Origin of the sequence: Candidatus Accumulibacter contiguus (assembly GCF_036625285.1) — a bacterium.
GTDB lineage: Bacteria > Pseudomonadota > Gammaproteobacteria > Burkholderiales > Rhodocyclaceae > Accumulibacter > Accumulibacter contiguus.
On the sequence record NZ_JAZKUC010000001.1, the window covers coordinates 3,023,450 to 3,081,120 of the forward strand.

The 57,671-nt window shown below is 60.8% G+C and carries 44 protein-coding genes and 5 pseudogenes (2 of these 49 running past the window's edge); 21 read left to right on the forward strand and 28 right to left on the reverse strand.

The window, feature by feature from the left end; translation table 11 throughout:
• On the forward strand, positions 1-241 hold the 3' portion of the coding sequence (locus V5B59_RS14570) for a hypothetical protein (protein WP_211203498.1). It extends 140 nt beyond the left edge of the window; the window shows 241 of its 381 coding nt (coding positions 141-381); its start codon lies off the left edge, out of view; the stop codon is at positions 239-241.
• On the opposite strand, the gene V5B59_RS14575 is transcribed toward V5B59_RS14570, so the two are convergent.
• From V5B59_RS14575 to V5B59_RS14610, 8 genes are all read right to left on the reverse strand, one after another.
• On the reverse strand, positions 238-1,542 hold the full coding sequence (locus V5B59_RS14575; protein ID WP_332351419.1) for an IS701 family transposase: 1,305 nt from the start codon (positions 1,540-1,542) through the stop codon (positions 238-240). The two genes, V5B59_RS14570 and V5B59_RS14575, sit on opposite strands and share 4 nt — an antisense overlap.
• Before the next feature lie 706 nt (positions 1,543-2,248).
• Positions 2,249-2,758 (reverse strand): hydrogenase maturation protease, encoded by a 510-nt coding sequence (locus V5B59_RS14580; protein ID WP_034908625.1) that lies wholly within the window; start codon positions 2,756-2,758, stop codon positions 2,249-2,251.
• Positions 2,759-3,006: 248 nt separating this feature from the next.
• Positions 3,007-4,518 carry a Ni/Fe hydrogenase subunit alpha gene (locus V5B59_RS14585; protein WP_332351984.1) on the reverse strand — a complete coding sequence of 504 codons (1,512 nt, stop codon included), beginning with the start codon at positions 4,516-4,518 and terminating at the stop codon, positions 3,007-3,009.
• Between the two features lie 11 nt (positions 4,519-4,529).
• Entirely contained in the window at positions 4,530-5,084 is a 555-nt protein-coding gene (locus tag V5B59_RS14590) for an NADP oxidoreductase (RefSeq protein ID WP_034908618.1), read from the reverse strand.
• Position 5,085: 1 nt separating this feature from the next.
• Entirely contained in the window at positions 5,086-5,817 is a 732-nt protein-coding gene (locus V5B59_RS14595) for a 2Fe-2S iron-sulfur cluster-binding protein (protein WP_332351985.1), read from the reverse strand.
• On the reverse strand, positions 5,814-7,655 hold the full coding sequence (locus V5B59_RS14600) for an NAD(P)H-dependent oxidoreductase subunit E (protein WP_332351986.1): 1,842 nt from the start codon (positions 7,653-7,655) through the stop codon (positions 5,814-5,816). The genes V5B59_RS14595 and V5B59_RS14600 overlap by 4 nt, the downstream gene beginning before the upstream one ends.
• 119 nt (positions 7,656-7,774) lie before the next feature.
• Positions 7,775-8,728: an ISAzo13 family transposase gene (locus V5B59_RS14605; RefSeq protein WP_332352159.1), complete on the reverse strand. Its 954-nt coding sequence runs from the start codon at positions 8,726-8,728 to the stop codon at positions 7,775-7,777.
• Positions 8,725-8,946, reverse strand: coding sequence for a hypothetical protein (locus tag V5B59_RS14610; protein WP_248594609.1), 222 nt, complete (start codon positions 8,944-8,946; stop codon positions 8,725-8,727). The genes V5B59_RS14605 and V5B59_RS14610 overlap by 4 nt, the downstream gene beginning before the upstream one ends.
• 375 nt (positions 8,947-9,321) lie before the next feature.
• Between V5B59_RS14610 and V5B59_RS14615 the strand changes: the two genes are divergently transcribed.
• Positions 9,322-10,737, forward strand: coding sequence for a bifunctional enoyl-CoA hydratase/phosphate acetyltransferase (locus V5B59_RS14615; RefSeq protein WP_288130731.1), 1,416 nt, complete (start codon positions 9,322-9,324; stop codon positions 10,735-10,737).
• A gap of 468 nt (positions 10,738-11,205) precedes the next feature.
• Positions 11,206-14,091: an adenosylcobalamin-dependent ribonucleoside-diphosphate reductase gene (locus tag V5B59_RS14620; RefSeq protein ID WP_332351987.1), complete on the forward strand. Its 2,886-nt coding sequence runs from the start codon at positions 11,206-11,208 to the stop codon at positions 14,089-14,091.
• A gap of 60 nt (positions 14,092-14,151) precedes the next feature.
• Here the strand turns inward: V5B59_RS14620 and V5B59_RS14625 are convergent, their stop codons facing one another.
• Positions 14,152-15,339 (reverse strand): IS4 family transposase, encoded by a 1,188-nt coding sequence (locus tag V5B59_RS14625; RefSeq protein ID WP_332351557.1) that lies wholly within the window; start codon positions 15,337-15,339, stop codon positions 14,152-14,154.
• A 622-nt stretch (positions 15,340-15,961) separates the two neighbouring features.
• Here V5B59_RS14625 and ltrA (V5B59_RS14630) point away from each other — a divergent pair.
• The gene (gene ltrA, locus V5B59_RS14630; RefSeq protein ID WP_332351545.1) at positions 15,962-17,299 is read left to right on the forward strand and encodes a group II intron reverse transcriptase/maturase; all 1,338 of its coding nucleotides are present in this window, start codon (positions 15,962-15,964) and stop codon (positions 17,297-17,299) included.
• A gap of 83 nt (positions 17,300-17,382) precedes the next feature.
• Positions 17,383-17,718, forward strand: a pseudogene (locus tag V5B59_RS14635) (IS1380 family transposase); the annotation flags it as partial.
• A gap of 13 nt (positions 17,719-17,731) precedes the next feature.
• On the opposite strand, the gene V5B59_RS14640 reads toward V5B59_RS14635, so the two are convergent.
• The gene (locus tag V5B59_RS14640) at positions 17,732-19,093 is read right to left on the reverse strand and encodes an IS4 family transposase (protein ID WP_434735629.1); all 1,362 of its coding nucleotides are present in this window, start codon (positions 19,091-19,093) and stop codon (positions 17,732-17,734) included.
• A gap of 127 nt (positions 19,094-19,220) precedes the next feature.
• Between V5B59_RS14640 and V5B59_RS14645 the strand changes: the two are divergent.
• A pseudogene (locus V5B59_RS14645) lies at positions 19,221-20,130 on the forward strand (IS1380 family transposase); the annotation flags it as partial.
• A 282-nt stretch (positions 20,131-20,412) separates the two neighbouring features.
• On the opposite strand, the gene V5B59_RS14650 reads toward V5B59_RS14645, so the two are convergent.
• The 4 genes from V5B59_RS14650 to V5B59_RS14665 form a co-directional block, all read right to left on the reverse strand.
• Positions 20,413-20,712, reverse strand: coding sequence for a BrnA antitoxin family protein (locus V5B59_RS14650; protein ID WP_372703651.1), 300 nt, complete (start codon positions 20,710-20,712; stop codon positions 20,413-20,415).
• 1 nt (position 20,713) lies between these two features.
• Entirely contained in the window at positions 20,714-21,016 is a 303-nt protein-coding gene (locus V5B59_RS14655; RefSeq protein ID WP_169070577.1) for a BrnT family toxin, read from the reverse strand.
• Positions 21,017-21,433: 417 nt separating this feature from the next.
• Positions 21,434-22,600 carry an IS91 family transposase gene (locus tag V5B59_RS14660; protein WP_248594865.1) on the reverse strand — a complete coding sequence of 389 codons (1,167 nt, stop codon included), beginning with the start codon at positions 22,598-22,600 and terminating at the stop codon, positions 21,434-21,436.
• Position 22,601: 1 nt separating this feature from the next.
• Entirely contained in the window at positions 22,602-23,477 is an 876-nt protein-coding gene (locus tag V5B59_RS14665) for a tyrosine-type recombinase/integrase (RefSeq protein ID WP_169070578.1), read from the reverse strand.
• Between the two features lie 247 nt (positions 23,478-23,724).
• On the opposite strand from V5B59_RS14665, the gene V5B59_RS14670 reads away from it, so the two are divergent.
• Positions 23,725-24,099 carry a hypothetical protein gene (locus tag V5B59_RS14670; RefSeq protein WP_332351988.1) on the forward strand — a complete coding sequence of 125 codons (375 nt, stop codon included), beginning with the start codon at positions 23,725-23,727 and terminating at the stop codon, positions 24,097-24,099.
• 451 nt (positions 24,100-24,550) lie between these two features.
• Positions 24,551-25,177: a reverse transcriptase domain-containing protein gene (locus tag V5B59_RS14675; RefSeq protein WP_332351989.1), complete on the forward strand. Its 627-nt coding sequence runs from the start codon at positions 24,551-24,553 to the stop codon at positions 25,175-25,177.
• Here the strand turns inward: V5B59_RS14675 and V5B59_RS14680 are convergent.
• Positions 25,089-26,624: a DUF6399 domain-containing protein gene (locus V5B59_RS14680; RefSeq protein WP_332351228.1), complete on the reverse strand. Its 1,536-nt coding sequence runs from the start codon at positions 26,622-26,624 to the stop codon at positions 25,089-25,091. The two genes, V5B59_RS14675 and V5B59_RS14680, sit on opposite strands and share 89 nt — an antisense overlap.
• Positions 26,625-26,813: 189 nt before the next feature.
• Between V5B59_RS14680 and V5B59_RS14685 the strand changes: the two genes are divergently transcribed.
• From V5B59_RS14685 to V5B59_RS14715, 7 genes are all read left to right on the forward strand, one after another.
• Positions 26,814-27,677: a reverse transcriptase domain-containing protein gene (locus V5B59_RS14685; protein ID WP_332351990.1), complete on the forward strand. Its 864-nt coding sequence runs from the start codon at positions 26,814-26,816 to the stop codon at positions 27,675-27,677.
• A 120-nt stretch (positions 27,678-27,797) separates the two neighbouring features.
• Complete coding sequence (locus V5B59_RS14690) at positions 27,798-29,798, forward strand: hypothetical protein (protein ID WP_169070581.1); 2,001 nt, start codon at positions 27,798-27,800, stop codon at positions 29,796-29,798.
• Between the two features lie 36 nt (positions 29,799-29,834).
• Positions 29,835-31,274: an IS66 family transposase gene (gene tnpC, locus V5B59_RS14695; RefSeq protein WP_169072211.1), complete on the forward strand. Its 1,440-nt coding sequence runs from the start codon at positions 29,835-29,837 to the stop codon at positions 31,272-31,274.
• Between the two features lie 111 nt (positions 31,275-31,385).
• Positions 31,386-31,733, forward strand: a complete 348-nt coding sequence (locus V5B59_RS14700) for a hypothetical protein (RefSeq protein ID WP_169072185.1) — start codon at positions 31,386-31,388, stop codon at positions 31,731-31,733.
• 160 nt (positions 31,734-31,893) lie between these two features.
• Positions 31,894-32,319 carry a hypothetical protein gene (locus V5B59_RS14705; RefSeq protein WP_332351991.1) on the forward strand — a complete coding sequence of 142 codons (426 nt, stop codon included), beginning with the start codon at positions 31,894-31,896 and terminating at the stop codon, positions 32,317-32,319.
• A gap of 45 nt (positions 32,320-32,364) precedes the next feature.
• The gene (locus tag V5B59_RS14710) at positions 32,365-33,540 is read left to right on the forward strand and encodes a DUF6399 domain-containing protein (RefSeq protein ID WP_332351992.1); all 1,176 of its coding nucleotides are present in this window, start codon (positions 32,365-32,367) and stop codon (positions 33,538-33,540) included.
• A complete protein-coding gene (locus V5B59_RS14715) occupies positions 33,541-35,124 on the forward strand; it encodes a hypothetical protein (RefSeq protein ID WP_332351993.1) in 1,584 nt (527 codons plus the stop codon).
• Between the two features lie 805 nt (positions 35,125-35,929).
• On the opposite strand, the gene V5B59_RS14720 is transcribed toward V5B59_RS14715, so the two are convergent.
• From V5B59_RS14720 to V5B59_RS14740, 5 genes are all read right to left on the reverse strand, one after another.
• Entirely contained in the window at positions 35,930-36,208 is a 279-nt protein-coding gene (locus tag V5B59_RS14720) for a hypothetical protein (RefSeq protein ID WP_169072209.1), read from the reverse strand.
• Positions 36,209-36,283: 75 nt separating this feature from the next.
• Positions 36,284-36,496 carry a hypothetical protein gene (locus V5B59_RS14725; RefSeq protein WP_169072237.1) on the reverse strand — a complete coding sequence of 71 codons (213 nt, stop codon included), beginning with the start codon at positions 36,494-36,496 and terminating at the stop codon, positions 36,284-36,286.
• Positions 36,497-36,515: 19 nt separating this feature from the next.
• Positions 36,516-37,361, reverse strand: coding sequence for an ExeA family protein (locus tag V5B59_RS14730; RefSeq protein WP_169072236.1), 846 nt, complete (start codon positions 37,359-37,361; stop codon positions 36,516-36,518).
• Positions 37,358-38,800, reverse strand: a complete 1,443-nt coding sequence (locus V5B59_RS14735) for a DDE-type integrase/transposase/recombinase (protein ID WP_169072235.1) — start codon at positions 38,798-38,800, stop codon at positions 37,358-37,360. Before V5B59_RS14735 ends, V5B59_RS14730 begins: the two co-directional genes overlap by 4 nt.
• Positions 38,801-38,897: 97 nt before the next feature.
• The gene (locus tag V5B59_RS14740) at positions 38,898-39,236 is read right to left on the reverse strand and encodes a hypothetical protein (protein WP_308240219.1); all 339 of its coding nucleotides are present in this window, start codon (positions 39,234-39,236) and stop codon (positions 38,898-38,900) included.
• A gap of 302 nt (positions 39,237-39,538) precedes the next feature.
• Here V5B59_RS14740 and V5B59_RS14745 point away from each other — a divergent pair, with 302 nt between their 5' ends.
• Positions 39,539-40,753, forward strand: a complete 1,215-nt coding sequence (locus tag V5B59_RS14745) for an ISAzo13 family transposase (RefSeq protein WP_332351424.1) — start codon at positions 39,539-39,541, stop codon at positions 40,751-40,753.
• 107 nt (positions 40,754-40,860) lie between these two features.
• Positions 40,861-41,046, forward strand: a complete 186-nt coding sequence (locus tag V5B59_RS14750) for a hypothetical protein (protein WP_332351994.1) — start codon at positions 40,861-40,863, stop codon at positions 41,044-41,046.
• A gap of 988 nt (positions 41,047-42,034) precedes the next feature.
• Here V5B59_RS14750 and V5B59_RS14755 read toward each other — a convergent pair.
• The 5 genes and pseudogenes from V5B59_RS14755 to V5B59_RS14775 form a co-directional block, all read right to left on the reverse strand.
• Positions 42,035-42,376, reverse strand: a complete 342-nt coding sequence (locus V5B59_RS14755) for a hypothetical protein (RefSeq protein WP_332351995.1) — start codon at positions 42,374-42,376, stop codon at positions 42,035-42,037.
• Between the two features lie 113 nt (positions 42,377-42,489).
• Positions 42,490-43,827 (reverse strand): group II intron reverse transcriptase/maturase, encoded by a 1,338-nt coding sequence (ltrA, locus tag V5B59_RS14760; protein ID WP_332351545.1) that lies wholly within the window; start codon positions 43,825-43,827, stop codon positions 42,490-42,492.
• Between the two features lie 782 nt (positions 43,828-44,609).
• A complete protein-coding gene (locus tag V5B59_RS14765; protein WP_332351996.1) occupies positions 44,610-44,930 on the reverse strand; it encodes a hypothetical protein in 321 nt (106 codons plus the stop codon).
• Positions 44,931-45,152, reverse strand: a complete 222-nt coding sequence (locus V5B59_RS14770) for a DUF433 domain-containing protein (RefSeq protein WP_034913465.1) — start codon at positions 45,150-45,152, stop codon at positions 44,931-44,933.
• A 385-nt stretch (positions 45,153-45,537) separates the two neighbouring features.
• Positions 45,538-45,648, reverse strand: a pseudogene (locus tag V5B59_RS14775) (type II toxin-antitoxin system Phd/YefM family antitoxin); the annotation flags it as partial.
• A gap of 381 nt (positions 45,649-46,029) precedes the next feature.
• On the opposite strand from V5B59_RS14775, the pseudogene V5B59_RS14780 reads away from it, so the two are divergent.
• The 4 genes and pseudogenes from V5B59_RS14780 to V5B59_RS14795 all read left to right on the forward strand — a co-directional run.
• Positions 46,030-47,434 (forward strand): annotated as a pseudogene (locus tag V5B59_RS14780) (ribonucleoside-diphosphate reductase, adenosylcobalamin-dependent); the annotation flags it as partial.
• A gap of 274 nt (positions 47,435-47,708) precedes the next feature.
• Positions 47,709-47,915 (forward strand): hypothetical protein, encoded by a 207-nt coding sequence (locus V5B59_RS14785; RefSeq protein ID WP_034913458.1) that lies wholly within the window; start codon positions 47,709-47,711, stop codon positions 47,913-47,915.
• Positions 47,912-48,154: a type II toxin-antitoxin system HicA family toxin gene (locus tag V5B59_RS14790; protein ID WP_034913456.1), complete on the forward strand. Its 243-nt coding sequence runs from the start codon at positions 47,912-47,914 to the stop codon at positions 48,152-48,154. Before V5B59_RS14785 ends, V5B59_RS14790 begins: the two co-directional genes overlap by 4 nt.
• Before the next feature lie 465 nt (positions 48,155-48,619).
• Positions 48,620-49,414, forward strand: a complete 795-nt coding sequence (locus tag V5B59_RS14795) for a hypothetical protein (RefSeq protein ID WP_332351997.1) — start codon at positions 48,620-48,622, stop codon at positions 49,412-49,414.
• A 70-nt stretch (positions 49,415-49,484) separates the two neighbouring features.
• Here V5B59_RS14795 and gltX read toward each other — a convergent pair.
• The 3 genes and pseudogenes from gltX to V5B59_RS14810 all read right to left on the reverse strand — a co-directional run.
• Positions 49,485-50,783 (reverse strand): annotated as a pseudogene (gltX, locus tag V5B59_RS14800) (glutamate--tRNA ligase).
• A gap of 385 nt (positions 50,784-51,168) precedes the next feature.
• Complete coding sequence (locus V5B59_RS14805; RefSeq protein ID WP_332351998.1) at positions 51,169-52,542, reverse strand: HlyD family type I secretion periplasmic adaptor subunit; 1,374 nt, start codon at positions 52,540-52,542, stop codon at positions 51,169-51,171.
• Positions 52,543-52,608: 66 nt separating this feature from the next.
• A protein-coding gene (locus V5B59_RS14810; RefSeq protein ID WP_332351999.1) for a calcium-binding protein crosses the window boundary here: on the reverse strand, positions 52,609-57,671 show its final stretch. It continues 6,544 nt past the right edge of the window; only the last 5,063 of its 11,607 coding nucleotides appear in the window; its start codon lies beyond the right edge, outside the window; it ends in the stop codon at positions 52,609-52,611.

A 57,671-nucleotide genomic window follows, 5' to 3' on the forward strand; every position in this document is an offset into this window, starting at 1 on the left:
TGGCGCGGTGGGAGTTGATGGTCAGACGGCGCAGGAGTATGAAGTGAAGTTGCAGGAAAACCTGCTCAGTCTGATAGACCGACTCAAATCGGGCCGTTACCAAGCGCCACCAGTCCGTCGGCACTATATTGCCAAAGCGGATGGCGGCCAGCGCGGGTTGGGCATTCCTTCCTTCCTTCGAAGACAAGGTGGCGCAGCGGGCCATTGTGATGCTGCTGGAACCTATTTACTTCTACATTAACAGATTCTAATGGCATTTTTGGGTGCTGGCGGCTGCCTTCGGTAGGCGCTGTCGCGGGCGCTTTGTCGCCGTGCATGACGCTCGGCGATGATTCGCACGAGGTCTTCGCGACCGTGAATCTTCACCGGGAGCTGCGCCACGAGCATGTCGACGACATCGGCACAGGACAGTAACTCGGCGTAGGGTGAGTGTTGCCGCCGCTCCTTGACGAGAAAGAGTAGTGCAACGCAGACGAGCGCCATGTGGTTGTACCAAGCCCGCCACTTGCGTACCTGGTAGTCGGCCATCCCACAGCAACCTTTCGCATTCTCGAAGGCGCGCTCGATGAAGTGGCGCTGTGCCTGCATGCGTGCCAGCTCGCGAAGTGGCGTGTCGGGCGCCGCGTTGGAGAGCATGAACTTCACCTCCTTGCCATCGCGGCGTGCCAGGAGATGCCATTGGCGGGCCTGTGCGCTGTTCGGATGACTGATCCACACGCGGGTATGGGCAAACATCGCGCGCACTTCACCCTTCTCCCCGTCGCGCAGGATCACCGGGTGCCACTCCTTTCGTTTCAGGCGCGCGGCCCATTCGCGGGCTTCCCAGGCCGGTACCCACGCCTTTCCCGGATCGGTAAAGTAAAACTGCTGGTCGCTGTGCACCTCGGTGGCGAATACCTCACCTGCATCGTCCCAATCAAACAGCAGCCAAGTCGCGTGGCCATAGAGGCCGTCGGCACCGATGAAGCCAAAGCGCACCCCGGCGGCTCGTGCCCGCTTGACCATCTCGGCAGCCATCTGCGGCTTAGTCCGAAAGACCCGTGCCGATTCCGGAATCCCCGCTTCCTGGCAACGCTTGGCGTCTTCAACCCAACGCTCTGGAAGGAACAATTCGAAGTCGATGATCGCCGCCTGCGACCCTCGTGCCAAGGCGGCATACACTCCAACCTGCGAGTTCTCGACCTTACCCAGGCGACCGTTGTACTGCCTGGCCACGCCCGCTGAATGGTCGCCCTTCTTTTGGACCCCAGACTCATCGAGCAACAGTCCCGTCTCTGGCCCACCGATCCACTCGTCCGCTTGTCGCGCCGTCTCCCGACGCACATTCTCAAAGTCCCATGCAGCATCGCTCAACATGTGGTGGAGGCTGTAATACTCGGTCTCCGCCACCGTCTCGCTCATCTGTTCCAGGTTCGCACGAGGGCTTTGAAAAAGGCCCCGCAAGTACTGTTCAGCTTGCTCGGCCGTGCTTCGCGTTTTACTGCGGAAACACTCCCGGAACGACTGAAAATGGCTGGTCAGATTCTCGCAGCAGCTGGCCACCGCACGCCCGATCCCAAATAAATAAATTTGGCGATTTCATCGTCATACTCCTTATGTGGTAGAGCATTAGATATGTAGCTCAATAGCCTGTATTTCAACCATTTTAGAAATGTGGCAAAGTAGAATTAATCAACAGTGTCGCCGTATGCGCCATTGGCAGCTACGAGAGCAATATGAACGGCTGTGTCGCATGTTGCGCGGACACTATGCCTACTATGGCATAACCGGCAACGCGGACAGTCTGAGTAGCCTGCATCACGCGGTTCTCCGCTTATGGCACAAGTGGCTATCGCGTCGATCGCGGCAGAAGAGTTACCTGTGCTGGGAAGCATTTGGTCAAGTACTACAGGCTTTTCCCCTACCCAAACCGATGATCGTCCATCGCTATGTCCGTACGTGAGCGAAGCTGTACGATGAGGAACCGAGTGCCTTAATTGGGCTCGCTCGGGTCTGTGAGGGGTGAGGGGGGTAACCTCCTCGCCTACTCGGAACGTGGTGGAGTGTCGATATGCTCGATCATGGCTGTGGGTGCGGCATTTCGCACCCACAGCCATGATGACTGGCTGCGGTTTCCTACTCGATCATTCTCTGATGCCATCAACTTCCGTGAATATTGAAACATCAAAAACGTTGGCGGTACACATCTGCTGCTGCCCATCGCTGCGGGCGCTCTTCCAATAGCGAAGCTGACTGTCCGCTTTGAAGTCTACTCTCCCCCGCTCTCGCGAGCCTGCCAGGCGCCCACTTCAGCGGCACGACACAACTCTTTGAGGAGTTCAAACGCGGCATTGGCGTGGCGCGTCGCGGCGGTGCTCAAGCCCTCCCCCAACTCGAAGCGCTGACCGCGCACACAGAGCACGAAAGCCGGCGGCGGCGCTTCCTGATTGATGCGCGCGAGGACGGCGAGCACCGATTCGGGAGGCAGCGAATGCGTGCTGGGGCTGGCGGAGTCGATGGCCTGCGCCCGACGAAAGACAAAAGGCGCGTGCGTCTGCTGCCCGGCGTCGATGAACAGCGCCAGGCGCCGTCCGACGAGGTCCAGTGCATGCTCGACCTGCCACTGGAAGTCGCCGATCAGCTCGAAGTCGTCGGCCAGACCAGCGCAACCCGAGGATTCGAGCCAGGCCTGCAGGCGATCGAGGAGGATCGGTCCGAGTGCATCGTCGCCGCGGCTGGGGTTGCCGCAGGCCAGAATCACGACCGGGGCGAGCGACACTTCCGGCGCTTTCAATCTCTCAGGTTCGCAGGTCGGGTTGGCGTCGCCCTTCGGCGTTGCTCAGGACAGGCGCAACCCGACACTTCGGCCTCAGGATGTTGGGTTACGCTCTGCGGGCTAACGGTCATGACTTTCCAGGCACCCCCGATCATGAAAGTCATGACCGTTTCCCTCTCCCTCAACCCCTCTCCCGCAAGTGGAGAGGGGAGTTTCGTGAGTCGCTGAAGCGACTTTCACATTAACCCAACCTACGACTGGGCGCATGTCGGAGTCGGGGCGTTCGATGGGTTTGAACTGATTTGCTCGATGACGCGCCCGGCCGCATCGTGCAATTCGAGCTGTAGCGGCATCTTGCCGAGGGCATGCGTGGCGCACGACAGGCAGGGGTCGAAGCAGCGGATGGCGACTTCGATGTGGTTCAGGAGGCCCTCGGTCAGTTGGCGTCCGTTCAGGTAGCGCTGGGCGACGCGGCGGATCGCTTCGTTCATCGGTTGATTGTTGTGCGTCGTCGACACGATCAGGTTGCACATCGTCACCAGGTCGTCGTCGCCGACGCGATAGTGGTGGATCAAGGTGCCGCGCGGTGCTTCGATGACGCCGACGCCCTCGCGGTTGCGAGCGCCGCTGGTGGTCAGTTCGCTACCCGAAAGGTCGTCGTCGTGCAGCAGATCCTTGATCGTCTCGGCGGCGTGCAGCATCTCGATCATGCGCGCCCAGTGGTAGGCCAGCGGTGCGTGGATCAGCTTGCCCTCACCGTGGTCGATGAACTCGCGCCGCTCGGCTTCGGCGAGCGGCGTCGGGATCGAGTCGCAGTTCTGCACGCGTGCCAGCGGGCCGACCTTGTACCAGCCATTCTGGGACCCAAGCGCCGCCAGGAAGGGGAATTTCATGTAACTCCACGGCTTGACTTCCTCGCGGATCAATTGGTGGTAGTCCTTGACGTGGGCGCCATCGACGATGATCCTGCCGTCGGCGTCACGTGCGCGCAGGCGGCCGTCGTAGAAGTCGAGCGCGCCGTTGGCGCCGACCAGCGACAGGAGGTTCGAGCGGAAGGTGCCGAAAACGTCGTAGAGCGCGGGATTGGCGGTGTACAGGCGCTTGACGAGTTGCACCGCCGACCGGCCCCAGCCGATGATCGGATAGATGTCGGCCAGCAGGCCGTCGCGCTCCTCGCGCGAGAGCGCGCGATTGACTCCGCCGGGAATCGCGCCGGTGCCATGCACACGCTTGCCGGCGGTCAGGCGAATCACCTCCTGGCCGAACTTGCGCAGCAGCACGCCCTGCTTCGCGACCTCGGGATACGCTGCCGCGACGCCGACGATGTTGCGCCGGCTGGCCTCGCTGTCAAAACCGAAAAGCAGGTCCGGCGATGAGAGATGGAAGAAATGTAGCGCATGCGACTGCAGGATCTGCCCGTAGTGCATGAGGCGGCGCAGCTTCTCGGCGCTCGGCGTGAGTTGCCCGACGCCGACGACCTGGTCGAGCGCCTTGGCAGCCGCCAGGTGGTGCGAGACCGGGCAGATGCCGCACAGACGCTGCACCATCACCGGTACTTCCCAGTACGGGCGACCCTGGATGAACTTCTCGAAACCGCGGAATTCGACGATGTGCAGGCGAACCTGCTGCACCTGATCGTTCTCGTCGAGCAGCAAGGTCACCTTGCCGTGACCTTCGACGCGCGACACCGGGTCGATTGCCAGCCGGCGCAGCGTGCCGGCGTCGGCTGGCGCAGTTTCGAGTGCAAACAAGGCGCCTTCCATACTGGCCTCCATCAATCAAAATGCAGCAGGGGATGTCCGAGCCGTGGCGTCCGCCCATCGAGCAGGTCGGTCAGGAACTTCCAGATGGCGTCGCCCGACGGCGGGCAGCCGGGAATGAAGTAGTCGATGCGGACGATTTCATGAATCGGGTGCACCTTGTCGAGCGGCAGCGGCAATTCCGGATCGTTGGGCACCTGCCCGTTGACGATTCCCGGCCCGGTCAGATAGACCTCCTGCAGGCACCGACCGAGGTCGAGATGGTTGCGCTGCGCCGGCAGCCCGCCATTGACGGCACAGGCGCCAATGGCGATCAGTACCTTGCAATTGCGGCGAAACTCCTGCAGCACGTGGATGTTCTCGGCGTTGCAGATGCCACCTTCGACCAGGCCGATGTCGCAGGGGCCGCAGGTCTTGATGTCGGTCAGCGGCGAGCGGTCGAATTCGACCCGCTCGAGCAGTTCCAGCAAACGCTCGTCGATGTCGAGAAAAGCCATGTGGCAACCAAAGCAGCCGGCCAGCGAAGTCGTCGCGAGACGCAGTTTCCGGCTCTGGGGCACAGCGTTCATCTCAGGCCTCTTCCTCGGTCGCAGTCCGGTTGGCCAGGCGCTCGACCTGCATGCCGATCGGCTCGACATCGTAGCGGCGCCTGCCGATCGGGATCGCGAAGCCCTTGCGTTTCTCGATGATCACCCCGACCGGGCAGACATGCGCCGCCTTGTCGGCCAGGGAAAAATCGGTGTCGGCGAGCCGCCCGGACTCGGCATTGACGATCAGGTGCTTGGTCAAGCCCCGCCCGGAAAGGGCAAAGACATTCTTGCCATCGACGTCACGGCTGGCGCGCACGCACAGCTCACAGAGAATGCAGCGATTGAAGTCGAGCAACAGATCAGGGTGCGAAGCATCGAGCGGCCGGTTTGGATAGAACTGGTTGAAATGCGGCGACAGCATTTCGAGTTCGTAGGCCAGCGCCTGTAGCATGCAGTTGCCGCTCTGTTCGCACGAGGGGCAGAAATGATTGCCTTCGACGAACAGCATCTGCAGCATCGTCCGCCGCTTGTCGTTGAGATCCGGCGAATTGTTCTCAACCTCCATGCCATCCTTCGCCGGCATCATGCACGACGACACGTAACGGCCGTTGGCCTTCACCGTACATAATTTGCAACTGCCTTGCGGCTTGAACTCGGGGTGATGACAGAGGTGAGGAATGAATATCTCGGCGGCCATCGCCGCGTCCATGATCGTCTGTCCGTCCTCGAAAGGCACCGGCAGGCCATCGAGCAGAATACTTTGCGTTTTCATGGTGCATATCCCGTCAGTCGGGCGGCAAGACCGAAATGCGCCGCCGCATCGTCGCGCCCGGTCATCTGGCGAGCCGCGTCGAGTGCCTGGTCGAGGTCGAAAGCCGGCGCGAAGTCGAGCGAGCGCAGGTGTCGCTCATACGCCGGGCGAAACTTGTTGAGCGTATCGAACAAGGGATTGCACGCCGACTGGCCGAGCCCGCAATGGCTGGCGGCATGCAGCAGGCGATGGATCTTGAAGATCTCGTTGATGTCGTACTGCGAGCCACGCCCGTCGGCGATCTTGTCCATGCAGTTGGCGACCAGCGCGGTGCCTACGCGGCAGGGCGTACAAAAGCCGCAGCTCTCGTGCGCGAAGAAGTGGGCGAAATTGCGCGCCACCTCGAACATGTCGCGATGCGCGCCGAAAACCATGAAAGCGCCTGCCGTCGGCACATCCTCGAAAGCAATGTGGCGGGAAAACTCGTGCATCCCGAGACAGATTCCCGAAGGCCCGCTGATCTGCACCGCCTGCGCGTTACCGGCGCCGCAGTCCTTGAGCACCTGCGCCACCGAAACGCCGAAGGGGTACTCGTAGATTCCCGGCGTTTCGACGTCGCCCGAGATCGACAAGAGCTTGGTGCCGGTCGACTGCTTGGTGCCCAGGCCGGCGAACCAGGCGCCCCCATGGACCGCGATCAGCGCCGCCTTGCACAGCGTCTCGACGTTGTTCACCACCGTCGGCTGCCCGCGATAACCGACGCTGACCGGAAAAGGCGGACGAATCCGCGGCACGCCGCGCTTGCCTTCGAGCGATTCGAGCAGCGCCGATTCCTCGCCGCAGACATAGGCTCCGGCACCGAGATGAATGTCGATCTCGAAGTCACGACCAGCCTGGCCGCACAGCGACTTTCCCAGGAGGCCGCTCTGTCGGCGCTGCGCGAGGTTTGCATGCAACGCCGGCAGCAGGTATGCATACTCGCCGCGCAGGTAGAGCAGGCCCTTGCTGGCACCGATGGTCAAACCCGCGACACTCATGCCGTCGAAAACCAGGTCGGCGTAGCTGGAGAGCAGCACGCGATCCTTGAAGGTGCCGGGTTCGCCCTCGTCGGCATTGCAGACCACGTAGCGGCTGGGGTGCTCGCCCTGGCCTTCCGCCCGGCGTGCCGATTCCCACTTGATCTGTGTGGTGAAACCGGCTCCCCCGCGTCCGCGCAGATTGGAAGCCTTCATTTCCGCAAGCATCGCCTCGGCGCCGCGCGCAATCGCCGCCCGAATCGCTTCGCCGGCTGGCCAGCACACGTTCAGCAGGACATCGCGGCGGCGCAGATTGTCGTCGACCCGGAAGTATTCCCCCGGCCAGTCGGTCAGTGGCACCTCTGCCCGGATCAGTTCGCTGATGCGGTCGATGCGCTCGGCCGACAAGCGTGTCAGCGCCCGCCCATTGACCAGCAGCGCTGGCCCCTGGTCGCACATGCCGGTACAGGAAGTGGTATCGACGCTGACCAGGCCCTCCTCGGAAACCTTGCCGCGCTCGATCCACAGCCGATTGCACAGACGATCCATCAGCTCGGCGCTGCCGAGCATGCGATCGGTGATGTTGTCCGAGAACAGCACGCGATAGCGACCGACCGGTGCCAGGTGCAGGAAGGAATAGAAACCGGCGACGCCTTCGACGCGCGCGCGCGGCAGCTTGAGCGCCCTGGCGATCGCAGTCAGCGCCGCCGCCGGCAGGTAAGCCAGCACCTCCTGCACCGCCAGCAGAATCTGCAGCAACTGGCCCGGATCACCGCCATGACGGTCGATGATCGGCTGCAGCAGTTCGTCCAGCCTTGCGGCATCAATACATTCTTCCGTCACGACAGTCTCCCAGCGAGCGTAGCGATTTCCGAGCCACGGCAGGAAGCCTAGCCTCTCCATCGCGGTGCGTACTGATGCAGGTCAACAATATGGAACGCCCACGAAATAACTTCCCGGTTTTATGCTGTTGAATTTGGCAGGATGGTGTAATTCCATGGGGGCAGTAGTGCATCGGCGACGATGCGCAGGGATGCCTTGAGATCAAGCGCCGCTTTCCGTCCGGTTTCGTAGACGCGATCGATAATATCGACGGTGACCTGAAGTCCAGTTCGAGTCTGGGTACGCTCGATCAGTTGTTTGACCAGAGGCACGCTTTCAAATACGACGCCTTCGCAAGCGCGCGTGACATGGGGGAAGACGCGGTGCTCAATCGGATTGTGCTTGGAGCAATACGGCGGGAAGTGGGCGATCCGAATTTCCAGCTTGAGCCGATTGGCAAGCGCTTGCAAGTCCTGCTGAAACAACGGCGAGCGTGAGGGGTTGCTGCCACCGCCATCGCACAGAATCAATATCTTATCGGCATTGGGATGATCGTGACGTCCGTGCAAAGACCACCAACGTTCCACGCTGTCACACGCGAACTGCGTGGTGTCATGACTCGTGCCCAGATTGACATGGGCTTTGTTCAAACCGATGTCGTACAAGCCATGCGGTACGACTTTGCCTTCGCTATAGCTGGGAAAGTCATGATCCAGCACGGCCAGGGTCTCTCGGGTGTAAAGCGTGCCGTTCCGGTAAAAATTGCCGAGCATCTCTTTCTTCTTGGTGTCCATGGAGAGTACGGGCTGACCAGCCGCCAGGTACGCGGCCTTGAGCGCTGTGATGTTTTCAAACTGCGGGTTGCGCTCAGGGTGCTGCTTGAACGACGTCTTCTTCTGCGCCTGACGGCGAACAAAGCCATGCTGCTTCAGCAACTGGCGAACAATCCGGCAACTGACCGGGGTTCCCGTCGCGCTAATGCGCCGGGCAATCTCCGGCTGGCGCAGATGGGTCCAACGAATGGCGTGCTGCGGACAGCCCGCCGTATGCTCTCGAACGACGTCCAGAAACGTCGTCGATAATTCGGGCGTCAGGTCGAGCTTACGCTTCCGCCCACCGCCTTTTTTCGGAGCTTATCCCCCGTCGCCTCTTCCGCTATGTCCAGGTCGGCCAGTCCTTGTCGGATCGTCTTGCTATCGATCTCAAACAACTGCGCGATGTACTGCTGGCCCCCATGCCCCAACTTGTCAGACTCCACCGCCGCGTACCGGCGACGATCCTTTTCCGATAGTCGCCGATAGAATTCCTTCATTCGCCGCTCTACGTCTTCCCGGTAATAGCCCACGCTGCATTCCCTTTGCTGTTTTCAGAACAACCAAGCAAGCAAGTGGCATGCCCGAGCGCACAGTCAAAACGGGAAGTTATTTCGTAGGCGTTCCTATGTCCAATCGGCCACGGGCCGGTTCTGCGCAGACCCAGATCGTCATGGTATTTTGTGTTGCATTGCAGCATAATGATATCCATCAGTGAGTCACTGCCGATTCCAGGGGGCGTCACTGCGGCAACTGGCCAGCCTCGTCGTTGCGAGAGCCTGCAGCCGGGTCGGAGACATTCTCCTGGGCGGTCGCGGGTACAATATCCCGGCCTCGTTCTGATCACCCCTGCAATCGTCATTCGGAGCCCCAGCATGCACTTTGAGACCCCTCTCGAATTTCTCGAAAGTCGAACCTACGACGAGATCAATGTCGGTGACAGCTCGTCACTGATCCGCACACTGCGCCCGGAGGATGTCAGACTTTTCGCCCTGATGTCCGGCGACATGAATCCTGCACTGGCCAATGCCGAATTCCGCCACAGCGGCCTGTTCCAGGATTTCATCGCGCACGGCATGTGGACCGCATCGCTGATGTCGACCACCCTGGGAACGCAGTTCCCGGGGCCGGGAACGGTCCTGATCGAATCGACCGTGCACTTTGCGCGACCGGTGACCATCGGCGACACCATCACCGTAACGGTCACCGTCAAACAGAAATTCGACCACAACCACCACATCATCCTCGACTGCGCCTGCTTCAATCAGGATCAGCTGCTGGTGGTGTCGGGCAGCGCCGAAGTGCTGGCGCCGCGGGAAAAGATCCGCACCAAGCGCACGACCATGCCGGAAATCACCATATCCGACAAATACGCACGCTTGCAGGTGCTGGTCAAGCGCGCCGAAGGCCTGGCACCGATCGACATGGCGGTAGTTCACCCCTGCGATCGTGAATCGCTCAGGGGCGCCCTGCTCGCCGCCGAGGCGAACCTGATCGACCCGATCCTGATCGGACCCGAGCAGAGGATTCGCGCCGTCGCCGAGGAAAATGGCTTCGACCTCGGACAGCACCGGATCGTGAACGTCAAGCACAGTCATGAAGCCGCGGCCATGGCCGTGACGCTGATCCGCAGCAACGACGCCGAGGCGCTGATGAAGGGCAGCCTGCATACCGACGAACTGATGGCCGAGGTGATTGCCCGCGGCACAGGCCTGCGCACCGAGCGGCGCATCAGCCATGTCTTCCTGATGGACGTGCCGACCTATCCGCGACCGGTGATGATCACCGATGCGGCGGTCAATATCCTGCCGACACTGCAGGAGAAGGTCGACATCATCCAGAACGCCATCGACCTCGCGCACATCATCGGCACCACCGAACCCAAGGTCGCGATTCTCTCGGCAGTCGAAACCGTCAATCCCAAGATCCAGTCCACGCTCGACGCCGCTGCGCTGTGCAAAATGGCCGACCGCGGCCAGATCAAAGGCGGGCTGCTCGATGGTCCGCTGGCCTTCGACAACGCCGTCTCGCTGGTCGCCGCCAAGACCAAGGGAATCAGTTCGGCAGTCGCCGGACGCGCCGACATTCTCGTCGTCCCCGACCTCGAATCCGGCAACATGCTCGCCAAACAGCTCGAATACCTGGGCAACGCACTCAGCGCTGGCATCGTCCTCGGCGCCCGCGTACCGATCGTTCTCACCAGCCGCGCCGACACTGCCGAAACGCGCATCGCCTCCTGCGTGATCGCCGCGCTGATCGCGCACGCCGCCCGCGAGAAACAGACGAGCTAGCAGCGGCTGCCCTTGGCGCCGGATGATGACGTTGGGCCTGCTGCCGCAGCTTGGGTTAGCCCGCAGGGGGTAACCCCACAGCCCCAAGGAAGTCGGGTTACGCTGCACTAACCCGACCTACCGGTTCTTCATTCCTCCGCCCAAATCTCCCTCACCTGTCGACGCCGGCGGTGCGCGATCGGCCGCTCCTCCGCTCACCGCCGCAGAAACTCCCCGAAAAATATTTTTCCGCCGCCGATGCGCCGCAAGCCGGTGATTTCACGGCTTTTCCCGAAGCCTGCAGGGTTGTCGGCGAATAACTACATCTAGTCTTGTGGTTGTCTTTCACCACTACATGCAGTAGCTTTACGGCTGTTCCGCCCTGCAGCCAGCGGCTTTGCCGAACCTGGATCTGCACGTCCAGGCACGCCCATCAGCCGCACGACTTCGATCAAACTTCTTTGCCATCCATCCTCCGAAGGACAGCCCATGAGCCAGCTCGTACATCAACTACCCCTGTCCGAAGTCGCCGAAGCGCCGGCGATCGTGCCACTTGCCGAGCAGGAAATCTCCGCCGAAGTGCTCGTCGAAAAGTACGCCAAGGGCCATGAAACCTCGGTTCACGATGTTCGTCGCCGCGTCGCCCGCGCCCTTGCCGCTGCCGAGGAAGAAAAGCAGCGCGCGCACTGGGAAGCTCGCTTCCTGTGGGCGCAGGAGAACGGCTTCGTCCCCGCCGGACGCATCAACTCGGCCGCCGGCACGACGCTCGCGGCGACGCTGATCAACTGCTTCGTGCAGCCGATCGGCGATTCGGTGGTCGAAATCGTCGATGGCAAGCCCGGCATCTACAGCGCCCTGGCCGAAGCCGCCGAAACCATGCGGCGTGGCGGTGGCGTCGGTTACGACTTCTCGTCGATCCGCCCGATCGGCGCGCTGGTCAAGGGCACGCAGTCGCGCGCTTCCGGACCGGTGTCCTACATGCGCGTTTTCGACCGCTCGTGCGAGACCGTTGAATCCGCAGGCGCCCGCCGCGGTGCGCAGATGGGCGTGCTGCGCTGCGATCACCCGGATATCGAGGTCTTCATCCATGCCAAGGATCACGGCGACCTCTCCAACTTCAACGTCTCGATCGCCGTCAGTGACGCTTTCATGCAGGCCGTCGAAGCCGACGCCGAAGTCGAACTGACGCACCGTGCCGAGCCCAACCCGGACATGAAGCGCGGTGGTGCCTTCCAGCGCGAAGACGGTGTCTGGGTGTACCGCCGCGTGCGCGCCCGCGACCTTTGGGACCAGGTGATGAAATCCACCTACGACCACGCCGAACCGGGGATCCTTTTCCTCGACCGCATGAACAAGGACAACAACCTCTACTACTGCGAAGTCATCGAGGCCACCAACCCCTGCGCAGAACAGCCGCTGCCGCCCTATGGCTGCTGCTGCCTCGGGTCGATCAACCTGACCCTGTTCGTCCGGGACGCTTTCAGTGCGCTCGCCGAGTTCGACTTCGATGCTTTCGGCGAAGTCATCCAGGTGTCGACGCGCATGCTCGACAACGTCCTCGACGTCACCGCCTGGCCGCTCGCCCGCCAGCGCGAGGAGGCCGCCAACAAGCGCCGCGTCGGGCTCGGCTTCACCGGCCTCGGCGACACCCTGTGCATGCTGCGCCTGCGCTACGACCGCCCGGAAGCGACTGCGATGGGCGCGCGCATCTCCGAATTCATGCGTGACACCGCCTACCGCGCGTCGGTCGAGCTGGCGAAGGAACGCGGCGCCTTCCCGCTGTTCAACGCCGAACTCTACCTTTCGGGCGGCAACTTCGCGTCGCGCCTGCCGGTTGAAATCAAGAACGAAATCCGCAAGCATGGCTTGCGCAACTCGCACCTCCTGTCGATCGCGCCCACCGGAACGATCTCGCTGGCCTTCGCCGACAACGCCTCGAACGGCATCGAACCGCCGTTCTCCTGGACCTACAGCCGCAAGAAGCGCATGGCCGACGGCACGCTCAAGGAATACGCCGTCGAGGATTATGCCTGGCGCCTCTACAAGCACCGCGGCGGCGATGTCGACAAGCTCCCCGACTACTTCGTCACCGCGCTCGAAATCTCGGCACAGGCGCACAAGAACATGGTCGCCGCAGTCGCCCCGTACATCGACACCTCGATCTCCAAGACGGTCAATGTGCCGGCCGACTACCCTTATGAGGACTTCCAGGATCTCTACCTGAGCGCCTGGAAATCCGGTCTCAAGGGCCTGGCCACCTACCGCCCGAACACCATTCTCGGGTCGGTGCTCTCGGTCGAATCGCAGAAACAGGCCGAGGACAAAAAGCAGCCGCAGGATTTCGTCACCGGTGACGCCAACCGCCGCCTGACCATCAAGACCCTGCCGGCGCCGGTGCTCGCCAGCCTGCGCTGGCCGAACCGCCCGCACCTGCCGGAGGGCAACATGGCCTGGACCTACATGATCGAGCACACGCACGGCAAGTTCGCGCTCTTCGTCGGCCAGGTCGACCAGGACGAACGCCGCTGGCCCTTCGAGGTCTGGGTCAATGGCCCCGAGCAGCCGCGCGGCCTCGGCGCCGTCGCCAAGACGCTGTCGATGGACATGCGCGCCAACGACCACGGCTGGCTGGCGCTGAAACTCGAATCGCTGGCCAAGACCGCCAGCGACGAAGGTTTCGAGATGCCTTTCCCGCCGCATGGCGAGCGCAAGCGCATGCCCTCGGTGGTTGCCGCAATGGCCCGGCTGATCCAGTTTCATGTCGAACGCCTCGGCGCTTTCGAGTACGAAGGCACGACGCCGGTGCTCGACGCGATGTTCAGCCTCAAGGAACCGAAGACCGGCACCGACGGCACCTTGTCGTGGACCGTCGATGTCTATAACCCGGCGACCAGCGAAGACTTCGTCCTCGGCCTCAAGGAAATCACCCTGCCCGACGGCGTCACCCGTCCCTACTCGGTGTGGCTGTCCGGCAACTACCCGCGCGCCCTCGACGGCCTGACCAAGCTTCTGTCGCTCGACATGCGCGTCATCGACCCGGCGTGGATCGGCATGAAGCTGCGAAAACTCCTCGACTACCCCGAACCGCTCGGCGACTTCATGGCCTTCATCCCCGGCACCCGCCGCCAGACCACCTACCCCTCGACGGTGGCCTACCTCGCGCAACTGATCATCCACCGCTACGCGATGCTCGGCATCCTCGACGAGACCGGCCTGCCCAGGCAGCAGATGGGGATTCTGCAGACGCCGGCAGGCAGCACGGCCACGCAGCCGACACATGGAAAACTATGTAGTGAGTGTGGGAATCTGACGGTGATCCGGAAGGACGGATGCGATTTCTGTACGGCTTGTGGGGCGGTGGGGAGTTGTGGCTGAGGGGGTGCAGGCACGGCCGGGGGCATTTGCGGGCAATGCTCTCAACCTATCAGAACATAGTCATACCCCGTTTTTGTAAGCATGTGATAAATGTGGTTTTTTGGTGAAATTTCTGGGAGATGACCTGTTTGGTTTTATCTGGACGAGGTTCTTGATGAGTTCGTCGAAGACGGAGGCGACATTGTCGAGAGCATTGATGCCCTGGAGGAGCCAGCGTCCGAGGGTGCGCTTGATGCGAGAGAAGGTGTCGCCGCGGTTGATGAAGTAGCGTGCGCGGGTATTGGGATCGAGGGATTCACTGGCGGCATGGACGGCCAGGGCATTGAGGTTGTCGCAGAGGATTTTTGCGCCGAAGTCTTGTTGTGCGGCCAGCCAGGACATGCCCGACAGGTGTTCGAGGGCCAGACGGTGCTTGAGCCGTTTGAAGGCTTCCTCAATTCTCCAGCGGGAGTGATAGAGCGCCCCGAAGGCGGCGGCGGGGTAGGCATCCAGATCGAGGAGCGAGGTCACGAGAACGCGCACCTTGTGGCCGAACACCTGGCGAATGAGTCGAACCTGGCAAGGAGTGCGGGCAATTTCGTAATCGAGCGCGTCCTGTTTGCAGGGGGCTGGCAGGGTGACGATTTGCTCAAGCAGGCCGGATCGGCGGAATGTCTTGATGACGTTGAAATTGAGGCTGTCGACCCGCATGCAGAAATGGAGTTTTCGCTGCCACAAGGCGGCGAAGAGCCAGTAGGCTGGGTAACCGCGGTCGAGCACGAGGAGGTCATTGTGGCGGAGTTTGTCGAGGTGTTCGAAGAGCATCTGGCGCTCGCCGACGTCGGTGGAGTAGAGCCTGGCGGCCAGGGTCATTTCGATCCCGGGCAGATAGAGCGCGAAGCCTTTGGCCTCGATCTTGTGGCGGACGGAGCGCTTGCCGTCACGGGTCTTGCCGAACAGGGTCAGGTGCAAGTCCGTGGCATCGCCGGCGACGACGCGCAGCCCGTGCCAGAGAGGAAAGCCGAACTGCGCATCGACCAGGGTGAGGAAATGATCGTTGAGAAGCGAGAAGGCGGCGGCCGACACCTGCTTCCGGGCTTTGGCAAAGGCCTGCGCCGAGACTTCTCGTGCCAGGTCGGCGCGGTTCGCCAGGTTGGCGAAGAAGGCGTCCAGTTCAGACTGCACTTTGGACGTGTACCCACCGAGCAGGCAGGCGATCAGGCGGGGAAAACTGAGGATGCCTGTTCGGGAGAAAGCCTTCTCCGTCAAACGCGACTGAATGAAAAAAGCTTGAGAAAAAAGGAAGTTAGAGAACGAGTCAACGACATTGACATAAAGATCTTGGCATATAAAATCTTACCTGGGTATCAAGGGGATAGGCATTTTGCCAGGAGCCTGCCCGACGTGCAACCGGGTATCTGACCGTTGATCAAATTATGACAATGGCGCGTTACGTTGAGAGCATTGCCGGTAGCATGAGGAAGCGGCGCCGTGGCGACACGGGGTCGTGAGTTTCCAACAGCAAGAGAGCAGGCCGTAACGCAAGTGAACCTATGAGTAGCCTCGTAAATTATGTGGAGGAGCCGACCCTGTGGTCAGAAGGGGAAGGCCGTTGGATGGGCGCTGGAATAACGGAAGTGGCGTCAATCGACTCCCGGGGTAGCAGGGATGGCATGTTCTTGAAGACTTACTGCCCAGTGCTGGAGGCCCGTCTGCGGAGGTGGGGAGACCACCGACTGCTGCGTATAAGGCAACGAAAGCGCAGCGGCTGCAGGCGGGAGTCGGAGGGGTTCATAGTACCGTCTGAGTTCGTGGGACAACATAACCCCGGACGAGGGAAGGGACCCTACTTTGTTCGTGCAACCGAAGAGCGGAGGATCGAGGGATTGCCATGTCGCTAACCACCCCGGACACGATCAGGACGCTACAGAGGAAGCTGTATGCCAAGGCCAAGCAAGAACCAGCCTATCGCTTTTACGCGCTTTACGACAAGCTCTACCGGGAAGACATCCTCAGTCATGCCTGGCGGCTTGTCCGGTCGAACCGAGGCAGTCCCGGTATGGATGGGATCAGCTTCGAGGCCATCGAGAGCGGAATCGGGGTAGAGACGTTTCTGCGGGACCTGGCCCGTGATCTGAAAGACAAGACCTACCGCGCCCAGCCGGTAAGGCGCGTCATGATTCCCAAAGCGGATGGCAGTCAGCGCCCGCTTGGGATACCGACGCTCCGCGATCGGGTCGCACAAATGGCGGTGAAACTCATCATCGAACCGATCTTTGAAGCCGACTTCTGTGAGCACTCGTACGGATTCCGGCCCAGGAGGTCGGCCCACGATGCCGTGGATGACATCGCCCACACGTTATGGGCCGGCTACACTCAAGTCATAGACGCCGATCTATCAAAGTACTTCGATAGCATTCCGCATGCCAAGCTACTGGCCGTGGTGGCCGAGCGTGTTGTCGATGGGGGGATTCTGCACCTCATCAAGCAATGGCTCAAAGCCCCGGTCATCGGCGAAGACGACAACGGAGTGAAGAAGACCGTAGGTGGTGGAAAAGCCAATCGCAAAGGCACGCCGCAGGGCGGCGTGATCTCCCCGCTCTTGGCCAACTGCTACCTGCATATTCTCGACCGAATATGGCAACGGCAGCACCTGAAGGGCAAGCTATCCGCACATCTCGTGCGTTACGCGGACGACTTTGTCATCCTGTGCCGAAAAGAGGTAGAGGAACCGCTGAAAGTGGTGCGTCATGTCCTGGACCGTCTGGACCTCAGCCTCAACGAGACGAAGACCCACATCGTGGACGCCACCCAAGCAAGCTTCAACTTCCTGGGTTTCACGATTCAGATGAGTCGAGGGGCCAAGACTGGAAAACCGTACCCGAATGTCCGGCCAGCAGACAAATCGCTGAAGAAAATCAAGGCGAGGCTGACGGAACTCACGGGCCGGAAACTGACCCCCATCCCCTTGAGAGATATCGTGGGAAACGTCAACCGCAGCCTGCGAGGCTGGGCAAACTACTTCCACTATCGAAACTCAAGTCTGGCGATGAGCAAAGTCAGATACCACGCGGAAGACCGGTTGCGAACCCATTTGATGAAGCGTCATCAGGTGAAGGACCGAGGAACTGGTTTCCGCCGGTTTCCAAGTGCTCATCTCTACGGGCGCTACGGGCTATACAAAGTTCCTACGAAGGCGGGCTGGAACTCGGCGCATGCCGTGGCGTGAAGAGCATCGGAAAGCCGTGTGCGGGAAAATCGCATGCACGGTTTGATGAGGGAGGGCAGGCGAAAGCCTGTCCTCTACTCTACACCTCAGGCCTGTTCAAAAGCATGGTCGGCTTGATGGCGCTAGGCAAGAATGACTTTGAAGCGATCGAACCTTTCCGCACGGATCGCTTCTTTCGCGAAGCGCTGTCGATTGGCAAGGTACCGAGCAGCGAATGGCTGCGCCAGCGGCTCGATGCCACGGGCGCTGAATTGCGCGCGCACACTGACGAGGCCAGCCTGCGATTGCTGGAACGCACCGAGGCGCCGATCACCGCGCACAAGGGCTACGTTTGCCTGGACTTCGATACGTTTACGATGGACAACAGCGGCACCCGGAAGGAAGAGGTCAGCCGCACCTATCAGGGGTTTGACGCATACCCTTACGCACAACTCATTTAGCATCAATGGATCGCATGAATTCGACTCCGCGGACGAAGTCGCGGAGTCGTGCGAAGCCCAGCCAGAGGGTCTTGACGCCGGGTTCGCCGTCGCACTTGCGGCCGAGGAAGCCGCCGAGCATGGCGATCTGGCGGATCATCTCGCGGAGAGTGGGCGGGGTGCTGGGCGGCTCTTTCTCTGCCAAGAGATACGCGCCCTTCCATTCTTCCTCGCTGAACAATTCGCAGGCGGACAGGTCCGGATGAGTACGCCCCAGTCGAACGAGGTGCGCCAGGCGCCACGCCACCACCATGTAAACCGCCAAGGCCAGTTCGATCTTGTCGATATGCCCCAGTTGCAGGGCTTCCACCCGACAGCCATTTTTGAGGACATTGAAAAATATTTCAATTTCCCAGCGCGCGCGATACCAGTCGATCAGTTCCGCGACCGCTTCGAGGCGGTCGGCCTCGCGATTGGTCAGCAAGCGCCATTCAATGGGCTTGACGCCTTTGGGTGCCCCGATCTCCTGAGCAATTACGCAGGTCACGGGGAGCAGACCGCCCTGGCCATCCGGCAGTTCGACACGGCGGGCAAAGAGTTTCTGGCGCACGGGACGGGCGGCTTCCTTGCCCCGCGCGGGCAGGAGGAATTCGATCTCGCCCAGCGCTTCGCCCGAGCGGACTTTCGCCCACAGTTTGCCGCCCTCGGGAAGGCAGCGATTGTGTTTGGAACGGACCATCCAGTCGGCAGGCGTTTCCAGCGCATGGGCTCGTTGCATCAGTCCGAGAATATCGGCTTCCCGATCAGCGACATAGACGAGGCGGGTACCGGGCATCGTGGCGGCGGCTTCGGCCACCCGCTCGTAGCCTTCTATCCAGCGGGTGCTCTCGAGGATCCCAGGACGGTTTCCATCGGCATCCTTGAACTCTCGTGCCCAGATCCAGGCATCCAGGATTCCCAGCGGTTCCCGGTCCGGGGTCACAACGTAGGTGGGATGCAGGTACAAGCCGCGCTGGGCCTCGTAACTGAGCGGCCCCAGTCCCTCAATCTGCTGGCCGTTGAAGTCGAGTTCGGTCGTGTCTTGCAGGCACAAGACCACCCGATGCTGGCGCATGCGGGCCATGGTGCATTCCAGGTGCGGCGTCAGGAGGTCTTCCCACCCGAGTCCCTGCTTTTTCTCGCTGGCCTGATCGAAAAAACGGTAGGCCGCCTGGGTCTCCACCCAGCCCGAACAGGCGCCCGGAATGCTCGCCGTGGGTCTCTCGGCAAAAGCGCTCGCTATCTTGATCAGTCGATTGGTCAGGCGACCATCTCCGAGTTTCGCTCCACCGAATTCTTTCGCCGCCCAGTCGTCCATGCCCATCGCTCCGCTCAAAGGGCGCACACCATACAGCATCCGCCCCAGACTGGCGGCAGGTGCGACGGAAAACGGGCGCGGGATCATGGCGTCAGGGCAGTCACGGGACTAGAAAAAATGATGAATGAGTTGTGTGTAAGGGTATGGGTTTGACGGCTATACCCCGATCGCCGCCTACTTGGGCAACGAAGGTTGGAACATCGGACTCGAATTGCGCCCGGGAAAACAGCACTCGGCGCTGGAGACGGAGTATTTTCTCGAACGAGTCTTCCCGCGCGTCGCCCGTTTGGTGCCCAACGATGCAAAGGTGCTGGTGCGTGACGACAGCGGCTTCGACAGCGCCTGCTTGCTGTTCGCCCATGCGGAGGAGCGGGATCGGATGGCGTCTCTGGGGCGCTGCTTCGAGTACATCGTCAAATGGAATCCACGCGGCCAAGCCAGCGTCAAGCACAAGCTGGAATGGGTTGCCCGCGCCGAGAACGCCAACGCCTTCCGGGAAACCCGTCCAGGCAAGAGGGAAGCCCTGTTGAGTCTTGACGTGGAACGTGCCTGGAAGAAGGAGCACCGAAGCTTCCGCCTCATCGTCCGGGTCGTCGAACGGACCATCGACAAGCGGGGGCAACACCTGCTGGAGCCCACGGTCGAGATTGAAGGCTGGTGGACGAGCCTTGCCGAAGCGCCCGAAATGGTCATCGAGCGCTATCAGGATCACGGCACCCACGAGCAGTTTCATTCGGAAATCAAGACCGATCTTGATCTGGAACGACTGCCCTCTGGCAAGTTCGATACCAACGATGCGGTGCTGCACATTGGGGTGTTCGTTTACAACTGCTTGCGCCTGATTGGCCAACTGGGGTTGACCGGCGAAATGTCGCCAGTAGACATCCCGCCAAACGTCGCCGCCTGAAGACGGTATTGCAGGAAGTGATGTACCGCGCAGCCCAGTTCATCGCCAGGCACGCCGTTTGTTTCTCGACTTTGGCGCCTGCGCGGGACACATCGTGCCGGTCTTCGCCTTTGTTCAGGATCGACTGCTGGCGGCGCGAAGTCCATGACACCGCACGCGTTCGTCCTCGATAGGCTTCAGCCGATCCTGGGTGAAGGAAGGCATGGGCTTGCCTACTCGACTGGAAAACAGGGGCTGGCCATGCCATAGAGCCACGGCACCAGGTCAGGCATTCCTGATCTGAGGTATTTGACCGTCTCCGACGGTACCAATCGACCGCTCAGTCGGCAAAATCAGGGAGAATTCTCATGCGAAATGCATTACTGCTTTTTCACCACGGATTCAGGTATTGTGTCAAGTAGGATGTCCACTTCACGTTATGCCTCGGACATCACACCGCGGAGTGAGTTTTGAGCCAGTCGCGTAGCGCCGCATTCATGCGGGTCTGCCAGCCGGGGCCAGCGGCACGGAAAGCGGCGAGGACGTCTCGGTCGAAGCGGATCGTAGTCGACTCTTTGTCACTCCCGGTCGGTCGCCCACGTTGCTTACGGTATGCCTCAATACCGGCTTGCATTTCTTCGCGCGTCAGCGGCCGTTCATCCTCATTTTTGCCGTCCCAGACATACGGTGTTCCGGCGTGTACTTTCGCCAAGTCGGTCTTGCTTTCGCCACGTTTGCGAGTGGCGTGCATATCATCGGTTCCCATTGAAGTCCTCTTCGAGCCAGCCATGGTAAGCGCTCCTTTCCTCTTCACTCGCCGGTCGGAAACTGACAATCCGCAGGGCATCTTCGCGAGCCGTATGCACCACCGTCAGCACCGCCAGCACCTCAAACACATATGCGAACGACTGTATCCGCTGTTCGCTGCTTCGCACACTCGCCACGTCAAGACGATAGGGGCTCTCAAGCACCATCACCGCATCGACGAAGTCCAACCCATGTTTGTCGAGGTTGGCTTGCCGCTTGGCTTCGTCCCAAAGAATATGCGCGCTCATCACCTTTATTGTAGTAACGGTAAATGGGGAAGTAAAGGATTTTCGTTACTACGCAAACCGAGGCATAACCCCTAAGGATTGACACGACCCTCAGGGTCGTCTCAATCCGTTGTTCAAGAAGCCCGGTACCACAGCCAGAGCAGCGGTTGGCTACAGAGATATATGGGGAATGCCTCGAGCGGTTCAGTCGAGGCACGGCACGCCGGGGGTTGGCGTCGGAATGCGGCGTCAGAAAACCCGCCGATCAACCCGTGGCGAGCGTCTTCAGGGTGCGATCGGCGGTGTGGCAAGATCTGGCCAGTGGTTGCCAAAGTCATTTTTCGGGCAACGGGCGACAGTCTCCCTGCGCCCCTCGCGGAAGCCGCTGCAGGGCGAACGTAACGAAGGGGCAAATGAAGTAGCGCGCTGGCGGAGCGTCTATCCCAACCCGCGACCCGCACTCGCCCCAACTGGCTTGCCACCGATCTCGCCAAGGCGCGACAGGTCTCGACTGCCCAGGGGACGCGGCAACAGCACACCACACCAGCGCAGCCTCCCGCCACAGTGCGGGCAAATTGGGCCTCGTGGTGTCGGGTGCTCCGAATGATTGTCCGCTGCTTTCGCCGCGCTCACGGCGAAACCCCGGGCCAGTTCGATCCGACCCTTCACCTCTTCGATGCTCATCGAGCAACTCGGCGAGAGAAAGCCGAAGTAGCGCACCTTCATGAACCCGGTGGGCAAGACGTGCTGCAGAAAGCGGCGGATGAACTCCGCCGGCGGGAGCGCCATCGTCCGCTCGCGCTGACTGTTCACCTTGCGGTAGCGAAACACCACCTCGGTATCATCGGCGCGAAGGATGCGTTCCTCCGAGATTGCCACCTTGAACACATAGCGGGAGAGATACTCGAGGCTCGCCTGTGCGTCGCCGACCGACTGACAATTGACGTTCCAATCGACCGTCCAGACTGCGGGGTCGATCTCTCCGAGCAAGCCGGCGGCGTCCATCGCATCGCGGAACTTCGCCCGGAAGATCGGCGATAGGGCACGCACGGGCAGAAAGAAACCGCGATCAGCCGCATGCCAGCGGCCATCGGCGCGATCAAATGCGCCGCCAGGTATCACGTAGTGGATATGCGGGTGGTACTGGAGTTGCCGGCCCCAGGTATGCAGCACACCAAAGAAGCCCGGCATGTCAGCTCCCAGGTGCTGGTCATCGGCGGCCAGAGTCTTGATGGCCCCGGCGGATGCCGCGAACAAAGCCCCATGGCCTGCACGCGGATGGCCACGCAGAAACTCGCGCAAGGGCGCCGGCACGGTGAAGGTCAGCATGAAATAGGGGGTCGGCAACTGCCGATCGAGCTGCCGATCGAGCCACGCTTCGGCCTTGCCCTGCTGGCAGACCGGACAGTGACGGTTGCCACAGCAACGCGTGGCGACATGCGGCTCGCCGCAGTCCTCGCACTGATAGAGCACCGAACCACAAGCCGGGCTGCGGCAATCGATGATCGCCTCGATCACCCGTGCGTGGCTGCCCGGCAGGGTTTCGCCGAACTCGGCCAGGTAGGCCGGTCCGTGCCGGCGAAAGATCTCCTGAATGGCGCCCATGTCACAGATCGTCCATCAGTTCATTGATGCGCGCCACCGCTTCTTCCTGCCCCTTGCTGGTCAGGTGCAGATAGACCATGGTCGTCTCCAGGCTGGTGTGGCCGAGGTTCTGCTGGATGACACGGAGGTTGACGCCGGCCTCGAGCAGGTGGGTGGCATAGGAGTGCCTCAGCGTGTGGACCGACACCGCTCGCTTGGTGATTCCCGCTTGGCTCTTTGCCGAACGGAGTGCGCCTTGCACACTGCTGATCGCCATCGGTGTCGTCGCGCTGGTCGCCGAACGACTGTCGCGCCCATAGGCCGGAAACAACAGTTGCGGATGGCGATGGCTGCGCCAGTGCTGGCGTAGCGTTTCCAGCGTGGCGCGTGGCAGTGGCACGAAACGATCCTTTGCTCCCTTGCCCCGGTGCACGTGGATCATCATGCGATCACTGTCGATGTCGGAGACTTCGAGGTAAAGCGCTTCCTGCAACCGGAGCCCGCAGGCATAGACCGTACTCAGATAGGCCCGGTTATGCGGCGTCCGCACACAGGCCAGCAGCGCGCGCACCTCTTCACGACTCAACACCGCCGGCAAGCGCGATTCGCTCTTGGCACGCAGAAAGTTGAACAGATTCCAATCGCGCTGGAGAACCTTCACGAAGTAGAAGCGGATACCGCAGTAGCAGATGCGCAGGGTGTTGGCCGACCAGTGATCGACATTGCGCCGGTGCAGGAAATAGGTCTCAAGCTCCGCCTCGCTGATCTCTTCCGGGGACTTGCCCCCGTGGAACTCGCAGAGCATACGTAGCGCCCGGCTGTAAGCCTCCTGGGTCCGCCCGGCCTTGCCGTTGAGGGCCAGGGCATTCATCGATTTCTGATACCAGTCTGTCATCATGTCGTCTCTCCTCGGAAAAAATGGGAAACCGCCGCGACGCGGCGGTCCAAGGAGGAAAACAGAAATTCGGAACTCCGGCCAGACGTTGGGCCGGCTCCGTCAATATACGGAGTACGATTACGTCAGTGCGCGCAACTGCCTGCCGCGCAGCGGCTTACTTGAACCCCTCCATCGAGCGGACTCGCCTACGGCGAGCCGCTCATGTCGAACGTTGGGCGGTCTCGCACACCAGTTGAGCAATGACTTCATGAAAGAAATCATGTACGACCACAACAGCGTCTTGATCGTCTCAGCCCTCTTTGTTTGCATGCTTCTCGCCATGGAAATAGGCTTTCGTAGCGGTCGTCGCAAACAAGCGTGTGCGACTGAAGCAATCACGCAAGCCAATGCTGTGCTGGCCGCGATGCTGGGCCTGCTGGCGCTGTTGCTGGCCTTCACATTTTCTGCGGCGCTGCAGCGCTACGAAAATCGTAGCCAGACAGTCGTGGCTGAAGCCAATGCCATCGGAACCACGTATCTCAGAGCGCAACTTCTTCCCAAGGGGATGCCCGATGAAGTGCAGGCGCTGCTCCGCCAATACCTGGGTGTACGTGTGCGCCGGGCATGGCGCGTTACTTCATAGGTGAAAGTCCTATGGCCAGGTTTTCGCAGAGCCGAAGGCAAGGAGAAGGGCAAGGGCGTCGCCGCGAGGCGGGGTCTGGAGGGTGGAAGCGGGGTTTCCAAGAGCAAACTGCTTTGCTCTTGGCCGCTGGAACGACGCGAGCTCTGCGAGCGGTTGGAAGCCCAATCCAAAGCTGCGGGGCGATGAACAAAAACCGGATATGAGGCGTGATGCATCCGGGGCGAGCGGGCACGTGACCGCGAAGCCCTCCATCTGCGGTTGGGGTGCATTTTGTAAATCCGGCGTCTATGCAGCGAAGGTAACGAGTCTTACCCCGGGAGATCTCCCCGGTGCCTCAGAGGACCGAGGCTGGGCGTTGGGTGACTGGCGCTGAATACCGTGGAGAAGTCAGCCGAGGGCATAGTAGGTGGCGCTTCCCACCGAAGGCCCGAACGATGAAAGGCGAAGGACCATGACGAAGAGAGACGGGATCGCATCTGACCACCTGCTTACGCAGGCTGCGGCTACACCGCAGGATGAACTCGTCGCTGGTTTGTCAGGGACCCCCGAGTCGATTCCTCCCCAGGCGTTGCTGGCCCAAGTGCTGGATCGGGCCAATTTGCGACGCGCCCTGAAGCAAGTGCGCCAGAACAAAGGCGCGCCGGGTCTCGACGGCATGACCGTCGAAGCACTACCGGATTACCTCCGACACCACTGGCCGGAAATCCGCGAGCAACTGGAAGTGGGCTGCTACTGCCCGCAACCGGTCAAGCGCGTGGAAATCGAGAAGGCGGACGGGAAAAAGCGCCCCTTGGACATCCCGACGGTGTTGGACCGCTTCATCCAGCAAGCCATCGCGCAAGTCGTCTCGGCGCAATGGGAACCCCACTTCAACACCCACAGCTACGGATTCCGCCCCAAGCGCTCGGCCCACCAGGCCGTCCGCGCCGTCCAGGCCCATATCCAAGCAGGTTTCAACTGGGTGGTGGATATGGACCTGGGCTTCCCACTTAAGCCGGGACAATCTCTAACTTCAATGGGTTATGCACAACCCGGTGGCGGGACTTCCTCGGTAAGGGAAGTTCCCCCATCTGGTTGAGCAGCCAATCGAAAAGATCAGGGAAAGAGGTGCTAAACAGACGTTCGGCTGCGATAGTGCCGTCACTACGTCTCACCCCATAGTTGTGGATAACCGTTAGCGCAGCCAGGCGGCATTTCGTCAGACCTCGCCCGTTATGATACAACTGGGACAAGCGGCCATTGCGCCCTTCGACGGCGGAGGAGCTGCGATGGAACTGTCGCACCATCCATTCCCCCCATTCTAGCCAGCGCTGCAACTCACTCTCGGAGAATCCCGAATGGAACGGGTCTGCTTTCCAGGCCTCTAATGCTCGCTGCCAAGCCTCCTGATACCGTTTCCGGTGAACCCTGTTTTGCGTTTTCCGCATTTGGTAGTGCCAATAGAGTACGGGCAACAGCTTGCTCGTCAGCCATTGCCGAGTCGCTTCATCCAGAGACCAGCCCAGCAGGATTTCTTCTACCCAAAGCCACCAAAAGCTGACGTGACTCGATAAGGCGCCGATCTGGGCACGGAACTTCTTCAGGGCGGAACGGGTATCCTGGATCCCTTGTTGCGCCGCCAGAGTTTCCAGGGCCTGTGCTCGCGTTTCCAGTCCTGCCACTACGCTCTCCGCCGTCGTGCGAGTATTCTCCTCCAGGGAGAAGGGATGGATTTCCTCGGCGATTCCCAGCAACTGCTTCTGGTACTCTTGCTGCGCCTGTTCCACTTGCGCGCGGGCTTCCCAGGCACAGGCCTGTTGTGCCGCCAAAGCCGCCTTTTCCTCGGTACTGGCTCCGCGCGACGGCTGATCAAGGGCCTTCTGGGCCAGTTCGCAGCACTGATCCGCCTTGGCTTTTCGACGTCCCAAGGCCGGTGACAACCAGCGACTGAGGCCATATTGCTCGTGGAACGTATCCGCGCCCGAGGTACACTCAAAGCCTGTGACCGCTAATTTGATCAGGGCCTTCGCCCGGTCACTGATGGCGTGGTTGACTTCGATACCCAGTGCTTCCAGGCGCGGGGTCACCTGGGCAAACCAGGTATCGAAACCCCGGTCCTTCTGAATCGACTCCAGCAATAGGTAGCCCGAGGACAAATCCATCAGCACCAAGATCAGAATCTCCCCAAAGAACGTCTCATCCGCGGCCACCACCGCTTGGCGTGTCCGCGTCGGTACCGAGGCTTCACACTGTTGCTGAAACAGGGGCAACAGCGCTTCCATCCGGCTGAGTTGGGTCTGCAAGGCGCTGGGAGACACCCCCACATGGGTATGAAGGCGGATCAATTGGAAGAAATCCGACAAGGCACCCGCCCCCACATGATGTTGCAGCCCGAACGTGTACAGCACAGCAAATACCAGCAATCTCAGCCATGCCTCCCCCTCTTCGGTTTCCCAAAACCCCGATTCAGGATGTCGGTTCCTACGGGCTTGCGCTTGCAGGTGGCGATGAACACTGCTTTTCGGGCGATGAATTAATTCCCCCACTGCACGCAGGCTTCGTTTTCCCTGGTCTGTAAGTGCGGCAAAAATGACGCGGCTGGTTGTCCGTATGGCTTGAGTCGTAGAGTTTTTTTGTCATAAAACTGATGATACAGGAGATGCGGCAACCAGTTCCCATCTCCTCAGCTCCCTTCATCCTCAGACTCTATCGGTAGCATGACTGTCCCGCTTTAAGTGGGAAGCCTGGACCTGCAAGCCTTCTTTGACCGGGTGAATCATGACCGGCTGATGGCGCGGCTGAAGAGTCGCTGCCCGGACGCCGACCTGCTGCGCCTGATCAATCGCTTTCTGAAGGCGGGCGTGAGCATCGAGGGGCAGGTTGAACCGACGCCTCTCGGCGTGCCGCAAGGTGGGCCGCTCTCGCCCGTGCTGGCCAACGTGGTGCTGGATGAACTGGATTGGGAACTGGACCGGCGTGGCCACCGCTTTGCCCGTTACGCCGACGACTGCAACATCCTCGTCAAGAGCAAGCGCGCGGGCGAGCGCGTGATGGCCAGCGTGACACGCTTTGTCAGTGACTCGCTGCGGCTCACAGTGAATCCACTGTGGTGGGGTAAGACGCACCGCAGGTGCGGCAAAAGCGCGGTCGATCGACCCATGAACCGCAAGTTCCTGGGCTTCACGGTCAGCCGCAACGGTGCCAGGCTCAAGGTGGCCGACAAGGCCCTCGACAAGCTCAAGGACCGCGTGCGGGAACTGACCCGCCGTACAAGAGGCACCACATTTGCCGTCGTCGTCGCAGAGCTTCGAGAGACCCGGCTTGGTTGGAAAGCGTACTTCGGAATCACCGAGGTGCTGAGCCCTCTGCGCGACATCGACAAGTGGGTACGACGCAAGTTACGCTGCTATCTCTGGAAACAATGGGGTCGAGCGGGCTATCGGGAACTACGCAAACGCGGCGTGTCGGTCCGCGAAGCGTGGAACACCAGCAAGTCCGCGCACGGTCCGTGGCGGGTGTCGCAGACACCGGCCTTGTCGATCGCGCTACCCTTGCGCTTCTTCGAACAAATGGGACTACCGAGCCTTGCGCCCCGGTAGGAATTTGCTTCATCGAACCGCCGGATACGTGATCCGTTCGTCCGGTGGTGTGGGAGGGGGAGGCCGTGAGGCTTTCTCCTATCCCGATTAGGCTTAATCCAAAACGTCACGAGGTGGAACATGAATGAAGTGCAAGGGAAGTGGAGTTATCAGAGCGTTTCCTCATTCTTGAGCGAGAGCTACTCCGCTCTTAGCCCCCAGGCGGCCTTGGCCGCCCCGGTACAAGCTTTGGTAGGCGTCACTTCAGACATGGCAGCGATGCTGCAACGCTTCGGCATCAGCACCGTCATGGATTTGGCGGCCTCTGGATTGTTCGACGCGGCCCGGCGAATCGTTGCCGTGGCCGATTCGCAGTCTTCATCGGTCACTGTGCCAGGCGACTTGGTGGACGCCACGTACCGCGGAAAGGGCGCCAATATCTTGGCGGCGGCACCCATCACCGCCTTGAATGGCATAGGCGCCGCCAAGGATGCGCGGCTTGCCGTAGCGCTTCGCGTGACCAGTATCCGTGATCTGGCGGATTGGCGACCCTACAGAAACGCAAACGCCATCCTGCAGCAGGCATATGGAGCCTCCGAGAGCATCGTTGACGACCCCGAGCGCCCAGACGATCTAATCCCAATTCCACGCCGCTACGCAACCGAGCGCGTCCAGTACGACGTGATCGTTCTCGATCGCGTCATTCTGGAGTCCGCCGACACCCCAGACGGGGACGCCACACCGGCCACCATGGTTCCCCCGTTGGCCCCGGTGTCACCGAGCAAACTCCAGGACATAGTCACTGCAGGTGGCATCGACATCAGCGATATCGTGGCCTCGGCCCTTACCGCCAAGCTGGCGGTGGGTGCGGTGCTGACCTATCGCCAGAGTTGGTTCCCACAAGGGTTGGCACTGGGTCAACTGCTGCACTCTATGGCGCTTGCCCCTGGCGAAAGCACGCGCATCGCAATGGTCAACTGGTCTCGACGCATCCGCGGAACGAGCGCGGACGACACCACTCAGACTGAACTCATGGCTGCAGACATAGGACGTGCAAGGTCAATGGGCGAGGTGACGTCTTCTGTAGCCCGGGAAGCACAGAGCGGATTCTCTGGGTCGGCTTCGGTCGCTACAGAAAATCAGTCGGGAACGACCACTGGTCAGTCGAATGTCGGGGTTAGTGCCGGCGGCAAATCCCCTGGTCTGCTGGCATCCATCGGCGCAGCCATCTTCGGCGGAGAGGGCGCCAGCGCTCAGGTCGGATTTGGGAGTTCGTCCTCTGGAACATCGTCGGCCAATTCCACCGCGACCACCAACGCGACCGGCTGGGCTTCTTCAAATGGCTCGCGCAGTCTGAACGCAGAGATGCAGCAGAACATCAGCGACCGCACGCACCAGGCAGCAAACTCAGTGCGGAACAGACGAGCCACCACCGTCACGGAGTCTTCGCAGGAAGAAAGCGAGAAGCTCAGCACGCGTGTAGTGACGAACTACAACCACATGCACGCCCTCACCATCCAGTACTTTGAGGTTGTCCAAATCTATCGGGTGATGGTGGAGTTGTCCCGCGTGACGCGTTGCCTCTTCCTGCCGATGAAGCTGGTGTCTTTCACCAATACCACCATCCGGCGCTTTCGGGACGTCATCGCCAGGGCAGCGCTGATCCCCGGTGTGCGAGCGTTGCAGTGGGCCGAACCGGACAATGTCGTGATTCATGCGCCAGCAAAGGCAGGGCCTTGGGGCGCATTTTGGTTGAACGCGGTCTCAAATGCGTTGGGAGACGAAATTGGCTTTCCCAACGATCCCAGCATAGTCTTGCCGAAGGCAGGGCTTCAGATCCACACTGTCGGTGGCGATATTCAGGCAATGTTTGAGGGATTGATTGTTGAGTTCAACGATGGGACGACGAGACGAAATGCCATTCCCGAACGTAAGGCTGACGACGTCTGGGGCTGGCAGGGTTACTCAGTGGATGTTACGCAGTCCGGAGCAGCGCTGAGTTTGGAAAGTCCAGATCGATTTCGCCGCCGTAACTACTCAGGAGTCCTCCGCCAAGCGGACAGGCTGAAGCGTGGCGACGCTCAGGTACTGGAATTTTTGCTCAGAGCGAACGTCCAAGCTTTCAAGAGAACCCAGCATTGACCTCGCAATGGATAGGCTTCGTACAGGTGAGTGGGCATGGACGAGATTCCCGACCTTGAACGACTGAGTGTTGCCGAGAAGGATGATCTGATCCGCGAGCTTTGGCCCTTACGTGCGCTGGTGCGGCAGTTGAGGGGAGAAGTGGAGAAGCTGCAGGCGAAGGTGCAGGAACTGGAAGGTCGAGGGGCCAAGAATAGCCACAATTCGAGCAAACCACCGTCCTCGGATGGGCTGGCCAAGCTGCCGGCCAAGCCCCGTTCGCTGCGCAAACCGGGGCAGCACCCGAATGGCGGACAGCCGGGGCATACTGGACACACGCTCCAGAAGGTAGAAAAGCCGGATCGAGTCGTCGTGCATTTGCCCGCGGCCCACTGCCACGCGTGCCAAGGCCCCCTGGGGGAAGCGACGATGGCCGAGAGCCGGCAGGTGTTCGATCTGCCGCCGTTGCGCTTTGAGGTCACCGAGCATCAAGTTTGGGCGGCGACCTGCGCCTGCGGCGAGGTGTGCCGTGGCGAGTTCCCGGAAGGCGTTTCTTCGCCGGTCCAGTACGGGCCGGCGGCGTTGGCGGCAGCGGTGCATCTGACGCAACACCACATGATGCCGGTGCAACGCACGTCGGAGCTGATGGACGATTTCTTCGGACTGCCGATGGCCGAAGCCACGGTACTCGCCGCCTCACAGGAGGCCGGGGTCCGGCTGACGCCGACGGTGAGCACCATCGGCCAGGCCCTTCAAGTCGCCGATGTCGCGCACGCCGATGAGACCGGGCTGCGTGTCGCCGGCTCGCTGCACTGGATGCACGTCCTGGCGACCACGCTGCTGACCTGGGTCGCCTGCCATGCGAAACGCGGCAAGCAGGCGTTCGATGCCCTGGGAATTCTGCCCGGCTTCCTGGGCACCCTCATTCACGATGGCTGGAAGCCTTATCGTGACCTCCTCTGCAAGCACGGTCTGTGCAATGCCCATCACTTGCGCGAGCTGACCTACCTCTTTGAGGATCTCGGGCAAGCCTGGGCCGGCCGCATGATCGATCTCCTGCGGACGGCCTGTCATGAGGTCGGTCAGACCGGCGCGCCGCTGCCGGAATCCCGCCGGGCGTTCTTCCTGTCCCGCTACGCCGACATTCTCAGTGAAGGGGAAGCCCTCAATCCCCGGGCTCCACCCTCGGGCAAACGCGGGCGTCCCCGGCAAAGCAAGGCGACGAACCTCCTCCTGCGCTTGCGCACCTACACCGACGATGTCTGGCGCTTTGCCACGGATCCCGGCGTTCCGTTCACCAACAACCTGGCCGAGCAAGCCGTGCGCATGTCCAAGGTCAAACAGAAAGTCTCCGGCGGCTTCCGGACCAAGAAGGGGGCCGATGCCTACTGCATCATTCACTCGTATCTCGCAACCATGCACAAGCAGGGCGCCAATCTCTTCCACGCCCTGATCCTCACTTTCCAGGGCCAGCCCCCTCAGCCTCGCCTCGCTTGAGCTTCGGCGTGGTCGCCCTGAGTAGTTACTCGCCGCCTTGTATTGAAGCGTCGAGTCGGCCAAGAAACAAAGGCAGGCATCGCCAACATTCATCTGCTATACGACATACGCTTGCCTGACGGCACCCAACTTGGGGACCGTCCCGACTTGGATGCACCGACGCTCGTGCTACCGGTGTCGATCCGCTATGAGAGCAACGAGCCACTCACCGTGGCCTTTGAGTTCGGCTCGACGTTGGCGCAGGCCGATGTTTTGAGCCACCTCAACCAGAATTCGTTGCACTACAGCAGTGCCATCTGGCGGTCGCTCGATGCGGCAACGATCACAACCATGCTTTCCTCGTATCGCTTCGGCAACCGGCCGCTGATTGAGCAGATTGATCCGTTGCCCGTCGCGGTGTCGGGCAACTATGTGATCTTCGGCTTCCCACTTAAAGCGGGACAGTCATGCTACCGATAGAGTCTGAGGATGAAGGGAGCTGAGGAGATGGGAACTGGTTGCCGCATCTCCTGTATCATCAGTTTTATGACAAAAAAACTCTACGACTCAAGCCATACGGACAACCAGCCGCGTCATTTTTGCCGCACTTACAGACCAGGGAAAACGAAGCCTGCGTGCAGTGGGGGAATTAATTCATCGCCCGAAAAGCAGTGTTCATCGCCACCTGCAAGCGCAAGCCCGTAGGAACCGACATCCTGAATCGGGGTTTTGGGAAACCGAAGAGGGGGAGGCATGGCTGAGATTGCTGGTATTTGCTGTGCTGTACACGTTCGGGCTGCAACATCATGTGGGGGCGGGTGCCTTGTCGGATTTCTTCCAATTGATCCGCCTTCATACCCATGTGGGGGTGTCTCCCAGCGCCTTGCAGACCCAACTCAGCCGGATGGAAGCGCTGTTGCCCCTGTTTCAGCAACAGTGTGAAGCCTCGGTACCGACGCGGACACGCCAAGCGGTGGTGGCCGCGGATGAGACGTTCTTTGGGGAGATTCTGATCTTGGTGCTGATGGATTTGTCCTCGGGCGGGTCTTCCCCCGTAGCTGTTTAAGTGCTTGAAAACATTAGTACCGTTACATGCCTACAAATGAGCTAAGTGCTTGAAATTATTAGAGCGAGGGGGGAAGATCCGTCGGGCTACCTATTGCTGGAGTCGATTCAGAAGGACCGGGGTTTCGATACCTGGTTTGCCCAGGTGACCCCGCGCCTGGAAGCACTGGGTATCGAAGTCAACCACGCCATCAGTGACCGGGCGAAGGCCCTGATCAAATTAGCGGTCACAGGCTTTGAGTGTACCTCGGGCGCGGATACGTTCCACGAGCAATATGGCCTCAGTCGCTGGTTGTCACCGGCCTTGGGACGTCGAAAAGCCAAGGCGGATCAGTGCTGCGAACTGGCCCAGAAGGCCCTTGATCAGCCGTCGCGCGGAGCCAGTACCGAGGAAAAGGCGGCTTTGGCGGCACAACAGGCCTGTGCCTGGGAAGCCCGCGCGCAAGTGGAACAGGCGCAGCAAGAGTACCAGAAGCAGTTGCTGGGAATCGCCGAGGAAATCCATCCCTTCTCCCTGGAGGAGAATACTCGCACGACGGCGGAGAGCGTAGTGGCAGGACTGGAAACGCGAGCACAGGCCCTGGAAACTCTGGCGGCGCAACAAGGGATCCAGGATACCCGTTCCGCCCTGAAGAAGTTCCGTGCCCAGATCGGCGCCTTATCGAGTCACGTCAGCTTTTGGTGGCTTTGGGTAGAAGAAATCCTGCTGGGCTGGTCTCTGGATGAAGCGACTCGGCAATGGCTGACGAGCAAGCTGTTGCCCGTACTCTATTGGCACTACCAAATGCGGAAAACGCAAAACAGGGTTCACCGGAAACGGTATCAGGAGGCTTGGCAGCGAGCATTAGAGGCCTGGAAAGCAGACCCGTTCCATTCGGGATTCTCCGAGAGTGAGTTGCAGCGCTGGCTAGAATGGGGGGAATGGATGGTGCGACAGTTCCATCGCAGCTCCTCCGCCGTCGAAGGGCGCAATGGCCGCTTGTCCCAGTTGTATCATAACGGGCGAGGTCTGACGAAATGCCGCCTGGCTGCGCTAACGGTTATCCACAACTATGGGGTGAGACGTAGTGACGGCACTATCGCAGCCGAACGTCTGTTTAGCACCTCTTTCCCTGATCTTTTCGATTGGCTGCTCAACCAGATGGGGGAACTTCCCTTACCGAGGAAGTCCCGCCACCGGGTTGTGCATAACCCATTGAAGTTAGAGATTGTCCCGGCTTAAGTGGGAAGCCTGATCTTCAGAAGCTATGCTGGCGAGAACGACAAGGAATGGCAATCGTTCCTGAAGCGCCATGACCTGGTCGACCCCATTCCACAAGAGGACATGGTGCCCCTGCCGAGCAGCGGCGTGTTTGCCGAAGCCGTTCTGGGCCGCTCAAACTCGGCCGAAAAGCTGGATATCACGCGCTTCTGGAACTGGCAGGACTCACCCATTCCAATCCTGCCTCCTGAGATCAACCCGCTCAGTGCTGGCGGCAAGGCGAACGATCCCACGGTAAGGACTGCAGCGCTGGAAGGTCAGGTCCTCAACATAGTGAACCCACCGGCCCTGCCGGATCCGGCGGGCCTAGGACCTCTTTATTCGGCGATCGCAAACGGCAACATGTTTCGCGACATGAGCGGCATGGCACAAGTTGCTGCGCTGGCGCAAGCGGCGCTGCAAACGGCGCAGGCCGGTGCCGGGAGCGCGACTGGCGCTGCGGGACAAGCGCAGCAGGTGGCGGCAACGCAGCTAACCGAGTTCTTGAAACTCATCGCACAGGTTGCAACTGGGGCCATGACGGGTGGCGGTAGCGCAGGGCTGGGAGCAATTGGCGCGATCGGTGGTGCTGCGGCGGGCGGTGCTCCCGTAAAGCCTGGCGTCGCCAACACGCCAAGCAACGCTGGGGCGCTTATCAATCACGGTAAGTCAATGGATGACAGGGGTCTGACTGGGCCGCTGCCCCCCTCATCAGCGGGGTCAGTCACTCCGTCGGGTGACCCGACTAGTGAATGGCTCCCTTATCCAGGTGGCAGCTCTGGTAACGGCTCAACGATAGAAGGGGCAACGTCAAATGGTGAAGGTGTCAATCGCAACCGCGAGGCTCATGCTGCGGAGGTAGCAATCACTGGAAGCGGGGGTGGCGGTCCGCTGGGCTTCCTTCGGAGTGTATTGAATACTACGCCAAGCGGCTCCGGTCTAGATGCCGGTACAAGAGCAAGTCAAGCCAAATTTCCTTGGGGGCTTTTGTCCAGGTGGTCTGGCTCCGATCAATCGGGTGTTACGTTCACCGATAAGTATCATAACTGGGTTGGGCAGTCTTACTTGCTCTACAACAACGATCAGTTTCTTTGCAACTGGTATCCGCTAAAGCTGCTGGTCGATTTCGCGGCAGCAAACGGTCTGCGGATTCAACTGTATTACTGGCAAGGATCAGCACGAACTGATGGAAGTCCGCGTCTTTGGGATATAACGCGGAGGTTTGTTCACGACTCCCACTCGGGTCGCTTCGAGACTAAGGAGGCTTTCTACAATACAGTAAAATCGACCGTAACGGCTCGGATGATCGGTATGCTGAACACTGTAAGTGTCGACAGGTCAGCAGCAAAGGTAGGCGATCTTGTGCTTTACGACTATAGCGATGCTTATTGGCACACTCAGTTGATCGTTTCTACATCGTCTACGTCAATGACTCTTCAGGCTGGCAACACTCCTATGTGCAATCCGACCGAGAATGCCGGGACTGCCGGGGCTGACACACCGAGAGGTGCTTATGGGGGATCACCCCGTAGATGGAATTTTGCCCAGTTTGACGGTGACAGATAGTTTTGGAGCTGTGGCAATCGCCCACCTACAGGATGGGTGATTGCCACATCAACCTCTAGGGAACCACTGATCTGCCGTCAGCCCCCTTGGGCGCTGCCCAGCTTTCCCAGCGATAGGGTTCATCGAGGATGTAGCTGTATGAAATTCCCCCGCAGGAATTGTCGCTAGTGCGCGAATGATTCTGCCATATTGAAAGCGGCTGGGAAATCGATGCAACGGCAGCGGATGGCGGCCCACATGGTCTTCACCCCATTTGCGTGACGCGATAGAGACGGGAATTCTTGACCTTGGCGATCAAGCCATGGCCACGCAATTTCGCGATCAGGCGGCTGGTTCGATGCGTGCGGCGCTTGGCCTCGCTGGGATTGGCAGGGTCTGCGGAGTAGAGTGAGTGCGGTCAGCGGATTTGATGTTGCGATGTTCACGTACGGTGATGGTTGGTGGTAACGGTTTTTGGCCATTCCGATGCCCGGACGTCATCCCGATCGGCTGTTGGCGAGAATGAAGGAAGGTTACCGTATCTGCGCGTTAGCCAAGGAGGGGCGAGAACACACCCTGGGGCGCTGCCCCAGACCCCGCACTCGCCGTGTGGCAGCCGCCGGGGATGAAGAAACATCCCCGACCACTGCCTTGAGTGTTGGCGGCCTTCAGGGCATCAAGGGGCTTTCGCGGCATAAACGCCAGAAGCAGGCATTTATTCCACGGTCCCCTTGACTCCCTTCCGCCCGCGATTCACGGGGCTCGCCCCCCTGTCAAGCAACAGTCTCCAGCGAGTCTGCGCAAACTGGATGAGAGTACGCTAGCGTTACGGCGTAACGAATTCCTGGGCTAATCGTCGGTGTTTTTCGTAGTAGTCGCTCAGCCCATTGGGAAGCTGTGAGGCACGGTCCGCAACGTCGCCCTCTGCCTGACGAAGAAGACCGTCAAGAATCTCGCGTTGCGTTACGCCGTAACAGAATGCCAGGCGCTCCAGGGCACACTTGGCGTGGAGATCAAGAACGAGATTCAAGCGCTTACCTTTGCCTTCATCTTTGAAGTGACGTACTCGATAGTCCGCCTGTCGTTGTGCATTGCTCTTGGCCATACCTACCTTTCTGTGGATCGTTACGCCGTAACGTTCGGATAGAGCGATTGCAGCGCCGGACCTTCCTGAATTTCATCAGAAAGGGGGATCGTCGTCTGGAAGGCGGGAACGCGGACGGAGATCAGCGAGGTTGCCGAAGGATCGATCCTGGTAGAAACGGCGAATCTGATCCCCATAGTGGGATTCGAAGAGACCCAGGAAGTCGATGAGGAAGTCGTCCATCTCGACGGCGGCCTCATCGGAGAGGGGCGGCAGGCCAATTTCAACGGAGAATGAATCGGTTCGCATGAGCAGTTTCCTTCGGTCATCAGCGACCTGCCGCGACACGGCGCGGCGTGGGTCTCTCGGGTTGGGCAAAGACTTCCAGGTAAAGCTTCTCATCGAGTTGTGGGAGATCACGCTGCGCCGCAGCCGCCAGCAGCTCGGCGGCGAGGGTGGTCAGGATGCGGTAATTGCCTGCGGCGTGATCAACCAGCGTCTGCTGCAGCATCGGCGTCATCAGACTCGCGTGACCAGCGCCCGCCAGGAGGTGGTTTAAACAGGCCAGCAGCTCTTCACGACTTGCATGCTCGGTGGTGAGTCGGGTTCGGATGCGAGAGCCGAGCGGGATCAGTTCCTCACGCCGCAGTTTCTCGATCAGGCGTGCGTCACCCGCGAGCACCACACACAACAGCGGCTGCGAATCGAAGCGTGCGCTGGCCAGAAGACGGAGTTCGCAAAGCGCCGCCGGACTCATCTCCTGGGCCTCGTCGACCCACAGCACGGCTCGCCGACGGGTCGTCTCCAGATGGGCAAACCAGACCTCACGCAAGGACTTGAAGCCACCCCAGCGGTTGTGCGGGCGCAAGGGTACAGCAAAGATATCGCCCATTTCGCGATAGAAGTCCGCCAGGTTGCTCTGCGGATGATTGATCGCGCCAATCGTGACATCGGGCAAGCGCGCGAGACGTTCGGCCAGGAGGCGCAAAACGACGCTCTTCCCGGTACCGGGGTCGCCATGGATCATCGCGAAGCCCCCTTCCCGGATCTGAGCATGCTCGATCCGCCAGCAGAAGTTCTCGATCCTGGGCGGCACATAGATGGCCTCGATCGGCAATTCTGGGGAGAAAGGATTCCACTTCAGGCCGTATAGAGCGAGGAGTTTCTGGTTCATGCGGGGTCCTTGTCGAGGGGAGGTAAATACGCGGGCGGCAGGCCAGTGGCGGCGTATTCGGCAAGCAACTGGTGGAGCAAGGGGGCCCTGCCCGAAGGCGGTAGCGGCGACAGATCGAGGGTCACCGGGGTCAGGCGCCGACGCTGGCCATCGGCGTTGGCGGACTTGTCGAGCGGCTGGATCGGGCAAAGCACGGCGCCGGTCCGAGGATCGACCAGATCGACCCGGGTCAGATCCCAGCGGGCGTAACGCAGGTGCACCACAACGAGATGGCGATAGCGTGCCGGAATCTCGAAGCGCTCGCCGGCCAAGCTGACCGTGCCATCGGAGCGGCGTTGCCGGCGCGTCACCTCGACGCGAAACGCGGCAGAGAGTGCCGCGGAACTCGGGCAATCGCGCCGCACGTTGGGTCCGGCAAGATGGCGCTCCAACGGCGTCGTCTCGATCTCGGAATGGATCGTTCGGTGATATTCCTGTTCGACCCAGGCTTGGGTCGCCTGATTGAGAGACTCCAGGGTCAGGGACTCTTCACCTTCGAGCATGGCCATCAATCGCCCCTCGACACGCCCCCAGAACGACTCCTGCTTGGCGTTCTGATCAGGCGAATAAGGAAGCGTCGTCTGATGAACGATCCCCAGGGAAGCCAGGCCGGAAACGGTCTCATCCGCCAGCATGGCGGCGCCGTGGTCGGTCATCAGGGCGCGTGGCAATCCGCGCTTCATGAAGGCTTGCGACAGCCCGTGAATGAGGCTCTCGGCCGTCTCGTCGAGATACCACTGCAAGTGGCAGGCCAGGCGCGAGCGGTCGTCAAGAACCCCGAGCAGCAGGGGTTTGACCCAGATCCCGGTGCGCGTCAGCACCTTGCGTTTGGCGTGATGGAAATCGAGGTGCCAGAGTGCCGACACATGATCGACCTCGAAACTCCTGACCTCCAGCCGGTCGAGCCGGTCGCGAGCCAATAACGCGCCGTCAGTGGCGCGTATCGGACGAGCTTGGCGGAACATCCCCTGCGCCTTGAGGTAGCGTCGAACCGTGGGGTAGGACGGCAACGGCGTGTCGCTGCTGGCCAAGGCGACGCGCAGGTTGTCGAAGTGAAGTTGCGCTGTCCAGCCGGGATGCTCACGGTACTGGCGCGTCAGGCCCTCGACGGCCGCGGGCAGGAGGCTGGGGAAGCGACCGATGTTGCCGCGCAGCCGGTCTCTGAGACTGGCCACCGGATCGGCAGAACGTCGTGCCGCGTAGTACCAGCGCTCCAGCGTCGACAGACCAAAGCACACCTCGAGGCCGGAGATAGGATGTCGCCAGGATTTGACGGCGAGCGTGCTCAACGCGGCCTGTAGTTCGCCGACAGCGGGTGGTGCGGCCAGCAAGGACCCGATGATCGAGAAGCGCAAGCGCGCCCAGCGATCACGTTTCGGTGGATCGATAAAAGAACTCAAGAGAGTTTCCCAGTGAGGCGGCGCCGACGGCGCCAGAACCGGGAATGAAGGCTACAAAACCTCGACCAATCTGCCTATCGCCATCTTCTGCGGGTGATCACCGGCCCTCACGCAAGTTGATCGGCTTCACCGTCAGCGGGGACAGAAAGACCAGGAGTCGCATCAGCGCTTCTTCGGCAGACCCTGCAAACCGTTCGAGCAGACTGGCAGGGCATAAGTCGGTCGCTACCGGGGGCATGAACCGTGCACAGCTGGCTTGCCAAAGCTGGGTCAGTGGAAATTGCTTCTGCCACCACTCCCGCCAACGTTGCAGGGTGCGTACCGGAATGTCCAGCATCCCGGAAAGCCGCGCCGCCGCTGGGGTCTGCCCGGCATGCCGGGCAGACCCCAGCACCACCGCCAGCCCGAGATACACACGCCGGCCCAGGAAACGCACGGATCTTGACGTCGTACGCCGCCGACAGCGATTGCAGCAGAAGCTGAAGCGCGACTCGTAAGCCGATCGAACCTCTTTCGGACAAGCGCGTGGTTTGCGCGGGTAGTTGGCGCGGTGAAGAACACCTCCACACGCGCACCCTCCTGAGCGTGCCTCTTCGGCCAACTCTTCGTCAATGCGCAGTAAAAGGAGAAAAAACGGGGGCGATTGCACTAGGGCGTGGCACACTTGAATGGTCTCTTGGCTTAGTATCTGTCCAGAAATAACTTGTACAACTTATACGAGTAGGCGACGATCTCGTCATGAGTAATGACGAGCTAGTTGAAACGATCCGTAAGAAGTTCGAGCGCGTGTCCACGGTTTTGGATGAGCGGGGGCGTCGTGTGTGGGCGTTGGCGGAAGCCGAGGCGCTCGGTTACGGCGGACAAAGCATCGTCGCTAAAGCCACGGGGCTATCGCGAATGACGCTGTATTCGGAAAAATGCGGTCATGCCCAGGACGACCCGGCGGGTTCTCGTAGACACGTCCGAAAAGCAGGGGGTGGACGCAAGAAGCTGATCGAGCACGAGCCGACATTGCTCTCGGCGCTGGAAAGATTGGTGGAACCGACCACCCGGGGAGACCCTGAGAATCCTTTACGGTGGACCTGTCTGAGTACCCGTCAACTGGCGGCGGCCCTTGAACAACAAGGCCACCGGATTGGTCGTCAGACCGTAGCGGTTTTGCTGGATAAGTTGGGCTATAGCCTTCAGGGAAATCAAAAGACCAAGGAAGGCACCGTCCATCCGGACCGGGATGCTCAATTCCGTTACATTCACGGTCGAGTCGAGGATTTCCAACGACGGGGACAGCCTGTGGTTTCAGTCGATACCAAGAAAAAGGAACTCGTCGGGGACTTCAAAAATGGAGGCCGAGAGTGGCGCCCCAAAGGAAACCCCGAACCGGTTCGCGTTCATGACTTTATCGACAAGACCCTAGGCAAAGTGAATCCCTATGGCGTCTATGATCCAACGGCAAACACCGGTTGGGTTAGCGTTGGGGTCGATCATGACACCGCCGAGTTTGCGGTGGAAACGTTACGACGGTGGTGGGAAAAGATGGGACGAATTCGTTATCCCGGGGCTACCGAACTGTTGGTGACTGCGGATGGTGGTGGCAGCAATGGGGCGAGAGTACGGTTATGGAAGGTCGCTTTACAGCGTCTGGCCGACCAAACCGGCCTATGCATCTCGATCTGCCATTTTCCACCGGGAACTAGCAAATGGAATAAGATCGAACATCGGATGTTCAGCTACATCAGTATGAATTGGCGAGGAAAGCCTCTGGTCAGCCATGAGGTCATCGTCAATTTGATTGCTGCCACCACCACACAAGCAGGCCTAAAAATTGAGGCGGAGATGGATACCAACACCTACGCGAAAGGCATACACGTGACTGATGATGAACTCGATAAAGTTCACATAGAACGCTCCGAGTTTCATGGTGAATGGAACTACACCATCCGGCCATCGGTTTGAACTTGTACAACTTATTTCTGGACAGATACTTAGTAACCGGAGACTCCCCCAAAGGGCACGTTTGTTCAAGTTCCCCGAGGGGGGTCACCTGCCGTCCATCACGCTACTTGACCAAAAAACCACCAAACGCCATCGCGATCAGTGACCGTACTCAAGTAGAGTTCGTTCTGGAGATCGCGATTGCGAAAGCCGTTGATGGAGAACTCCCCGGCAAGCAGGGCTTTGAAGAGAGTGACATTCTCCGGCGTGACCGGGTTGAAGGCGGCGACATGCTGACCGGCTTTGCTCTGTGACCGGCAAAGGCGATCGAGGGCTTCGGTCGCCTTACCTTTAAGGGGAGCATTGGCCAGGGCGTCGATGAGGCGCGCGTTGGCGCCGTGAGCGACTTCAGCATAGCGCCAGAAATTCGAGATCCCTTTCCGCAGGGGGCACCACCGGCAGACGACCTTTCCCTCGGCATTCTCGGACGAGGTGAGAATCTTGAACTCTGACGGATTATTGAGGGTGGTCTCGATTCTCAGAATCGTTGAAATGATCGTAGAGTTTGATGGAGTTGCGTCGGAGGCGGAACTTGATCCGGCAGCCTTCGGGCCGCTTCTTGCTGTCGATGACGACCTCGCCGGTAAAGGTAACCGTTCACACCCCCTCAACAATTTGCGCCACAGCGCGAAGTTGTATGTCATAATACGCGTAACCTAACGACGACACGACGCGATGCACCTGCGCAAGCACGACCTTCTGCAAATGAACGACGAGTGGCTGAAGAAGCTGCCGGTGGAGCGATTGCTAGAGGTGTCGAAGCGTCTGCTGGACGACGTCAAAGAGTGACATGATCGGCTGAACCAGAACCCGGACAACAGCTCGCGCCCGCCCACGAGCCAGGCCCCTTGGGAGAGAGCCAGCGACGCGGAGGTGGACCAGGATTCGCCAAGCGAGAGCGACCCAGTAGAAGCGGATGAAGGGGAGACGGAAACCGGGGAGGTAAGGGAAGAGACGGCCCAATCGGAAGAGAAGTCCCCATCAGCGCCGAAGGCGGCAAAGAAGAAGGCCGGCAAGCAACTCGGCAGTCAGGGCTTTGGCCGTACCCAGAAACTGACGGTCACCGCTACTTGCGAGCACCGACCGGAGAACTGTGCGGCGTGTGGGCTAGCGCTGGCGGCGGACGCCAAGTCAGACGGATCTTCCCCCCTCGCTCTAATAATTTCAAGCACTTAGCTCATTTGTAGGCATGTAACGGTACTAATGTTTTCAAGCACTTAAACAGCTACGGGGGAAGACCCGTCAGAGGCTTACACGGGCTGGGACGAAATCGACATTGCGCCGCAGGTCGACGGCACGATCGGGCTGCTGTTCCGTGTCACGCGTCACCTTCTGCTGGAAGTCGTCTGCACTTGCGGCCATGTCAGCCGTGCGCAGCCTTGGCGGGCGCCGCCGGACGGCCAGTGGGAGAAGGTCGAACTGGGTGAGTGGCGCCTGGTGGGCCCCCAGTTGGCCGGACTCCTCGTTTTCCTCGGGCTGCGTATGCGCCTGTCGCGGGCGCGTATTCGCGAGGGGTTGATGGAATTGTTCGGCCTGATGCTGAGCACCGGCGTGATCGATGAGACGATCCGGGAAGCGGGTCATGTGCGCAGGGTCAAGGGTCATAGTGCGCAGGTAGAGTAGAGGACAGGCTTTCGCCTGCCCTCCCTCATCAAACCGTGCATGCGATTTTCCCGCACACGGCTTTCCGATGCTCTTCACGCCACGGCATGCGCCGAGTTCCAGCCCGCCTTCGTAGGAACTTTGTATAGCCCGTAGCGCCCGTAGAGATGAGCACTTGGAAACCGGCGGAAACCAGTTCCTCGGTCCTTCACCTGATGACGCTTCATCAAATGGGTTCGCAACCGGTCTTCCGCGTGGTATCTGACTTTGCTCATCGCCAGACTTGAGTTTCGATAGTGGAAGTAGTTTGCCCAGCCTCGCAGGCTGCGGTTGACGTTTCCCACGATATCTCTCAAGGGGATGGGGGTCAGTTTCCGGCCCGTGAGTTCCGTCAGCCTCGCCTTGATTTTCTTCAGCGATTTGTCTGCTGGCCGGACATTCGGGTACGGTTTTCCAGTCTTGGCCCCTCGACTCATCTGAATCGTGAAACCCAGGAAGTTGAAGCTTGCTTGGGTGGCGTCCACGATGTGGGTCTTCGTCTCGTTGAGGCTGAGGTCCAGACGGTCCAGGACATGACGCACCACTTTCAGCGGTTCCTCTACCTCTTTTCGGCACAGGATGACAAAGTCGTCCGCGTAACGCACGAGATGTGCGGATAGCTTGCCCTTCAGGTGCTGCCGTTGCCATATTCGGTCGAGAATATGCAGGTAGCAGTTGGCCAAGAGCGGGGAGATCACGCCGCCCTGCGGCGTGCCTTTGCGATTGGCTTTTCCACCACCTACGGTCTTCTTCACTCCGTTGTCGTCTTCGCCGATGACCGGGGCTTTGAGCCATTGCTTGATGAGGTGCAGAATCCCCCCATCGACAACACGCTCGGCCACCACGGCCAGTAGCTTGGCATGCGGAATGCTATCGAAGTACTTTGATAGATCGGCGTCTATGACTTGAGTGTAGCCGGCCCATAACGTGTGGGCGATGTCATCCACGGCATCGTGGGCCGACCTCCTGGGCCGGAATCCGTACGAGTGCTCACAGAAGTCGGCTTCAAAGATCGGTTCGATGATGAGTTTCACCGCCATTTGTGCGACCCGATCGCGGAGCGTCGGTATCCCAAGCGGGCGCTGACTGCCATCCGCTTTGGGAATCATGACGCGCCTTACCGGCTGGGCGCGGTAGGTCTTGTCTTTCAGATCACGGGCCAGGTCCCGCAGAAACGTCTCTACCCCGATTCCGCTCTCGATGGCCTCGAAGCTGATCCCATCCATACCGGGACTGCCTCGGTTCGACCGGACAAGCCGCCAAGCATGACTGAGGATGTCTTCCCGGTAGAGCTTGTCGTAAAGCGCGTAAAAGCGATAGGCTGGTTCTTGCTTGGCCTTGGCATACAGCTTCCTCTGTAGCGTCCTGATCGTGTCCGGGGTGGTTAGCGACATGGCAATCCCTCGATCCTCCGCTCTTCGGTTGCACGAACAAAGTAGGGTCCCTTCCCTCGTCCGGGGTTATGTTGTCCCACGAACTCAGACGGTACTATGAACCCCTCCGACTCCCGCCTGCAGCCGCTGCGCTTTCGTTGCCTTATACGCAGCAGTCGGTGGTCTCCCCACCTCCGCAGACGGGCCTCCAGCACTGGGCAGTAAGTCTTCAAGAACATGCCATCCCTGCTACCCCGGGAGTCGATTGACGCCACTTCCGTTATTCCAGCGCCCATCCAACGGCCTTCCCCTTCTGACCACAGGGTCGGCTCCTCCACATAATTTACGAGGCTACTCATAGGTTCACTTGCGTTACGGCCTGCTCTCTTGCTGTTGGAAACTCACGACCCCGTGTCGCCACGGCGCCGCTTCCTCATGCTACCGGGGCGTACGGACAACTCCCCAGACGGGACTTAAACCCGCTAGACTTGCTGCTGTTACTGCGAACGGTCAAGTCTTGCAATGACGCAAGTCAACTGCTGCCGCAGCGCGCTGTGGTTTGGGCAACAGCGGTAACCATTGCAGAACCGTAACTACTCAGGTACTGCATCTTGTTAAAAATCAACACGTTGCGAATATTGAAATAGCATAATGACGAATGGGACTGATTTAGAATCAAGTGGTTGCAAATTTATGCCATTGTTTTCATGTTTCTAACCAATTGTTTTTACATAACAATTTTACCTGAGTAGTTACGCAGAACCATTGGAATGTAGTCGTGTCCATCCTTATGGGTCAGCCCTTCAGTCGACGGCTACCTCCACGTAGCCACCCGGAGTGGCGCCGTTGATAGCTGCAACGACTACCGGCATGGCACGTTGAATGCGAGGCCAGCTTGTAGAACTCAAGACGACAATGGACAGGCTTCTCGCAGCAAGGTTCTGCTGATACTTCAGGTTCCTGTCTGTGGTCACGAAGACCGCGAAGCCAGCTTCTTCCGCCAAAGAGATGAGCTCGCCGTTCTTTAACTTCGCCCAGCCCAGCTCAAAGGCTGTTTCGACCAAGTGCTCGGTGAGCGAATGCCGTAGCGGTGCAGGCGTTCCTTGGTCGAACAAGACTCGCATTCACGCAACCGCCAACGCGCTTCGCGCTGCATGTTCGAGCACGGTACGCGCTTGCTCCATGCTGACCCCGGGGAACCACTCGACAAATTGGTGGACTGAAGCATCGTCCTCAAGATTCTCGAACAGAGCGGCTACCGGCACTCGAGTGCCACGGAAGAGCCATGCACCGCTGACGCGTGCCGGGTCTCGCTCCACTGCAGGACAGGTAGACCAGTCGATCATGATCGCAATCGTAGCACCGATGGGCGCTGCTGATACCGGCTGATGCAGAGTTGCTGCGGTGACAGTGTGGCGACGGAGGCCCTGACTGTTTCGCTCGTGGCTTCCTGGAGGATGAGTGGCGCGAGGAAGCTGGTGTCAAAATACAGATTCAAAGGCTCTCCTCGCGCGTTTCCCGCAGCAGGTCTGCGCTTGGCTTACGCCACTGCGGCATCCTTGCCCGGAACTCGGCGAGCGACTTGACGGCTTCCTTTGGCTTCTCGACTTGACTAAGGTGATTTCCGCAAATGGCCGTACCAAGAGTCATGGTGTTAGGCCGGGCTCATGGCCAGAAAAACAAGCCGCTGCGGTAGTTGTTCGGGATCTTGATTCCCGGAAATCACCTAAACCGGGCAACCGGCTGCCCGCGCCTCGTGATTACCACCTCTTCCCCCGCTTCGACCTGCGCGAGCAGGTCGCTGAGGCGGGCCTTGGCGTCTGCCACCGTAACAGTAGACATTGCTCTCTCCTTCGTCCGGACATTGAGTCAATCCATCGTACCGCAAACCGCCCTGTTCGAGTAAGCCGAAGGCGAGGGCCTTTGAGTAGGTGCCTTTCGCTCACGGAACGAGTCAATGGGCTCGGCCGTTTGCGCTCGACAGGAGGAACAGACCATGAGCCAGCTTGTACACCAGTTACCCCTCTCGGCTACCGCCGAGGCGCCCGTCAACCTTCCGCTCGCGGAACAGGAAATCTCGGGCGAAGTGCTGGTCGAAAAGTACGCCAAGGGCAACGAAACCTCGGTGCACGACGTGTGCCGGCGCGTCGCCCGCGCGCTCGCCGCCAACGAGGAAGAGAAGCATGGGAAGCGCGCTTCCTGTGGGCGCAGGAAAACGGTTTCGTCACCGCCTGGCCGCTCGCCCGCCAGCGCGAGGAGGCCGCCAACAAGCGCCGCGTCGGGCTCGGCTTCACCGGCCTCGGCGACACCCTGTGCATGCTGCGCCTGCGCTACGACCGCCCGGAAGCGACTGCGATGGGCGCGCGCATCTCCGAATTCATGCGTGACACCGCCTACCGCGCGTCGGTCGAGCTGGCGAAGGAACGCGGCGCCTTCCCGTTGTTCAACGCCGAACTCTACCTCTCGGGCGGCAACTTCGCGTCGCGCCTGCCGGTTGAAATCAAGAACGAGATCCGCAAGCATGGCTTGCGCAACTCGCACCTCCTGTCGATCGCGCCCACCGGAACGATCTCGCTGGCCTTCGCCGACAACGCCTCGAACGGCATCGAACCGCCGTTCTCCTGGACCTACAGCCGCAAGAAGCGCATGGCCGACGGCACGCTCAAGGAATACGCCGTCGAGGATTATGCCTGGCGCCTCTACAAGCACCGCGGCGGCGATGTCGACAAGCTCCCCGACTACTTCGTCACCGCGCTCGAAATCTCGGCACAGGCGCACAAGAACATGGTCGCTGCGGTCGCCCCGTACATCGACACCTCGATCTCCAAGACGGTCAATGTGCCGGCCGACTACCCCTATGAGGACTTCCAGGACCTCTACCTGAGCGCCTGGAAATCCGGTCTCAAGGGCCTGGCCACCTACCGCCCGAATACCGTTCTCGGGTCGGTGCTCTCGGTCGGGTCACAGTCCATCTCGCAGAAACAGGCCGAAGACAAAAAGCAGCCGCAGGATTTCGTCACCGGCGACGCCAACCGCCGCCTGACCATCAAGACCCTGCCGGCGCCGGTGCTCGCCAGCCTGCGCTGGCCGAACCGCCCGCACCTGCCGGAGGGCAACATGGCCTGGACCTACATGATCGAGCACACGCACGGCAAATTCGCACTCTTCGTCGGCCAGGTCGACCAGGACGAGCGCCGCTGGCCCTTCGAGGTCTGGGTCAATGGCCCCGAGCAGCCGCGCGGCTTCGGCGCCGTCGCCAAGACGCTGTCGCTCGACATGCGCGTCATTGACCCGGCGTGGAGCGGCATGAAGCTGCGGAAACTCCTCGACTACTCCGAACCGCTCGGCGACTTCATGGCCTTCATCCGGCACCCGCCGCCAGACCACCTACCCCTCGACGGTGGCCTACCTCGCGCAACTGATCATCCACCGCTACGCGATGCTCGGCATCCTCGACGAGACCGGCCTGCCCAGGCAGCAGATGGGGATTCTGCAGACGCCGGCAGGCAGCACGGCCACGCAGCCGACACCTGGAAAACTATGTAGTGAGTGCGGGAATCTGACGGTGATCCGGAAGGACGGATGCGATTTCTGTACGGCTTGTGGGGCGGTAGGGAGTTGTGGGTGATCAGTGGGGGCAGGGGCGCGTCGCACGCGAATGGTGTTTGGTGGGCGATTTTCATCGTTTGGAAATCCGTCCGCTTGGCGATAGACTTGAGTCGAGGAGGTTTGACCATGAGCGACAACGTCGACAATCGACCAGATCAAGGCGCGAATCGACCGGATTGAAACACGGCTGGAAATCGCGGGTTGAGATCTCCGCCGACCGGCAAGAGGAAAAACCCGACCCCCTCTGCTCGCAGACTGGCGTACAGTCATCAATTATCACGAGGCCATTAGCCATGACCGAAATTCACTTCATCGTCGCAGAAGCCCCCGAAGGCGGCTTCACGGCCCGCGCGGTTGGGGCGGATATACTGACCGAAGCTGACGACCTGCCCGGCTTGTACACGCAAGTGCGCGATGCCGTGCGTTGCCATTTCGACGACGACAAGAGGCCGAGCGTGATCCGCCTGCACATCACGCGGGAAGAATCGCTGGCGGCATGAAGCTGCCGCGCGACCTGTCCGGGCCGGTCCTGATCCGACAGTTGGCGAAGCTTGGGTATGCCGTGACGCGACAAACCGGCAGCCACGTTCGGCTGACGACGCTGGAACGTGGCGAACATCACATCACGATTCCCACTCACGACCCGTTGCGCATCGGCACCCTGGCGGCCATACTTGCGGCGGTTGCAGCTCACCAAGGCGTCAGTCGCGACGAACTGTTGGACCGATTGCTGGGCTGATCCATCGAGCGTAACGAAACTCGCCGGTTGGACTCTTCGAACTGGTGCCCCTTGGCTCCCGCGGCATTACCCGCGTTCGTCGCTACTATGGGCACCTCCGACTTCCCACCTCCGATGCTTCCCTCCTCGCTTTTCAGGCTTGTCGGGAAGTGCGCTTGTTCCGCGCCGACGATGGGATCTCCTGGCTTGCTGCCCATTCTCGTTGTCAGGCTCGCTGCGGTCGCAGATCCCGGGTGGACACAACTCACTTGCCATAGCGCGGCCGTTGGCCACAACCAAAAAGGATGTCGCCTCACGTTGGCGCCGGATTGAATTTGCGAGGACAATATCCTCAACCTCACGCAGGAGGTAGACCACCGCACGACAACGGAGGCGACATGGACATTTTCCTGGAAAAACACCGGGAGTCAATCCTGGGTGTCGTTGAAGGATTCGACCGGATCATCTTCAAGGGCTACCTCCGCGATGTTTCCGGATGGAGCGTTTGGCCGCTACCTGTACAAGCGGGGCGTGTTGCTCAAAGATGCCGGGAAATTCTTCGAGGGCGAAACCGAAGCCCTCATACAACACGCCAAGGCGGCCGCCGAACAAGCGGGGCGTCCCTACCGCTACCTCGACTCCGCGCACACGCACGCCAGCGGTCAATCGAAAGAAGCGATGGCCCGGGCTATTGCCGAGCAAGACGGGGTCACCGAAGGCCTGGTCTGCATCTTCTCGGTGCTCGAACCCTGTGTCTCGTTGGCCGTCGCCGGCAATCGCAAGACACAGCGCCTGGAAATTGTCCGGCGTAATCGCCGGTGCCTGCACCTGTACTGGTACTTGATCGACCCGGTTTTTGGCTGGATGCACGTGCGTATCCAGACTTGGGCGCCGTACTCGACCCAGATTTACGTCAATGGCCGGGAGTGGATGTGTCGGCAACTGCAGCACGACGGGATCGCCTTCGAGCGCAGCGACCACAAGATTCTCTGGGTTTCCGATTTCGACGCGACCGCCAAACTCGCCGAGCAGTTCAAGCATATGGAGTGGCCCACCTTTCTGATTCGCCAAGTGGCGGCGGTCAATCCGCTCCTCCCGGCCATCGCCGCGGCCGGGTTCGACGGCTACTGGTTCGGCATGGACCAGGCGGAACTGGCCACCGACATCCTGTTCAAGTCCCGAGCCGATCTCGAACGTATCCACCCGGATCTCGTCACCGCCGCGATCACCGCCTTCGGGGCGACGGACGTAGTTCGGCCTGATCAAGAAGGTTGCCCATGAGCACCGTCTCGCGCGGAAAGATTGTCGCCGACGCAGGGCATCGACCGACGGCGTCTGCTCCAGAGGCCGGTCAGCAGCACCCGCGCAGCTCGGCATCGCGAGACTTGGGCATCTTCAACCCGTGCCTGGCGACGCATTCCTTGATCAGGGCGCCGATGCGCGGCCGCTTCCCAGGCGACCTCCGGCAGGCCATCGACGAAATCTGCCAGCAGCCGGCAGCGTTTCCGGCGTCAGGTGTTTCGCCAGGAGTTCCGCTTTCGGCTGCAGGTCGATGTAGAACACTTCCGCGAGGTCGGCCAGTTCGTTGAGGTTGCGACACCCTCCCTTGTGCAACGTCGATGATCGCTGCCAGCGACGGTGCGCGGTGACCGTCACGCCGCGCGCCTGCAGGCGTGGCCGCAGCAGATCTGCCAGCGCGCCGTTTCGCGCGCTTGAGGTAGTGCGCATTGAGCCAGTTCAGCTTCTCGGTGTTGAACTGCGCTGCCGACGGGGTGATATGGTCGAGGTCGAACCACTCGCAGAACTGCGGCATCGAGAAAATCTCGTCGTCGCCATGCGACCAGCCCAGGCGCGCCAGATAATTGAGCACCGCTTCCGGCAGATAGCCTTCGTCGTCGTACTGCATGACGCTGACCGCGCCGTGCCGCTTCGACAGTTTCTGGCCATCGTCGCCAAGAATCATCGACAGGTGCGCATAAAGCGGCACCTGCGCGCCGAGCGCCTGCAGGATGTTGATCTGGCGCGGCGTGTTGTTGACGTGGTCGTCGCCGCGGATGACGTGCGTGATGCCCATTTCCCAGTCATCGACGACGACGCAGAAATTGTAGGTCGGCGTGCCATCGGCGCGCGCAATGACCAGGTCGTCGAGTTCGCGTTGGCGATTTCGATCCGACCCTTGACGAGGTCATCCCAGGCGACCACCCCGTCGGTCGGATTTCTGAAGCGACCACCGGCTGCACCCCACCGGCGGCGTCGGCAGCGTCTTGCCCGGCTCCGGCCGCCAGCGGCCGTCATAACGTGGCTTGAGGCCCTGCAGCACGCTGCTCCTCGCGCAGCGATCGAGTTCGTCCGGCGTCATGTAGCAGCGGTAGGCGCTGCCGGCGGCGAGCATCTCTTCGATCACGGCGCGGTAGCGAGGCATCCGCTGCGTCTGGTAGAAGGGCCCCTCGTCGTAGTTGAGGCCCAGCCAGTGCATGCCGTCAAGAATCGCCTGCACCGCTTCCGGAGTCGACCGTACCAGGTCGGTGTCCTCGATGCGCAGGATGAAGCGGCCGGCGTGGCGGCGGGCGTAAGCCCAGGCGAAAAGGGCAGTGCGCGCACCACCGATATGCAGGAAACCGGTTGGCGAAGGCGCAAAACGGGGGATCATGGATTCTTCGCAGGCGCAAAACGGGTGCGGATCATGCCTGCAACTTGCGCTGGTCGCAGTCTGGCAAAGCGCCCATTCTAGTGGAAGCACCTCCAATGCGGTGCTGACCGGCAAACTGGTAACGGGCCGGTCGGGTACTCTATACACACAAGACACGGGGGCGATCACCCCTTATATACCAATATCCCCGACCGACGTCCAGATGGTTGGACAGATTCTGAAGATCGTCGGGGGAACCGGGGGTTTCGATGGCGCGTCCGGGACCATCGCGGTAGCGGGACAGGAAGTAGGGGGTGCCGCATTCTATACCGGAGAGATTTGTGTGAAGAACAAGAAGTAAGAAGCAGAGGAGTAGGTTGCCGGAGGACTCGATGACCAGCCCTGCTCAACGTTCCCTGGCCGCCTCGTGCCAGGCCTTACGCACCGGCGAGAGCAGATACTCGGCTACGGTTCGCTGCCCAAGGCGAATTTCGGCATGCGTCTGCATGCCTGCGCCAAGGGCAAAGTGCTGGCCATCGATCGCCAGATGCATGTCCTTGAGTGCGACCAGCGCCTTGTATCCCAATGGCCGGCTCCTGACCAGGGAGTCATTCCGGCCTGTTGCCGCCGGGCCGCCCGGGTTGTCCGCCGAGTCGGCGCCGACATGCTCGACGGTCCCTTCGACCATGCCGTACTTCTGGAATGGGAAAGCAGCGAATTTGAGCTTGACCGCTTGCCCCGGCCGGACGAAGCCAATGTCTTCGTTGGACACCCAGACTTCGGCACGCAGGATGTCGTTTTTCGGTACCAGCGTAAGCAGCACGGTGCCCGGTTGCACGACGGTGCCCGGACTGTGTGTGGTCAGTTCCTTGACGACACTGTCCTGGCTGGCCCTGAGTTCGAGGAGTGTCTGGCGGTGACTTTGTTTGGCGAGTTCCTGCGCCAGCCGGTCGGACTGGCCCTGGACTTCGTTACGTTCGGCATGCAGCTGGCGCCGGTAGTCGCTGTCGATCTGCGCCAGCTTGCGCTCGGATTGCGAGATGCCGGCCCTGGCGGAGGCGATCAGGTGATCCTGCGTTTTCAGTTCCTGCTCCTTTTCGATCCGTTCGCGCTTCTTGTCGCTCGCCATCAGCGGGCCGGCAAAGCCATCCCTGGCAAGTTTGTCGAAGGCCTCGTCCTGTGCGCGGTAGTGCGGCAGCGTGTCGGCAAGTTTGCTGCGGATCTGTTCGGCCGAGGCCAACTCGTGACGCGCCTTGAGCAGACGGCTTTTCTCTTCGGCCAGCGAGGCTTCGAGAGCAGCCCGGTTGGCACGGTATTGGGCGGCCATTTCCCGGGACAGTTCGGGGGCATCGCCGTCCGCCGGGACATACGGCCGATCGGCCAGTTCGGCGTCGATGCGCGCGAGCGTCGCGCGCTTGCGCTGGTGCTCGGCCATCAGCGATCTGAAATCGGCGTCGGTGATCCGCGTGTCCATGCGCATCAGCACTTGCCCGGCACGAACGGTTTCTCCTTCGCTGACCAGAATCTCCTTGACGATGCCGGATTCGGCCGGTTGTACGATCTTCAGGTAGCTTTGCGGGATCAGTTTGCCTTCGGCAACGGCGACGATGTCGAGTTGGCCGAGCAGCGCCCAGCAAAGCAGCGCTGCAAGCAGGGCCAGCAGGGTCCAGAGCACTTGGCGACCGAGCGGATTGGGCGGCGAGTCAGTGAGTCGCAGCAGGGCTGGTGAAAAGTCGAGCGGATCGACTTCGAGCGGCTTCGGCTTGAACCGGGCAGGCATGACAGTGCTGCGATCAGTGGGCGGACGGAACGGTGGCCCTTCGCCACTCAACGGTCATCAGGATCCTCACGCGAGTCGTTGCGTGCCAATCTGCAATCCGACCAGCGGCGTCAGTGCCTGGGCCGAGTTGCCGAACGCCGGGTCGGCGAGAACGCCGCTTGCCGGCGTCACGCCGATTCCCGTCAGGCTGCCGTTGCGGCCGTACTGGTAGGCGAGATCGCCGCCGAGCGCAGCGCTGTCCGAACCGGCGAGCTGGAAGCGGGTCAGGGCATCGCTCAACGCCCAGTGGGTGAGTGTCGGGGCAGCGCTGCGGGCGGCGTCGAAGGCATCGACCAGGCCAGCGAAATCGAAGGTTTCCACTTTCTGGTCACGCAGCGGATCGCTCCCGCCGGCATCGAAGTCGGCCATGGCCTCGGCGATCACCTGCAGACGGAGCACGCTGCGGATGGAGGGGTTCGAGCCTGCGGCATACCAGTCCTTGAAGGTGATCTGGTCACCACTCCCGATCGTCACGACGAGGTCGCCATTCGACTGGCTGAACGATAGATCCGAGTAAGCAATGCCGCCGCCGAGCGAGAGAACGCCCTGGCCTGAGTCACTGGCCACAAGCGTGTCGCGACCATCGCCCCGGTTGAAGACGATGACATCGTTGCCGGCGCCGGTGCGCAGCATGTCGTTGCCGGCGCCCCCCAGATAAAACTCCGCGTCAGCGCCGCCGCTGAGGATGTCGTTGCCGGCCTCGCCATTGAACAGCGTGCTGCCACTGCTGTCGGTCAGCGCGTCGTTGCCGGCTCCGCCTTCGAGGATGTCTTTGCCGAGGCCGCCGTTGAGCGTGTCCTTGCCATCGAGACCGATGAGTCGGTCGTCGCCGGCGTTGCCGCGCAGGCTGTTGGCGAGTTCGTTGCCGGTCAGCGTGGCGGCGCCGGTGACGGCGAGATAGAGGTTCTCGACGTTGGCCGCGAGGGTGTGCTCGCTGCCATAGCCATAGACACTGTCGTTGCCCTGGTCGGCATTTTCGGCCACGCGGTCGCCGCTGCCAAGGTGATAGATGTCGTTGCCCAGACCGCCGGTGAGCAGGTTGGCGGCGCTGTTGGTCTGCCCGTAGAGTGTGTTGGCGAGGTCATTGCCGGTCGCGTCGGCAGGGTCACTGCCGGTCAGGTTGAGCCGTTCGAGGTGGTCGCCGAGAACCCAGCTGATCGGGCTGTGGACGATGTCGTTGCCTTCGTCGGCCGCTTCGATGACCTGGTCGCCGGCGCGATCAACGGTGTAGCTGTCGTCACCGGGACCGCCGACCAGCGTGTCGGCGCCGAGGCCGCCGTTGAGCGTGTCCTTGCCATCGAGACCGATGAGTCGGTCGTCGCCGGCGTTGCCGCGCAGGCTGTTGGCGAGTTCGTTGCCGGTCAGCGTGGCGGCGCCGGTGACGGCGAGATAGAGGTTCTCGACGTTGGCCGCGAGGGTGTGCTCGCTGCCATAGCCATAGACACTGTCGTTGCCCTGGTCGGCATTTTCGGCCACGCGGTCGCCGCTGCCAAGATGATAGATGTCGTTGCCCAGACCGCCGGTGAGCAGGTTGGCGGCGCTGTTGGTCTGCCCGTAGAGTGTGTTGGCGAGGTCATTGCCGGTCGCGTCGGCAGGGTCACTGCCGGTCAGGTTGAGCCGTTCGAGGTGGTCGCCGAGAACCCAGCTGATCGGGCTGTGGACGATGTCGTTGCCTTCGTCGGCCGCTTCGATGACCTGGTCGCCGGCGCGATCAACGGTGTAGCTGTCGTCACCGGGACCGCCGACCAGCGTGTCGGCGCCGAGGCCGCCGTTGAGCGTGTCCTTGCCATCGAGACCGATGAGTCGGTCGTCGCCGGCGTTGCCGCGCAGGCTGTTGGCGAGTTCGTTGCCGGTCAGCGTGGCGGCGCCGGTGACGGCGAGATAGAGGTTCTCGACGTTGGCCGCGAGGGTGTGCTCGCTGCCATAGCCATAGACACTGTCGTTGCCCTGGTCGGCATTTTCGGCCACGCGGTCGCCGCTGCCAAGGTGATAGATGTCGTTGCCCAGACCGCCGGTGAGCAGGTTGGCGGCGCTGTTGGTCTGCCCGTAGAGTGTGTTGGCGAGGTCATTGCCGGTCGCGTCGGCAGGGTCACTGCCGGTCAGGTTGAGCCGTTCGAGGTGGTCGCCGAGAACCCAGCTGATCGGGCTGTGGACGATGTCGTTGCCTTCGTCGGCCGCTTCGATGACCTGGTCGCCGGCGCGATCAACGGTGTAGCTGTCGTCACCGGGACCGCCGACCAGCGTGTCGGCGCCGAGGCCGCCGTTGAGCGTGTCCTTGCCATCGAGACCGATGAGTCGGTCGTCGCCGGCGTTGCCGCGCAGGCTGTTGGCGAGTTCGTTGCCGGTCAGCGTGGCGGCGCCGGTGACGGCGAGATAGAGGTTCTCGACGTTGGCCGCGAGGGTGTGCTCGCTGCCATAGCCATAGACACTGTCGTTGCCCTGGTCGGCATTTTCGGCCACGCGGTCGCCGCTGCCAAGATGATAGATGTCGTTGCCCAGACCGCCGGTGAGCAGGTTGGCGGCGCTGTTGGTCTGCCCGTAGAGTGTGTTGGCGAGGTCATTGCCGGTCGCGTCGGCAGGGTCACTGCCGGTCAGGTTGAGCCGTTCGAGGTGGTCGCCGAGAACCCAGCTGATCGGGCTGTGGACGATGTCGTTGCCTTCGTCGGCCGCTTCGATGACCTGGTCGCCGGCGCGATCAACGGTGTAGCTGTCGTCACCGAGACCGCCGACCAGCGTGTCGGCGCCGAGGCCGCCGTTGAGCGTGTCCTTGCCATCGAGACCGATGAGTCGGTCGTCGCCGGCGTTGCCGCGCAGGCTGTTGGCGAGTTCGTTGCCGGTCAGCGTGGCGGCGCCGGTGACGGCGAGATAGAGGTTCTCGACGTTGGCCGCGAGGGTGTGCTCGCTGCCATAGCCATAGACACTGTCGTTGCCCTGGTCGGCATTTTCGGCCACGCGGTCGCCGCTGCCAAGATGATAGATGTCGTTGCCCAGACCGCCGGTGAGCAGGTTGGCGGCGCTGTTGGTCTGCCCGTAGAGTGTGTTGGCGAGGTCATTGCCGGTCGCGTCGGCAGGGTCACTGCCGGTCAGGTTGAGCCGTTCGAGGTGGTCGCCGAGAACCCAGCTGATCGGGCTGTGGACGATGTCGTTGCCTTCGTCGGCCGCTTCGATGACCTGGTCGCCGGCGCGATCAACGGTGTAGCTGTCGTCACCGAGACCGCCGACCAGCGTGTCGGCGCCGAGGCCGCCATTCAGGACATTGTTTCCGCTGTTGCCGGTGATCTGGTTGTTGAGTTCGTTGCCGGTACCGTTTATTGGTGCGATCCCAGTCAGCGTGAGGTGCTCGACATGCTTAGCGAGCGTATGGCTGACCGAACTCTGAACACTATCCACTCCCTCGTTCAAGCTCTCGATGACGAGATCGCCTGCATCATCGACGACATAAGTATCATCACCCTGGCCGCCGCTCATCGTATCGGCCCCCGTTCCACCGTTCAACCAGTCGTTTCCCGACTTGCCGTTGAGCACATCATTACCCGCTGTCCCGGTAATCGACGAGCCTGTGGTGGCGACGATCCGCAACGTCAATGGCGTTGCGGCAGACGCCCCCAAACTATCGCTGGCCATGATGCGAAGGCTGAGATCGCCGAGTCCACCCACGGGCGGCGTGCCGCCAATCGTGCCCGATCTGGCATCGAAGACCAACCATGTCGGCAACGCACCGCCGTCGGCGAGGGTCGCAGCAAAAGTCAGGGTATCTCCTGCGTCTTCGTCGATGAAGGTATCGGCGGGAATGCTCAGATTGATTGGCACCCCTTCCTGGACGACCATGGAGGGAATCGTTCTATTCACTATCGGTGCGTGATTGGTTTCCCTGACCCTCACCTCCAGAAACTGATAGGCCCTGGCACCACCGGAGTCCCTCACGGCAACAGACAATGTCGCGCTGCCGACATTTTCCGGCGTTCCGCTGATCCTGCGCGTCGCCGGGTCAAAGCTGAACCAGTACGGCCCACTGACCGACCATCTGAGCGAATCACCAGAGTTCGGGTCACGGAACGTATTCTCGGGAAGCACGTAAGAGAAGGCCTGTCCCTTCACGGCAAGCACAGGGGCCAGCGGAACATCGATCTGCGGGGCAAGGTTCCCCTGGCTAGCAACCATCGCCTCGATCGCTCGCCGGTCCCACGACGAACCATCCGCGAAAGACACGCTATCAACCGTGATGCTCCGCTCGGTCGTTTCAATCTTCAACCAGTCGCTGGCGTTGACATTGAAATAGAGGCCGTCGGTCCGGTACTGCAGGCTGATATCTCCTGGGAGAAGGTCGAAGAGATCGATGCGGTCTGCCCTGTGGATGACGCGATCCTGGCCGTAACCCCGCCCATAACGCACCGTGCCGGCACCGTAGAGGATGTCATTGCCGGTGCCGCCATCGAGCAGGTCCGTCCCTTGACGACCATAGATCGAACTGCCGCCGTAGAGGGTATCATCACCGTCGTCGCCATAAATCTCATCGTTTCCGAAGGCGCCTGATGTGTCACCGTAGATGAGGTCGTTATCAATACCGCCACGCAGCGTGTCGTTGCCGGTATCGCCATTCATTGTGTCGTTGCCGGCGCCACCGTCCATCCGGACCTTGACCGGCACCTTGCCGCTTCCGAATGGCCTGACATACAGATACAGGTTATCGTTGGAGGCAGTACCGACCAGCGCGCCGGAGAGGCTGGCCAGCAGGCCACCGGCGAATTCAATTCTCCTGATGGGAATAACGGGTTGTCCGTTCCCGTACCTAAACCCGGCGTCCGCGACCAGCTCCAGGGTATCCGGCGTTCCCGCCAGCGACAGCAGCCAACTTTGATTGGTCATCGCGGAAAACGTGATGTCCTGCGGGGTGATTCCTTCTCCAAACGAGACGACATCCACGTCATCCCGGGTGATCACCTTATTGTCTACCAGGCGATCCTGACCCGAGCCTCGACCGAAGCGATAGGTATCGTCTCCGTCGCCGCCGCCTCCATTCAGATAGTCGTTGCCGATCCCTCCATCGAGGGTGTCTTTGCCACTCGCGCCGTAGAGACTGTCGTTTCCTG

Bases quoted from the DNA above. Each gene is read 5' to 3' on its own strand.
- V5B59_RS14585 (WP_332351984.1), bottom strand. From the start codon at position 4,518: ATGGAAGGCGCCTTGTTTGCACTCGAAACTGCGCCAGCCGACGCCGGC.
- V5B59_RS14590 (WP_034908618.1), bottom strand. From the start codon at position 5,084: ATGAACGCTGTGCCCCAGAGCCGGAAACTGCGTCTCGCGACGACTTCG.
- V5B59_RS14595 (WP_332351985.1), bottom strand. From the start codon at position 5,817: ATGAAAACGCAAAGTATTCTGCTCGATGGCCTGCCGGTGCCTTTCGAG.
- V5B59_RS14610 (WP_248594609.1), bottom strand. From the start codon at position 8,946: ATGAAGGAATTCTATCGGCGACTATCGGAAAAGGATCGTCGCCGGTAC.
- V5B59_RS14615 (WP_288130731.1), top strand. From the start codon at position 9,322: ATGCACTTTGAGACCCCTCTCGAATTTCTCGAAAGTCGAACCTACGAC.
- V5B59_RS14620 (WP_332351987.1), top strand. From the start codon at position 11,206: ATGAGCCAGCTCGTACATCAACTACCCCTGTCCGAAGTCGCCGAAGCG.
- ltrA (WP_332351545.1), top strand. From the start codon at position 15,962: ATGTCGCTAACCACCCCGGACACGATCAGGACGCTACAGAGGAAGCTG.
- V5B59_RS14650 (WP_372703651.1), bottom strand. From the start codon at position 20,712: ATGCACGCCACTCGCAAACGTGGCGAAAGCAAGACCGACTTGGCGAAA.
- V5B59_RS14655 (WP_169070577.1), bottom strand. From the start codon at position 21,016: ATGAGCGCGCATATTCTTTGGGACGAAGCCAAGCGGCAAGCCAACCTC.
- V5B59_RS14660 (WP_248594865.1), bottom strand. From the start codon at position 22,600: ATGGGCGCCATTCAGGAGATCTTTCGCCGGCACGGACCGGCCTACCTG.
- V5B59_RS14665 (WP_169070578.1), bottom strand. From the start codon at position 23,477: ATGATGACAGACTGGTATCAGAAATCGATGAATGCCCTGGCCCTCAAC.
- V5B59_RS14670 (WP_332351988.1), top strand. From the start codon at position 23,725: ATGAAAGAAATCATGTACGACCACAACAGCGTCTTGATCGTCTCAGCC.
- V5B59_RS14675 (WP_332351989.1), top strand. From the start codon at position 24,551: ATGACGAAGAGAGACGGGATCGCATCTGACCACCTGCTTACGCAGGCT.
- V5B59_RS14690 (WP_169070581.1), top strand. From the start codon at position 27,798: ATGAATGAAGTGCAAGGGAAGTGGAGTTATCAGAGCGTTTCCTCATTC.
- tnpC (WP_169072211.1), top strand. From the start codon at position 29,835: ATGGACGAGATTCCCGACCTTGAACGACTGAGTGTTGCCGAGAAGGAT.
- V5B59_RS14720 (WP_169072209.1), bottom strand. From the start codon at position 36,208: ATGGCCAAGAGCAATGCACAACGACAGGCGGACTATCGAGTACGTCAC.
- V5B59_RS14725 (WP_169072237.1), bottom strand. From the start codon at position 36,496: ATGCGAACCGATTCATTCTCCGTTGAAATTGGCCTGCCGCCCCTCTCC.
- V5B59_RS14730 (WP_169072236.1), bottom strand. From the start codon at position 37,361: ATGAACCAGAAACTCCTCGCTCTATACGGCCTGAAGTGGAATCCTTTC.
- V5B59_RS14745 (WP_332351424.1), top strand. From the start codon at position 39,539: ATGAGTAATGACGAGCTAGTTGAAACGATCCGTAAGAAGTTCGAGCGC.
- V5B59_RS14755 (WP_332351995.1), bottom strand. From the start codon at position 42,376: ATGACCCGCTTCCCGGATCGTCTCATCGATCACGCCGGTGCTCAGCAT.
- ltrA (WP_332351545.1), bottom strand. From the start codon at position 43,827: ATGTCGCTAACCACCCCGGACACGATCAGGACGCTACAGAGGAAGCTG.
- V5B59_RS14765 (WP_332351996.1), bottom strand. From the start codon at position 44,930: ATGCGAGTCTTGTTCGACCAAGGAACGCCTGCACCGCTACGGCATTCG.
- V5B59_RS14770 (WP_034913465.1), bottom strand. From the start codon at position 45,152: ATGATCGACTGGTCTACCTGTCCTGCAGTGGAGCGAGACCCGGCACGC.
- V5B59_RS14785 (WP_034913458.1), top strand. From the start codon at position 47,709: ATGACCGAAATTCACTTCATCGTCGCAGAAGCCCCCGAAGGCGGCTTC.
- V5B59_RS14790 (WP_034913456.1), top strand. From the start codon at position 47,912: ATGAAGCTGCCGCGCGACCTGTCCGGGCCGGTCCTGATCCGACAGTTG.
- V5B59_RS14795 (WP_332351997.1), top strand. From the start codon at position 48,620: ATGTTTCCGGATGGAGCGTTTGGCCGCTACCTGTACAAGCGGGGCGTG.
- V5B59_RS14805 (WP_332351998.1), bottom strand. From the start codon at position 52,542: ATGCCTGCCCGGTTCAAGCCGAAGCCGCTCGAAGTCGATCCGCTCGAC.